The following is a 57,671-nucleotide window of genomic DNA, read 5'->3' on the forward strand; positions in this document are numbered from 1 at the left end:
CGTTGCAGTTGCACTTCCTCTTCGATGAATTAGCCAAGGTCCGCGATACGAAACTCAATCATGTCTCGGAATATAAATTTCTTGACAGGTACGGCTTAGTAGGCGAATACATGCGTTTGGAATTAAAGTTGTATATGCGTAACAAGACGGCCAAAAAGCAATTTATCTCCGCTTTTATCGTGATGCTGCTATTCTCGTGCGCCATGGCGTTCAGCGATATATACGACGGAGCCGCATGGTCTTCGTACATATCCATCTATACGTTCTGCGTACTCGGCATTATGACATTGGGACAAGTCATGTGTTTCGAAGGAAATTACATCGACGGCCTGATGAGCCGGAAGGAATCCATTTATACCCTGCTTCGAGCGAAATATTATATCAACTGCCTGTTCGTACTCATTCCTTTCTTCGTGATGCTCGCTCCCGTCGTCCGACACAAGATGAATCTCTTGGCTCCCATTTCATATTCTTTTTTTACCGTAGGATTTATCTTCGCCCTGCTTTTACAGTTAGCGGTATACAATACCAGAACGATGCCGCTGAACGCCACCATCATGCAGAGCAATAAAACGAATACCAGCATTCAGATGATCATTACCTTACTGGCGTTCACGTTGCCTTTCGTCTTCGATATGATTTTTACCCAGATCGCTGGAAGGAACACTACTTCGATTATCGAATGCGCCATAGGGATCCTGTTCGTCATCACTCACCGCTTCTGGCTGAAAAATATTTATAAACGCCTGATGAAACGCAAGTACCAAAACATGGAAGGGTTTCGCGCTACACGTTAATTAAATATATATAATTATGAATATCACCATTGATCACTTGGTAAAACGATTCGGTAAGAAGGTTGCCATCGACATAGACAGTTACACCATCCGCAGCGGCGATATGCTCGGATTGGTCGGTAATAACGGAGCAGGAAAGACCACGCTTTTCCGGCTTATCCTGGATCTGTTGAAAGCCGACGAAGGAAGTATCTCTATCCATAACACCAAAGTCAACGAAAGCGAAGATTGGAAAGAATATACGGGAGCCTACCTCGACGACGGCTTCCTCATCGATTACCTTACTCCCGAAGAGTACTTCGCCTTCGTGGGGAAAATATGCGGAATCCGAAAAGAAGAAATCTCCGAACGCCTGAAACGCTACGAACGCTTGATGCACGACGAAATCATGGGAAAGAAAAAACTCATCCGCGATTTCTCCGCAGGAAACAAACAAAAGATTGGTATCATCGGAGCCATGTTGAATAACCCGAAAGTGCTGATTCTCGACGAACCGTTCAACTTTCTCGACCCGACCTCGCAATCGATCATAAAGCGAGAACTCAAAACCTTCCACGAAGAGACGAATGCCACCATACTGATCTCCAGCCACAACCTGACCCATACCGTCGATATCTGCCCCCGCATCGCTCTGCTGGAGGACGGAAAGTTGATCCGCGATATCGATAACAGAGACGGTTCAGCGGAAAAAGAATTGGAAGATTACTTCGAAGTGGCCGATTAACGGAAGGTGTGCGGTAGCTCTAAGGGTTCGATAGACAATTGAAAATAAAAGTCGAAAAAATCTCTTGCATTATTGAAAGGATAATTGTAATTTTGCAGCCGATTCACTCCGTAAAGGTTCGAAAAAGCAACCTGTGCATACAGGTTCACCTGACGGAAAAACCGTATAACAACAAATAAAATGTACGTAATTGTAGAAATTAACGGTCAGCAGTTCAAAGTCGAAGAAGGGAAGAAATTGTTTGTACACCACATGCAAGAGGGAGAAAGCGGAACGACCGTTGAATTTGACCGAGTCTTGTTGGTCGACAACGACGGAACGGTCACCGTGGGTACTCCTACAGTAGAAGGAGCAAAGGTGGTGTGTGAAATCGTCTCTCCACTGGTTAAAGGCGATAAAGTATTGGTATTCAAGAAGAAAAGACGTAAAGGATACCGAAAGCTGAACGGGCATCGTCAACAATTCACGGAGTTGACAATCAAACAAATTATTGCTTAATCATTAAAATTTTAGAGAAATGGCACATAAAAAAGGCGTAGGCAGTTCGAAGAATGGCCGCGAATCGGCAAGTAAACGATTAGGCGTTAAGATTTGGGGCGGTCAAACTTGCAAAGCAGGGAACATCATCGTTCGTCAGAGAGGAACGGCATATTTCCCTGGTCATAATATGGGTATGGGCAGCGACCATACTCTTTACGCACTGGTAGACGGGGTAGTTTGCTTCAAAAGAGGCCGCGAAGACAAGAGATTCGTCTCTGTCATTCCTGCGACGACTCCGGAAGCTCCTGCAGAAGGATAAAATGCTTCATTTAATTTGTGAAAGAGGACTTAGAATTCACCCTCTGGGCTCATTCTTTGATAAGCACTTCTAATTTCTTGGCTATATCCTCGGATGTAGGAAACAGTTCTTTCGTATGCCTCTGGTAAAAACCAAAAGCAGATGGATATGGAAAGCGACTATTTTCCGTTTTTCCACCTTTTCTTGAACCTTGGGGATAGATTTTTGATAAAATCTATCATTTAGGCCTAAGTAATTAGTTATGAACAGCCTTATGAGTTATGAACTTCAGCAGGTAATGGTTTAGCGACCTATCTTCTGCAATGACACACAACGCTTTGCATAACTCGAATAACCTATTGCAAGGGTAACATTATCTACGGAGAAAGACGAAACTTTCTCCGTTTTTCTTTTTTAATGGAGTATGCAATCAAAACACGGAATACCACGACCAAATCGTAAGCCTTGTCAATGCCAACAAACGGCTAATCCGCCAGCGAATGAGACAAACAGCATAAAGTATAAACCATTAAACTATCACAGCAATGAAAGTAAAAATAGAAAGCATCGTATGCAATTTTTCGAGCAAAGCTCTCAACAACTCGTGGGCGGATGAGATATCCCATATCCTTATAAGGGTAATCAATGCCATTACTCTATCCGCCAATGAGGAGAAACTAAGAGCAGCCATCAAAAAGATAGCCGAAGAAACGGAACGAGACCTCTGCCCCCCTATCTTTATATTCATCCAATTCAATAATTTTTAGTACCTTTGCTTTATGAAACAGAAACCCTCCTCTCCGAGTTTTGCAGAGGTCTCTGGCTGATGGACAAGGTGAACGTAAGTTCTATCGAAGAGCTGCTTGAACTCGTGATACAGACTGTAGAATTTAAATAGATATACTGATGAAAAGAATCGCATCCGTCCTGTTTATCCTTACGCTTTCGATAGGAAGTGTATGTGCCGTCACTTCTGCCGACTCCATACGCCGGGAGATGAATCGTCTCGGGGGGAAAGAACTCTTGCGGGCACACAGCAACCTTTGCCGGTTAGCGGCCGCCCAAGACGATATGCAGTATGAGTTGCGCTGCATCCGCGAATATCTTGTGGAGGCCCTGAAACAAAAGGACGCGGAAGCCGAAGGGATGGCACGTGTCAGGCAGCTGTATTGCTACTACAACTACGACGAACCGGACAGCATCCTCTTCTACCTGCCGGAGTCGCTCAAGTCTCTGAAGAAAAACAAGACGTGGGACTATTACTACAATGCGTGGAGCGTTTTGGTGGAGAGGTATATTTACGAGGAAAAACTGCAGACCGCCTTGCTCGAGGCACGGAAGATGTATGCCGATGCGCACACTGCCAATAGCAACTACGGACTGGGCGTTTCCTCATACGATATGGGCAGCATCTACCAGACGATGGGACGCTTTCGCGAGGCCGAAAAATCCTTAACGGAAAGTATTGCCGCTCTGTCTAAGGAAGAAGACATCTCGCAGCTGCTCTCCGCCTACAATGCTTTAGGCGAAACCCTCGACGGATTGGGCGAGTATGACAGACTGCGGGCAACAGCCGGGAAATGGAAATCCGTCATCGACAAATATCGGGAGGAGGCACTGCGCAAGGGCGATACCCCGCCGCTGAACGGGCGTTACCTCTACTGCACACTGGCTGCCGCCGTTGCCGAGATAGAGACGGCAAATTATTCAAAGGCCGACGAACTGCTGAAACAAGCAGAGATATATGCCGAGGGACGCAAGGCTGTGGCACAGTTCAAGCTCCTGCAAGTGCAGGCGCGCTACTATGCGGCGACAAGGCAATATGAAGAAGCGATAGCCTGCAACCGCAAGAACATGGAAATCATCGCCGCCTCGGGCGACTCCGTGAGTCTGCTCACCGTACAGACCCAGCAGGCAGATTTTCTCCTGAAAGCCGGGCGGTATAAAGAGGCTGCCGAACTCTACAATGAGATACTTCCCCACAAGGACAGGCTGCGCACCACGGAACTTACCAATCAGCTCGACGAACTGCATACCATCTTCGAGGTGGATAAGCTCACGCTACGCAACGAAGTCATCACCACCCGTTTCTACCTCTCTTTCATTATCGGTATGTTGCTGTTGCTTGCCCTCGTCCTATACATTATATATACGCGCAGGCTGCGCCGCAAGAACAGAGTTTTGTACGACTCCATTCTGCAATACCGACGTGTGCAGGACGAAGTGGAGAGTTCGGTAAGAGCTATCCCCGAAGAACAACTCGACCGCGAAGGCAGGCTCTACCGTCAATTGTGCGAATTGATGAAGACCGAGGAGGTTTACAAGGATGCAGCCTTGAATCGCGACGTTTTGGCCGAACGACTCGGCACGAACTCCGTTTACCTTGCCGATGCCGTGCGCAAATATGCCGACGGCGCCACCGTCAATGAGTTTATCAATAGCTACCGTTTGCGCCGTGCAGCTTCCTTGCTGACCGGCAATCTCAATCTGAACATCAATGAGGTGGAATACCAGTCGGGGTTCAACTCCCGTGCCACCTTCAACCGATGCTTCCGGGCCTGTTACGGTATGTCGCCCTCCGAATACAAAGCCATCGCCAAAGAAAAGAAGATGGAAAAGTAACAATTGTCGGACCGATAGACGCCGAAAGCCCCGAATCATTCTTCATCGAATGGTTCGGGGCTTTTGAGTTAAACGGTGATTATCGTCAGGTTCAATCTACATACATTGTTCTCAAGGAATCGTTAATGGCAAAGTATAATTATCGCCTCGTATTATTGTTGCGATCTTCCTTTTTCACAAGAGAAGAAAGAAGATATAGAGACTTTTTTCATCTGTATTTATATGTATTACAGTTGTTTCCAGATATGAAACACCTTTTTTCAGATATGAGACATCTCCCGAAATCATCTTCTTTAGCTTTGCGCCGTTATCAACGAAAAAAGAAGAATAATGAAGAGGATGTATTGGGTATATATAACGGAGGATAGCGAGGCCGGAATAACCATCGGGTTTTCTGCCGAAATGGATAAAACGTTCCTTAAGCTTTCCGCACGTGGAACCCCCCTTTTCTATCTCCGTTCCTTTTCCATTCCTTTCGATGCTTTGGCACACAAACATCTGCTCGAGGACCTCTCGTTAAAAACAATCAGGAGGTTCATACGGAACCATCGGGAGGAGACGAAGCAATGCTGCGACAGACTTTTATTTAATTATTGAGAAGAGAAGCAAACAAAACATTCTAAACAAAACAAGATATGAATTATAGAAGAATTGTATTGACGGTGCTGCTTGGAGGAGCCATTCTCCAGGCCTATGCACAGGAGGTTCCTGAAGAACGGGCCGCGGTTCGGGGATGGTACGCCGGACTTCGCGGCGGACTGTCGGCAGGAACGTCCACCTTTGTTTCGGCAGCTGCCGATAAGTTTCGGCCGGGGTGGAGCGCTGGTTTTTTCGGCGGTTACCGGTTTAGCTCCGTATTTTCACTCGAAGGGGTATTGAAGTGGGGAGAAGTTACGCTCGGCGTCCGCAAGAGCGATGTCGACGCCGACTATTGGCTGGGCAGAGACCTCGTGCGCTACCATGCTCCCGTCATCGACTTTGAGGGGTGGAACTACAACGACCTCAAAAGCCGTGTCGGCATCGGCAGTTTCGGCTTGCAGGGCAATATCGACTTGTTGGGATTCTTCCGCTCCGGCAATTGCCGCTGGCGCATGGAGGTCTCACCCCTCGTCTCGGTAGTGCGCACGAAAGCCGATTTCGTGACGATTCCCGACGATAAGACCGTCATGGGCCTCGAGTCCCGATGGCATATCGGTTGGGGCGGCGAGGCGCAAATCGGTTACCGGGTGTCCGAGCATTGGGGTATCGGCATCTACAGCGGTTTCATGCAGCTTGCCGGCAAACGCCTCGACCGCATCCCCGAACAGGGTTACAAGACCAATCTGCTCCGCGAAGGCGGCCTGAAGCTCACTTATGCTTTCGGTAAGAAAGTGGTTGCCAAAGCGCGCCGTTCGGAAACAGCAAAGGAGGATTAAACAATGAAACAGACATCATTTTATTACACCTTCGTGTGCCTCGTGGCACTCTCCATCACGTCACTTTTGTTGTCACTTTTGTTTTTTATGATGTTCTTACTTGCGTCGTGCAGCTCCAACGACAGGGGCGATGACGATGATTACGGCATTTCCGCCGCCCTTTCGTGGGCAGACCCGGCCGATGCCGGCAGCGAAATCAAGGATGTCAGGGTGTGGATATTCCAAGCCGACGGCAAGCTCGTGTCCGAGCGTCAGTACGGCAACAAGTTTCTGATTGCCCTCGACATCCATTCGCTTCCCGCGGGGGAATACGACGCGGTGGCTGCGGTCAACCTCATCGAACCTTTCGGGGCCGACGGCGGCGAGACATTTTCCACCTTGTTGCTGAAACTTCAAGAAGCTTCCGCCTCGGCCCAACACGCCCACTATGCCGTGGAGCGCATCGGCCTGCCGAAGCACAAGAATATCCGTATCGACCTCAGACTGCGCCGCATCCTTTCGGAGCTTACGGTAGAAGTGGAAGGCGCCCCACAGGGTGCGAAACTCGAAACGGTGGTGCTCAATGCCGCCGAAGCCCTTCTCCCCTCGCAAAAGGAGGCCGACGGCACTTGGGGCAGAGCTTCTGAAAACAAGCAGCCGGCCGAAGGCAAGACCGCCGCCGAACAGAACGGACTTATCAAGACCGAAACGCTTCGTCCGATGCCCACGGTGAGCAACGCCGCACATGCCTACCTGCGCTTTACGTTCCGCCTTGCCGACGGAAGCCTGCGCCGGTGCGATGCAGAGGCTCCGTCCATGAAGCCGGCCGGCAAGTACACGTTGAAAATGAAATACTCCGAACTCAAGCCTTTCATGCACATCGACGCCACACGCATCAGCGACTGGGAAGAGGGATGGACGATAAGCGGAGAGATACCGGAACCCTCGTGACTGAACGAGGCGAGTGATGAACCCTTTTTTTAGTTATTCAACATATTAAATTAACGAACATGAAGAAAATGATTCTTTTCGCTGCCGCACTGGCAGCCGTTGCGCTGACAAGCTGCAACAACGACAACGAACAGGCGCAGTCGCAGACCAAGCCTGAGTACATCACCGTGAGCACCTCCATCGACAACCTGACCCGCGTCTCCACCACGGGAAACGCCTCCCGGTTCGACGAAGGCGACAAAATCAGTGTCTATGCCTGGACGGGCACGGCCGACGAGGTGGCCGCCACCAACCTCGTAGTGAACAACTCCGTCAACGAGCTGAAAGGCGGCAAGTGGCTGCCCACGCCCCTCATGAAGTGGGTGGACATGGCCACGCCGCACTTCTTCCTCTCCCTCTATCCTGCCCGCAACGTGGCCGACTTCAAGGCCGACCCCGTGACGGTAGACACCGGGAAGCAGATGGAGAGCGACCTGCTCGTGGCCGTCAATACCGGCCAGGGCAAAGCCGGACTGAAAGCCACCGATAACCCCGTGCAGCTGCGCTTCGACCACATGATGTCCAAGCTCGTTCTGGAACTGACCTACCGCAACGAGTTCGACGGAACACCCGCCGTGGCTTCGGTAAGCACGGAGGCAAAGAACGAAGGCACCATCGACTACCTCAAGGGTGTGATTACGCTCGGCGGGACTGCCGAAACCTTCGGCCTGCAGGCGCAGAAGGCCAACGAGGTATACGCCTCCGTCATCATGCCGCAGGAGGTGCAGAAGTTCACGATAGCCATCGACGGCAAGAACTACGTCTACACCCATCCCGCACCGCTCGCCCTCGTAAAGGGAAAGAAGCAGACCGTGAAGCTCATTGTGGGGCGCAACCGCATCGAGCTGGACCAAGTGGTGATTAACGACTGGGGAGCTGCCGAGGACATCACGGGCGGAGAAGCGGTAGATTGAATAGGTGATAAACACCGATTATAAACCAATTTCAAAAAAAAGAAAAGAACATGAAGAAACTCTTTTTCATCTCGATGCTTGCAGCGGCGGCCCTCCTCGGGGGGCTGACCGCCTGCAACAACGAACTTGGCGAGCCGCAGGCAGACCGAGTTCCCGAAAATGCCGTGCGGATTACGGCCGGTATAGCCAACCCGTTTGCCGCCACCCGCTCCATGCCGTTAGGCACGGAGGACGAGCAAACCAAGTTCAAGGCGGGAGACGAAATCTTGGTGAAAACCGACTACAGCGACCAGCGTGCCACCTATCGTTTCGATGGCTCTGCCTGGACGCCCAAAGACGGCAAGTACCTCCTTTGGAAATACGACTGGCCGGAGTCTTTCAGAGCCTTTTATACCGTCGAATCTGGCTTGCAAGCTGTTGCTGGGGAACCATATGTTTTTCCAACAGACCAGAGCAGTATAGACAAAATCGCTAAAGCAGATATAATGTTCGCGAATCTTAACCCAGCAAAGACGAAAGAGGTGTTGCACTTTGCGATGCAACGCCAGACGGCACGCCTTATTGTCAAGATAGCCGGCTTCAACTCCGAATTTCCTGCCGATGCCAAGGTGGAGAACGTCGAGTTTCATAACAAGAGCAACGCAAGCGCCCCTCAAGTAACATACACACCCTATGCCGATGGCGAGGGCAAGGCGGGCAGCACCTACACGGTGCTTGTTCCCAGTGATGCTGCGAACCATACGGTTTCCCTTACCGTAGGTGACAAGGCGATGACTGCCAAGCTGCAGGACTATTCGTATAATGTCGGCAAGAGCTACACCTACCGCCTCACCGTGGGCAAGGAGAAACTCGAGGTGGGCGAAGTGACCGTGGCCGACTGGAGCGGCAGCGCAGTCATCACGGGCGGAGAAGCCAAGGCGGATTAAGGCACCCTCGCGCCGGCACTTACAGTACGGCTACAGTCGAACTTACAGTACGGCAACGGTCGAACTTACAGTACGGAAACAGTCGAACTTACAGTACGGCAACAGTCGAACTTACAGTACGGCAACAGTCGAACTTACAGTACGGCAACAGTCGAACTTACAGTACGACTTCGGTCGAACTTACAGTACGGCAACGGTCGAACTTACAGTACGGCAACGGTCGAACTTACAGTACGGCAACGGTCGAACTTACAGTAAAGAAAAACAACTATATTAATCACCAAAAAACAGTAAAAATTATGTTGATTCATCAAATTAAAAAAGAGACTGCCTATATAGGCAAGAACAAGGGTAAGACCGTTTACTACGCGGCCCCCGTTGTACAGGACAAGATTACCACCCGCCAGGTGGAAGACCGCATCATCAACGCCACGGCGCTGTCGCGCGCCGACGTGCGCAGTGCCATCACCGCCCTTGCCGAAATCGTGCGCGAAGAGATGTTTGCAGGACGGGCGGTAGACCTCGCCGACCTCGGCTCGTTCAAAGTCGTTTCGATAGGCAAACGCGTGATGACGGAGAAAGAAGTCACCGCCGACACGCTGAAAGCGCCCCGCATACAGTTCTTCCCCAAAATGGAGATGCGCAATCAGACCAAGAGCATACAGCGCATCGTGCTGCGCAGCGGCGAGAGCGTACCCGAACAACCCGGCACCACGCCCACGCCCGGCGAAACACCTTCGCCCACGCCCGAAAACCCCTTGGGTTGAAACCCCGAAGGAGGGAAAACATTTTTCGTTCATCAACAGTAATCATTCAATAACAATAAAATAACAAAGAAAATGAAGACAATAAAGAATCTGGCAATGCTTGCCGTTGCCGCACTGACCGCTGCTTCGTGCAGCCACGACGAAAACCTCGTTGCTCCCGCCGACCACTTCCCGGCCGACGGCATCATCCGCGTAGCTACCGACGTAACCCGCCCGCAAACCCGTGCGGGAATGGAAACAGCCAACCTTCAGGCATTCCGGCTGCGGGTAGAGAACACCGCCAACGCCAACTATTGCTACAACGCCCTGATGAAGAAAGAAAGCGGCGAATGGGTGAGTTACGATAACGCCGGCGCCGATAAACTGATGATGCTCTGGCAGAACAAGACCCAGAAGGTGAACGTAGCCGCCGTATGCATCCCCTCCGACATCACGCTGACCGACGAGAATTGGCTGGCCACCGGCGCCACGCCCGTGAACATCAAGGTAGAAGCCGACCAGAGCAATGCCGACCGGCTGAACAAAAGCGACCTCCTCGCGATGAAGAACCACGAGGTAGACCCTGCCAACGACCTGACCCCGCAAGGCAAGATGAAAGTGGAACTCAAGCACCGCCTTGCCAAGCTCAACCTCACCGTGCAGCTCGGCACGCAGTTCAACCTGAACGGCGCCGGCACCGCCGCCAACCCCATCACCGCAGTGAGCGTGGAAGGCACGAAGACCGAGGCCACATGGAAACTCATTGAAGATGCCATGACCGAACAGGGCAGTGCGACCCCCGTCAAACCCCTGACGGGTATCTACACCCCCGGTCAGGGCGAAACGAAGAGTGCCGTGGCGAAGTACGAATGCATCCTCGTGCCGCAGACCATCGCCGCCAACGGCTTCCAGGTGAAGATTGCCATAGCAGGCAAAACGTATACATGGAAGTCCCTGGCCGAAGTCAACCTCGCGTCCGACACGCAGTACGAACTCACCCTCACCGTGGGCAAGGACGTAGTAATCGTCGGCGGCTTCTCAGCCACCCCATGGACCGAGGGCGGCACGGAGAATATCGAAACGGAATAAACTTTTTGATGCAATGAGACTTAAAGTAACAATAACACTTGCAGCGGCGGCCCTCCTCGGGGGGCTGACCGCCTGCAACAACGAATTTGACCGGCCACAGGCAGACCAAGTTCCCGAAAATGCCGTGCGGATTACGGCCGGTATAGCCAACCCGTTTGCCGCCACCCGCTCCATGCCGTTAGGCACGGAGGACGAGCAAACCAAGTTCAAGGCGGGAGACGAAATCTTGGTGTACGCTCCCAACAGCGACCAGCATGCCACCTATCGTTTCGATGGCTCTGTCTGGACACCCAAAGACGGCAAGTACCTCCTTTGGCAGGAGGACACGGAGGATTTCAGAGCCTTTTATCCCGCCGAATATGGCTTGGTACTTATTGGTGGGGCAGCATATGTTTTTCCAACAGACCAGAGCAGTACAGACAACATCGCTAAAGCAGACCTAATGGTAGGGGATCTTAATCACCAAGCAAAGACGAAAGAACCGTTGCACTTTACGATGCAACGCTGGATGGCACGCTTCATTGTCAAGATAGCCGGCTTCAACTCCGAATTTCCTGCCGGAACCAAGGTGGATAACGTCAGGTTCCATAGCAGAAGGGCAGGCGCCTCTCAAGCAACATACACACCCTATGCCGATGGCGAGGGCAAGGCGGGCAGCACCTACACGGTGCTTGTTCCCGATAATGCTTCGGACCATACGGTTTCCCTTACCGTAGGCGACAAGGCGATGACCGCCAAGCTGCGGGATTATACGCCTGATAAGGGCAAGAGCTACACCTTTAACCTCACCGTGGGCAAGGAGAAACTCGAGCCGGGCGAAGTGACCGTGGCCGACTGGACAGGCAGCACAGTCATCACGGGCGGAGAAGCCAACTTATCCAAATGGGACGGGGTGACTACATCGCCCGTAACTCCCGAAGCCGACGGCAAGACCTATAACATCAAGGAACCGGAAGAATGGGTATGGCTTTGCGAACAGGTAGGCAACAAAACGATTTCTACGAACGGACTGATCGTCAATCTGACCGCAGACCTGAACTTCGGCGGGCACGAAATGTATCCCTTGGGATATACGAAAGGCGATGAAAACGGTACGGCCGTTGGTTTCTGGGGCACGCTCAACGGAAACAATCACACGGTCGAAGAATTGAAGATGACACAAAGCGCCTATCGGCACATTGGTTTCATCGCTCAATTAAATCCGAGGTCCGAGGTTAAAGACCTCACCGTAGAGTGCAACATCAAAGGAAATTGTGAAAAGGTCGGTTCGGAAGCTGTGAGTATCGGAGGAATAGCCGGAATCAGCATCGGAGGAACCGTACAAAACTGTACGGTAAAAGGGAAAGTATCCTCTGATAAGGCATTTGTCTATATGGGAGGTGTTATCGGCTGTTTTTACGGAGGAACCATGATGAAATGTTCGAACTATGCCGAGGTGGTCTCCCTTTCCGACGATAACAGGATTATAGGGGGCGTGGCCGGATGTGTGGCCGATCTTTTACTGACAGGGTACGATATGCCCTCTTTCATGATAGCCTGCGTCAACTACGGCACGCTCGCCATACGTGGAACCGGACGGGCCGGAGGAATAACGGGAGAGGCCGCGTTTAATTCGGACAAACCGGACGACGTCCGAAGCACTTTTGCGGCCTGCTATAATGTCGGGGCTACAAAGGTTGTGGAAGATGCAACTTATACAGGTCAGGCAACGGGATTGTGCGTAGTACCGTTTGAAAAGAATACGGAACTTTACGGCTGTTTCAGTGCCGGTACTCTTCCGCAAGACGGAAATCCCGGCGTAGCCTTAAGAAAACCGTATGGCAATGGAGTCTTTGCCCTTTCGGATGCTTCGGACAATCTGCCGGCCTCTGTAGGAATAGCCGATACGGGGGTAAACTGCGGAAAGAAAACGCAGGCCGACCTGAACTCTCCGGAGACGGTAAAGGCAATGAACGACGCCATCGAGGCCTTCAATGCAAAAGAGCCGGCTCATGCCTGTACCTACCGTTTCAAAGCGGGGCCGACTTATCCGGTTTTGGAGTAGTGACGGGCCAAATGATAATAACCTGAATTCAATATAAAAGAGGAGGAGAAAATGAGACGCGTCAGTTGCCGCGGGTGACTAACGTTAGTCGATGGTGGTGACTGCCGTTAGTCGTTATTCATGACTGCCGTCAGTCACCACTTACGATTAACATTGTTTTCTTGAACCTTGGGGATAGATTTTCGAGCATAAATTATCCCTCCTATCTGCAAATAATAGTTGTCCGGGAGAAGTTTTGAGAAAGCAAACTTCCCCTCTTGATTTGATACACAAGCGGAGATTAGGGTAGAATCAACACTTCTCCACAAAGCAATGCTACAATCTGAAACCTCAGCTCCTTGAATGTCGCAAACCTGTCCAGATATTTCAAATAGGCAACTATCAGGTACTGTATTTTCATTCTGTGCTGAAGCCGGATATATACTACCGATTGCAATACACACAAACAATACGTAGCCCAATAACGCTCTACGATATGGGCAACACAAGAAGATGATATATTTAGTATTCAACATAACTATGTGAACTGAAATTACTGCTTGAAAACAACCCTCTGTTACAACAAGTTCTGTTCACTTAAGACACCTATTGTTATTTGATTTTTGGACAGAAGAGGGAGAAATCTAAGACTACTCGAGTTTTCAGTTGTTCAATTTTCTTCATAGCACAAACATAGAAAATATTTCCTCTACTCTTTTATTCGCCTTTTGGGGTTCCGGCTAGCTCCGAGAAAACCACACAACAAGAGGTGTCTCTTCGCAAAAGCGAAAATAGTAATTAAAATTGAAATAGCCAATTTTTGCGATGTTTTTTCTTTATGCATTCCAAATGTAAAAATGATGTGACCCCGAAATAAATTTGGCGTTTCGACAAGCATGCGCTATCTTTGTGGCCGCATGAACAGAATGATCTAAAACGAAACGATATGCTCACTATCAAACAGATTACCGACGATACGGAAAATGTGATCCGCGGACTCGAAAAAAAACATTTTAAAGATGCCCGCAACGCCATTGAACAAATCATAACACTCAACAATAAACGCAAGGCAGCTCAAAACCAATTAGACCATAACCTTGCGGCAGTAAACTCCTTGTCCAAATCCATCGGACAATTCATGAAAGAAGGAAATAAAGCCCAAGCGGAAGCAGCAAAGAACAACGTCGCAGAAATAAAAGAAGCAAACAAGACCTTGCAGGAAGAAATGGATAGCGCACAGCGCGAGATGACCGAACTGCTCTATACCGTCCCCAACGTACCATATCCCGAAGTACCCGAAGGCTCGGATGCCGCAGACAACGTTGTAGTAAAAGAAGGCGGATGGCGTACCGAACTCCCCCAGCACCCTCTCCCGCACTGGGAATTGGCCAAGAAGTACGACGTGATCGATTTCGACCTCGGCGTAAAGATCACAGGTGCCGGTTTCCCTGTCTACAAGGGGAAAGGAGCTCGCTTGCAACGCGCCTTGATCAATTTCTTCTTAGACGAAGCCCGCGCAGACGGATACACCGAAATCATGCCACCCACAGTGGTAAACCAAGCCTCGGGATACGGAACCGGACAGTTGCCCGATAAAGAAGGTCAGATGTATCACTGCCAAACCGACGACTTCTACCTCATACCCACCGCCGAAGTCCCCGTTACGAATATCTACCGCGACATCATCCTCGACGAAGCACAGTTGCCTATCAAGAACTGTGCATACACGCAATGTTTCCGACGCGAAGCGGGTTCGTACGGCAAAGATGTCCGCGGACTGAACCGACTCCATGAATTTTCTAAAGTCGAAATTGTTCGCATCGACAAACCCGAACACAGCAAAGAATCGCACCGCGAAATGCTCGATCACGTCGAAAAGCTCCTTCAGCAATTAGCATTGCCCTACCGTATCCTCTGCCTTTGCGGCGGCGATATGAGCTTCACCTCTTCCCTCTGTTACGACTTCGAAGTCTATTCGGAGGCACAACAGCGTTGGCTGGAAGTCAGCTCCGTATCCAACTTCGATACCTATCAGGCCAACCGCCTGCACTGCCGCTATCGCCGTACGGATAATAAAAAAATAGCCTTATGCCATACCTTGAATGGCTCCGCGTTGGCTTTGCCGAGAATCTTCGCCGCCTTATTGGAAAATAACCAGACGCCGGAAGGAATCGTCATCCCCCCAGCATTGATTCCCTATTGCGGCTTCGACCTGATCGACTGAATCCTTCAACAAAAGGCAGACCCTTTCTTAAAATGAGAATGGGGCAATTTGTCCTTGCTATCGGTTCGTATGTCCATCAAAGTATCCCCACCGGGGATTCGCCCTTTACAGGACAGGCATCGGAACGAAGCGATCACCTTGTTGCAACGGAACCGACACCGATCAATGGCATATTTTACAGGAACTGACGTCATATTTTGCTGGAACTGATGGTACATGGGGCAAAGCCTCCCGACCTCCGGTCCAAATATTAACCCGCTTTTCTTTTCCTTTTACCGGATATTGTCGTATTTTTGTCCATAATAACCATCGACGAAATATCTAAAAGTCACTAACTTAAAGCGATCCGGAATGAATAGAATAGTATCAAAAGAACAATTTTCAGCAAAAGTATTCAAGTTTGTCATCGAAGCCCCATTGATTGCCAAGTCTCGAAAGGCGGGCAATTTCGTCATTGTCCGCGTGGGCAAAAAGGGGGAACGCATGCCCTTGACCATTGCGGATGCGGATACGGAGAAGGGAACCATCACCCTGATCGTCCAAAAGGTCGGCCTCTCCTCCACCCGACTCTGCGAATTGAACGTCGGCGACTTCCTCACCGACGTGGTAGGCCCTTTAGGCAAACCCACGCACATCGCCTGCTTCGGTACCGTTATCTGCGCCGGAGGCGGCGTCGGCATAGCTCCCATGCTCCCCATCATCCGGGCGTTGAAGGCCGCCGGAAACCGCGTACTCTCCGTTTTGGCTGGCCGCTCCAAAGAGCTCGTCATCTTGGAAGAAGAAGTGTGCGAAAGCAGCGACAAAACGCTGATCATGACCGATGACGGAAGTTACGGCGAAAAAGGTATAATCACCGTAGGCATCGAACGACTGATCAATCAGGAACACATCGACAAAGTCTTCGCCATCGGACCTCCCATCATGATGAAATATTGCTGCCTGCTTACCCAAAAATACGATATCCCCACCGAAGTATCGCTCAATACCATCATGGTAGACGGCACGGGTATGTGCGGCGCCTGCCGGTTGACGATCGGCGGAGAGACGAAATTCGTCTGCATCGACGGACCGGAATTCGACGGCGCCCTAGTCGATTGGGACGAGATGTTCAAACGCATGGGGACATTCAAAGACGTCGAAAGAGAAGAGATGGAACAGTATGCGGCCCATCTCGCCCCCAAAGACGAAGGAGCAGAAGCGAGGACAGAGAAAACCGATATCATCATGGACGACGATCCGACCGACGACCCAATAGAAATTCTGACAGACCGCGATGCACCTTGGCGAAAAGAGCTGCGCACCTCGATGAAACCCAAGGAACGCACAGCCATCAAGCGCGTGACCATGCCCGAACTCGATCCCGTTTATCGCGCCCAAACCCGATTGGAGGAGGTGAACCGAGGATTGACCAAACAAATGGCGCTTACGGAGGCCAAGCGTTGCCTCGATTGTGCAAAGCCTACCTGCGTGGAAGGTTGTCCGGTCAGTATAAACATTCCCTCGTTCATCAAGAATATCGAACGTGGACAGTTCCTCGCCGCCGCAAAGGTATTGAAGGATACCTCAGCCCTGCCTGCCGTCTGCGGCCGTGTCTGTCCGCAGGAAAAGCAATGCGAGAGCAAATGCATTCACGTGAAAATGAACGGGAAAGCAGTAGCCATCGGCTATCTGGAACGTTTCGCTGCCGATTACGAACGCGAGAGCGGAAACATCTCCATACCGGAGATCGCACCTTCCAACGGCATAAAGATTGCGGTGGTCGGCTCCGGTCCGGCCGGCCTCAGTTTTGCCAGCGATATGGTAAAGAAAGGGTACGACGTCTACGTATTCGAAGCATTGCACGAGATCGGCGGAGTGTTGAAGTACGGTATTCCCGAGTTCCGTCTGCCCAATCGGATCGTCGACGTGGAAATCGAAAACCTGCGTAAGATGGGCGTCCATTTTCAAACCGACTGTATCGTAGGTAAAACCATCCGGGTGGATGAGTTGGATGAAAAAGGATTTAAGGGCATCTTCATCGGATCGGGCGCCGGCTTACCCAACTTTATGAATATCCCGGGAGAGAACGCCATCAATATCCTCTCGAGCAACGAATATCTGACGCGCATCAACCTCATGGACGCTGCCAACCCCATTGCCGATACCCCCATCAATTTTGGGAAAAAAGTGATGGTAGTAGGAGGCGGAAATACGGCCATGGACTCTTGCCGTACCGCCAAGCGACTCGGCGCGGAAGTTACCCTGGTCTATCGCCGTTCGGAAGCTGAGATACCCGCCCGACTGGAAGAAGTGAAACATGCGAAAGAAGAAGGAATCAACTTCCTCACGCTTCACAATCCGATCGAATACATCGTCGACGAGAAAGGAGCGGTCAAAGCAGCCGTCCTGCAAGTCATGCGACTCGGAGAAGCCGACGCAAGCGGCAGACGTAGTCCCGTCCCCGTTCCGGGAAAAACCGTTACGCTCGAGGTAGATCAGGTAATCGTAGCGGTAGGTGTGTCGCCCAACCCGCTCGTCCCGAAAAGCATCGCCGGCCTGGCATTGGGGAGAAAGAATACGATTGCAGTCAACGAAGAGATGGAGAGCAGTCGACCAAACCTCTATGCCGGCGGCGACATCGTTCGAGGTGGCGCGACTGTCATCCTCGCCATGGGCGATGGCCGAAGAGCTGCAGCTGCTATGGATCAAAAGTTGAGTACACCAACATAAATAAGATAAAATAACAGTCAATTCATGCTACTTAACAAATTCGACGTTACTTTTGCATCAAATTAAAAGATAATGCTGTTCAAGTATCGTTTCTTTCTGGTCATGAATTTTTTATCCGTCGCCGTTGCGGGCGCACAAGTGAAAAGCGCAACCGCTACGAAAATCCGAACCAAGAAGGCAATCGTTCTCAACGATGATTCGCTCAAACTCAAACGCATATTCGAAAATAAAGGAGAAATCAAATTGAATGGGGAAGCGATAAATGCCATCGACTTCGATTACTTGGACGACGAACCCTCCATGCTCGATGCACCGAAGCTCACAGAAAACCAGAATCACCTTCAGTTTCGGGAAGACATCGTAAAGAATCCCGCCTTTATCGAAGAACAGCAACGAGGCAGAGGAATTACGATGGAACTCAACCCGAACAGTCATTCGGACGTGTATCGTCAGACGGAACACGACATCAAGAATCGGCGCATCTCCTCTCCTTCATACGGCGACTACACGATACTCACAGCGGTCGGGTTCGCACTGACATTCGATGCCAATAAACTTCTAACGGAGAACTTGACCAAACACGGCAGAACTTTGAGACACAATCGCAAATATGCCCTCGCATGGAAAAAATACAGCAACCACATCCCTGCAAAACGCGATTCCGTTCAAAAGGACTCTACCCTCCTACTCCGACAAATGTACGAAATGGCGAATCGACTCTATCCGGGAGTTGCCGACTCTCTGAGATTTCAAAAGAAATGATGCGCCCAGCCGAGCCGGGCGCATCTTGACGAAACGGCATAACCTGATGATCCCTTACTCGCTGAATTTGGGATAGCCCGGATTCTGTACCAGATTCGGATTAGTCTGCCATGCGCCCTGCGATACGGGATACAATCGGTAATGTACATCTGTACTTCTCGTACAATTCGACTCGGGCCACATTCCCTGTTCGTAACATCCGAAACGGATATCGTCTTGCCGGGAATACAGTTCCCATGCCAACTCGTATCGGCGTTCCGCCTGAATTTCTTTCAAACCTACCGTTGCATAATCATGCATCTTGTCGCCGTAAGCGCGTTGGCGAACAGCGTTGACGCATCGAGTCGCTTCAGCTGCATCCCCATTGCCTCGTATGAGAGCTTCCGCCTTCATCAAATAGACGTCGGCCAAGCGAAAAATATGGAAATCGTTTTCCATGGCATCGGTCAGATCCGCTGCAAACTCCCATTTCTGACAGCGTGCTCCGTCATGCTGGTTGACGGCCCCCCACGTCGTTCCGTCATATTCCGTATTCGGAATCATCGTCACATCGACCGTGTGGTTCAATTCGAAACCGTGATCGGTGATAACAGGCTTGCCTGTCGATCGATCGATCATCAGCCCGATCAGGTAAGTGCCCGTATAACGGGGATCTTCCGTATCGAACAGTTTGACGTAACCGGGCTGAGCACAAACGCCGTTCCACGTTCCCGAGGCTTTGATACCTAAGGCCAAGTGGTCTTTGTAGTGCAAGGTACGGTTCATCAATTGATTCCGATCGTCCGTATCGCTGTTCGAGAATATGGCCGCCAAGATGGCTTCGTTGGACTTCTCGTTCGTCAGGCAGAAATTATCTTTCCAGTTCGACTCGAGAGCATATCCCATCCCCATGACTTTATTGCACGCGTCGACCACTTCCCCATACGCATTGCCGGAATAGTTGACGCCCCACGCTTCCGCATTCAGCAACAGTTTGGCTAACAGCGTATACGCTGCGCCCTGCGTAAACTTGCCGTAATTGTCTTTACGTTCAGGGCACAGGTCTTTGATGGCATTCACCTCCTGAATCAACCAGTCGAATACTTCCTGCCGAGTTTTGGTCGTGGGAAGATTCCGGTCACCGTAATCGGTCACCAAGGGTACATTCCCGAAATCGTCCACCAGCTTGTAATACCAGAAAGCGCGTACGCCACGCACCTCTACCATCCGGGTCGTCCTTTCCTCTTCGGTGAGTACTTCCGTTTTCGAGAGAGCCAACAAGGTGGCGTTGCACCTTCCGATCGATTCGGAAGCATTCGTCCATGCGTTCTTCACACATGAAGTCTGTGCGGTGTAGGTATGCATGTAGATCTCGCGATACTGACCGCCGTCGTACCAGTCGCCGCCTTTTCTGGTCGGCGTCACGGCCGACGACCCTCCCATCTCGTCCAACGCTAAGTAATTACCTCCGCTGAAGTACACCTTCAAGGTATTGTATACGGAACCGATGAGTGCATTCACCTCTACTTTCGTCTTTCCGAAAGTATCGGCAGGTAATTTGTCGTATACCTTCTCGTCCAGATTCGTACAGGCGGGAATGGAACAAATTACGGCAGCACCCACTAAACACGATATTATTGTTTTCTTTTTCATATCAATCTTCCTCCTTCAATTAAAATGTTAAGTTAACGCCGAAAGTAAACGAACGGGCTTTCGGCATATAGTTACGAGGTTCAATGCCCGGCGATAAGCCCGCATTGTCATCGCTGGCCTCCCCGCGGAAAATCTCCACTTCCGGATCCAGACCTTTATAGCCGGTAATGACGAAGAGATTCTGAGCGGCTACGTAAATACGTGCTTTATTCAACCAGTTGATATGCTTGGTATTGAACGTATAACCGATCGACATATTGTCCAGCCGGGCGAAAGAGGCATTCTCGATATAATACGAGCACACCCGCGAGTTTTCGCGCAACTTCAGCAAATCGTCGTTCTTCATTGCATTCGCGCCCTTGATGTAAGTGTTGTTACCGTAAGCCGCCAGCGGATTATCCAACACTTTATTGCCTAAGGTTCCACGAATAAAGAAGCTGGCGTCCCAATTCTTCCATGAGAAGGTATTATTCCAGCCAAAGGTCAGTTTCGGTTGCGAACTCCCGCAATAGGTGCGGTCATCGTCGGTAATCTGCTTGTCGCCGTTGATATCTTCGATGATATATTTGCCGTTCTCATCCAAGCCGGTACACTTCAGCATGAAGAATTGCCCTACCGGATGCCCCACCTCGATCACATGCGAAGTAACGCCCGACGCGCCGCGAATCCATGGATCGCCCACATATACGCGACCGGTTTTATACAGTTCGTCAGAGAGCTTCGTAATCTCGTTCTTGTTATGCGACAAATTCAGCGACGTCGTCCAGTTGAACGTCTTATTGCGGATCACGTCCCAGTTCAGCTGCAGCTCAATACCCTTATTGGTCATATCGCCTACGTTGGCAGCGATGGTGCTGTACACATACGTGGGCGTGGATACGGCATAGTTGTAAAGCATATCGGAAGTTTTCTTGTTATAGTATTCGACAGTACCTCCCAAGCGCCCGTTGAACAGTTGGAAGTCGATACCCACGTTGAACATGGAGGTCTGTTCCCATTTCAGGTCGGGATTCGCGTTCTGCGAAATTCGGAAGGTCGTGGGATAGGAGCCGTTGCTGTAATACTTCCCTCTGGCTTCGTACAGCTCGAGCGATTTGTAGGGCTGAAGCCCGTCCTGATTACCGGTGATACCGTAGCCGACGCGCAACTTCAAATCGTTGATCCACTTCACGTCCTCCATAAACGCTTCCTGCTTGATACCCCATGCAGCGGATGCCGACGGGAACCATCCCCACTTATGATTGGCGCCGAACTTGGACGATCCGTCGCGACGGATCGTAGTCGTCATCATATATCGTTCTTTATAACTGTAGTGGACACGAGCGAAAAACGAGATCAATTTGAATTCGTTTCTGCCTGACCTGATTTCACCGGCTTTGATCTTGTTGCCAGTTTGGATATTGTCGGCACCCATCGTCGACACGGCGAAGTCCCTCGCGATGGATTCCTGCATGGCGTATCCGTTCGATTCCCACGAATAGCCCAACAAACCTTCCACCTTGTGTGCTTCGTCGACGCCTAAGGCGCGATTGTAATCCAAGGTCCACTCCATCAAGTCGCGATCCCACCGGAAAGCATTTTTCCTCGCATACCCGTTATCGCCCTGTCCGCGCGAGTTCTCCGGATCGTGCCATTCGCTACCGTCGGCCTGAAAGCGGCTCTTGTACAGATTCACCTTTACGTTCAGGCCTTGCAAGAGTGTGAATTGCACGTCGCCCTGACCATAGAAGTAGTTGGAGCTGCGTTTCCGATAGTTTTGATCCTGATTCTGCACCGGGTTTCCCTGGTCATAATTGTGGTTGGCTCCGGTGAAATACGAGCCGTCCTCATTATAAACGGGATAAACGGGTGGCATGTTGTACGCCAAGATATAATCGTCGACAAAGGGCATACGCATATCCGTGATCGTGCCCGAACCGGTCATTCCCACCCGCAGGCGATCGTTGATGGCCCGTTGCTGAAACTGGAAACGAAAGCTGTGACGCTTCAGCCAGTTGTCGCGCGCAATGCCTTTGCGGTCCAAATAGGTGTACGAAGCGCGGTAGTTGCTCTTCGACGTGCCTCCGCTCAAAGAAACGGAATGGTTCTGCGAGAAACCCGTACGGAGCATCTCTCCGAACCAATCGGTGTCGGCGGTATATTGGTCGAAATCTTTAAGGTCGTTGCCCAATTCCTTATTGGCCGCTCGCCACTCGGCGGCGTTGAGCATATCGGGTTTGTTGGCCACCACGTCCATCGTCACATAGCCGTTGTAGTTGATGGTAGTGTTCGAACTCGCCCCTTTCTTGGTAGTGATGAGAATGACCCCCCCTGCCGCGCGTGAACCGTAAATGGCCTGTGAAGAAGCGTCCTTCAACACGGAGATCGATTCGATATCCGTGGGGGCAACTGTCGAGAGGTCACCGCCCGGAACGCCGTCGATGACGATCATCGGTCCCTGATCGTTCTGTAAGGTGGACGCACCGCGTAAACGGATCTGGGAACTTCTGGTGACATCGCCTGAACCCGAAACAATACTCAAACCGGCCACCTTACCCTGCAGAAGGTCGGACGCATCGCGGTTGACACCTTTGTTGAAGTTCACTTCCGAGACGTTGGCCACAGAACCGGTGATCTCCCTACGCGTTTGGCTGCCGTACCCGATGGCGACCACTTCGCCCAGGTCGGTTACCGACGAAGCCAGTTTGATATGGATCGATTTCCGGTTCTTGATACTCTCCTCGACGGTATTATAACCGATGAAAGAAACCACGAGCGTACCGTTTCCCCTTACATTGCTGATGACGAACTTCCCGTCGATATCGGTGATCGTACCGTTCGTCGTCCCCTTGATCAATACATTTGCGCCGATGATGGGCTCGTCGGTTTCGTCGACGACAGTTCCCGTCAACTGATAAGTAGCCTGTTGAACGATTTCCGCCTCCTCGAGATGCGGTGTGACAGCAGCCGTAGCCGCCTGAAATCCGGGAAAAACAGACAGATAGCAGACTATCCCCGCCATCCCGATCTTTTTAAAATGATTCTTCATATTCATACTATATTTATGGTTATAATTGCTCTTTTAGAATAAAAGGTTTTTATACTCCTTTTAAAAATAATTATACGAAATAAGGAAATGTTTGTTTCAAATCAAAACATTGAAAGAAGTTTAACATTGTTAATTTTCATCGGTTGTCGCGAGCGGCCACGAATGTATGAACAATCGTGCCGATTCTATCTCGGACGTATCCGAATTTGTTGATCGACGTCAAATTTCTATCATTTAATGAGATCAGTCAGTGTAATGTAATAGCACTCTCGATCCTTCGTTCTATTGGTCACAAAATTCCATATCCGCTTTCCGTAATTTCATGAAAGAATTCAATTCGTCCCGAACGTTTTCGATTAATAAAAATGGCGTGGTGGACGACCATAATCGATAGGAGGTATCACCTTTTACTTTCCGATGCAGAAATGGGAAAAAATATGCTTTAAGACCTCGTCGGTAGTGACTTCGCCGACGATATCGGAGAGTTCGTAAATACATTGTCGGAGATCTTCGCTGATTAAGTCGTTGGAGAGTTTGGATTCAAGGCCTTCACGCACCCTATGCATCGATTTGAGGGCACGCACGAGAGCTTCATAATGGCGGACGTTGGTAATTATTACATCGTTTTGTGAAATCTCAGGTAAAGCGGCGAGCCGAATCAGTGTGTTCTCTAACGGCAAAAGGGTTTCGTATCGTTTGGCCGAAATAAACAGTTTTTCTGCAGAGATATCCGCAAAATCGGTCAGCAAAACTGCTTGTCGATCCCGGGTTATCAAATCCGTTTTATTGAATAAGACAATGAGTTTGGCAGCCTTACAATAAGGGAGGGTCGTTTGTTTTATTTCTTCGAGTTTCTGGTTGTCATTTGTCGCATCGACCATCCACAGTATGATATCGGCTTGTTTCATCTGTTGGTATGTACGCGCTATGCCGAGATTTTCTACGACATCGTTCGTGCGGCGGATCCCTGCCGTATCGATAAATCGGAAAGTGATACCCTGTAAGCTGACCGTATCTTCGATAACATCGCGGGTGGTTCCATGAACATCGCTGACAATGGCTTTATCTTCTTTGAGCAACGCATTCAGGAGCGTAGATTTTCCGACATTGGTTTCTCCGATAATGGCGACGGGCACGCCGTTTTTTAAAGCGTTGCCGACGTTAAATGAACGGGTCAGTCCGGAAATAGTTTCTTCGATGTGGCATGCCATTGCTTTCAGCTCTTCTCGATCAGCGAACTCCAATTCTTCGTGATCGCTGAAATCGAGTTCCAATTCCATCAACGAGGTGACACGGAGCAATTGATCGCGTAAACTTTTCAATTCGTCGCTGAATCCGCCTCGCATTTGATTTAATGCAAGCCTGTGGGTGGCTGTAGATGTAGAGGCGATTAAATCGGCGACAGCTTCGGCCTGGCTTAAATCCATCTTACCGTTGAGAAATGCCCGCTGGGTATATTCTCCAGGACGGGCCAACCGGCATCCTTTGCGAATCAATAATTGCATGACTTGCCGAAGTATATAACTCGAACCGTGACACATGATCTCCGTGCTGTCTTCGCCCGTGTAGGAACGGGGAGCCTTGAAAAGAGCGACCAGGACTTCGTCGATTTCGACTCCTTCCTCGTCGAATATTCTACCGAAGGTCAGCGTATAAGTTTTACGCTCGGATAAAGGTTTTCCTTCGACAGGAGTCAGGACGGACGACGTAATCTCCACGGCTTTCGGACCGGAAACGCGAATCATACCCACGGCACCGCCCTGAGCGGTTGCCATGGCACAAATGGTATCTTGATCGATAATATGCATTTGTTTTAACACACTTTTTGCCGTTGTTCAAATACGGTCGAGCACTTTTCCTATCAGCTCCTCAATGCTGTTCTTATAGGTCGTATTCGCTTCTTTGACCAGTCGATTCGCAATGACCATACAGCAAGTCATGGCTTTGTGCCCCATCAGTTTCGAGAGGCCGGCAAGGGCAGAACTTTCCATTTCAAAGTTAGTAATGCGATATCCCTCGTATGCAAAGCTTTCGATTTTTCGGTTTTGGTTCGGATCAGCCAGAGGAATGCGCAGTTCGCGTCCTTGCGGACCGAAGAATCCGTTTGCCGCAATGGTGACGCCTCGGACCATGTCGTCCTGAGCGATACGGGTCAACAATTCGCTGTTCGCATCAATGACATAAGGATGAGCCTGACAGATGTTTCCTTTCCATCCCATATAGTCAATGAACGCCTGTTCGAACTTTAAGTCGCAGACTTCGTTCCGGCCGGCATAAAAATTGAGCAATCCGTCCAAGCCGATCGATTTCACGCTGGCGATGAAGGTTCCCACCGGCGTACTTCGCTGCAGCCCCCCGCAAGTACCGATGCGAACCAGTTCTAACGACCTTGGCCGATCGTTGGAGGTACGCGTTTCGAAATCGATATTGGCTAACGCATCGAGTTCGTTCAGGACGATGTCGATATTGTCGCACCCGATTCCGGTAGACAGCACCGTCAAGCGTTTCCCCTTGTAAACGCCCGTAACGGTGTGGAACTCGCGGTTGCTTACCTTACATTCTATTTCCTCGAAGTTCGAGGCGACGAGCGAAACGCGTCCCGGATCGCCCACCAAGATGATTTTATCGGCCAATTGTTTCGGTTTCACATGAAGGTGAAATACCGATCCGTCCGCATTAATAATCAGTTCGGACGCTGCATAATATTTCTTTTCGTTCATCGTTCCATCCTTTTATTTCAACGGCGCCGTAGTACTTCCGCTTTCGGGTTTCGCGATGTTCTGACGCATATTCGTATCGGCATCGATATTCTTGATGCGATAATAATCCATGATTCCCAAGTTCCCATCCCGGAACGCTTCGGCAATCGCCTTGGGAATTTCCGCTTCTGCCTGAATTACATTGGCGCGCGCCTCCTGCGCTTTCGCTTTCATCTCCTGTTCCTGTGCCACGGCCATCGCTCTACGCTCCTCCGCCTTGGCCTGAGCGATGTTCTTATCGGCATTCGCCTGATCCATCTGTAGGGTAGCGCCGATGTTCTTGCCTATGTCGATGTCTGCAATATCGATGGAAAGTATTTCGAAAGCCGTCCCTGCATCCAACCCTTTGGAAAGCACTAATTTCGAGATCGCATCCGGATGTTCGAGGACCAATTTATGGTTGTCGGACGAACCGATAGAGGAGACGATCCCTTCGCCCACGCGAGCGAGAACGGTATCTTCGCCGGCTCCGCCCACTAACTGGCGGATATTGGCACGGACGGTGACACGAGCTTTGGCGATCATCTGAATGCCGTCTTTGGCAACGGCCGTTACCGGAGGCGTATCGATGACTTTGGGATTGACCGACATCTGTACGGCCTGAAACACGTCGCGTCCGGCCAGATCGATACCCGTCGCCATCTGGAAGGAGAGATCGATGTTGGCTTTCGAAGCCGAAACTAATGCGTGCACGACTTTCTCGACATGTCCGCCTGCCATATAGTGAGCTTCCAGCTCATCGCGGGTAATCGTTTTCAATCCGGCCTTATGCGCTTCGATCATGGCAGGGACGATCGTATAAGGAGGAACATTACGGATACGCATCAGAAAAAGCTGAACCAGCGAGATGTGTACGCCCGATACTTTGGCCGAAAGCCAGAGAAAGAAAGGCACGTAATGAAAGAACACGATGAGGAGAATTAATCCGCCTCCGATCAGGATAAAGGGTAAATAGGAATCCAACATGGCAAATATGATTTAATAGTGAATAATTCAGTTTGTTTTACGAACGAAGACGATGCCGTCCGTAATGCGATCGATACAAACGGGCGTCTGCTCGTCAATGAAACCATCCGACGAACGTACCTCGATGATATGGCCGTTTATTTCGGCATTTCCGATCAAGGCCAGGCGGGTGATGGCCCTGCCTCGGTCGCCGGGGCGAATGTTCAATCCCTTGAGGGGATTAGTATTGTAATCGATCGATTTCTTCAGAGCTACTTTTTCCAGCGTTTTCGACTTCATGAACCAGACGGTGATTCCCACTCCGCCGACAAGCGTGACAAGCAACGTGACGATCCCGCCGACAGGGCCGAAGTGGACAAAAGCATAATAATTCCCGTAAATGAGGCAACAGGCAGCCGCTATCCCCGTCATGCCGAACCCCGGAATCAGGAATACCTCGATGATATACAGGACGAACCCGGCTACGATAAGCAATGAAAGAATAAATAGTTCCATAGCTGAAAAATTAATGTTTAAACTGACTGATTTCCGTATTTCTGACCTCGACGATAAGCTGGTCGATTTCTTCGTACAGTTGTTTTAACCGCTGTTCCATCTCTTGGATGTTTTCAGAAAGCTGTTTTTTCTCCGTATCGTCGCCGGCTTCGTATCGGTGGCGTTTTTCAGCCAAGTCTCTGGCGAGGGAATCGTAGTCCTTTTGCTTTTGCAGTGCCTGTCGGTATAGGTTGCGGGCATCTGCAGAACGGAAATCGGACAAGGCGGTGTACGTGACGGAATCGTTTACGATCAATTCGAAGTCTCCTCCCCGTTGCGGCTGCGTTTGAGGTCGGATCAATGCGGTAAGACGCTGCCGAGCCGCCTCTACCTTATCGGCATCCTGCCATGTCATCCGGATGGAACGGAGCGTAGCGGCGTTCCTCAGTACGGCTGGATCGGTTGATTCGTAATCGAGGACGGCCCTTTCGGTGTTAGGCACGAACACGTATACGCACACCGAATCTTCAGGTTGGTAACGGTCGGAGGCAAACCATCCGAGCTCGTTCTGTTCGTCGACGACGAGCATGTAATCATTGGCGGGGGAATTGAACGGCATCCCCCGGTTGTCGGGCTTCAGGTAAGCGTTATTTTCCGAGTCGTAACGCGTCACGTAAATATCATATCCACCCAACGATCCCTCGCCGTCGAAAGCGAAGCAGAGGGTAATGCCGTCGCCCTTGAGGAAGGGATAGTTGACGTTGTTGGAACCATTCAGCGAGGAGATGGGCATCGGTTCACTCCATGTATCGATCAGCTTGTTGCGGAGGTATAAGCGATACTTGCCATCTTCGTCCTGTCGACTGAAGATCATCTTATTTTCCATTTCGGTTTCATAGACGATTTCCTGTCCGTGTTGACTGAGGCTCCCGGATTCTTTGCCGATTTTATAGACATTCAGGAAATCGTTCTTGTGTACGACGAAACTGTCGATCACTGTCAGGTTTTCTACATTTTTGTACATCAATGCCGTTTTACGGATCGCCTCCAATTCCGCTTCGGCTTCGTCGGCACTTCGCTTTTTGTCTTTCAACAGCGAGATGTGCCGTTCATACGCTTCGATAGCGTCGTCGAACCGGTATAAACTGGCGTACGCCTTGCCTAAATAACGGAACGCATGGATATAATTCCTTTTCGCACTTTTTTCCAGATAAGAAAGGGCCTCGGCGATTGCTCCCGTTTCGTAGCAACACGCTCCTGCGTAGTAATTGTATGCAGGGTTCGAAGGGTTCTTCTCCGCCAAGGAACGGTATGCAGCGAGGGCAACGACATAGTTTTCCGCCTCGAAATCTTTTTGCGCTTGAAAGACACTCTGAGCCATCGCTGCCGGGCAGCACACGAGAAGCGCCAGCAGAAAGACGCGGTATTCTATACGAATGATTCGTTTCATTTCAATCGATCTGTGGAGGTTTCGTTATTAAATAGTCCAAAAATACGTATTTAATCGGATATTCCGCTTTTTATCCGGCTTTATTTTGTTAATTCTTTCTTAAATCTTTCTTTCGACGCATTTTGCGTCTGTTGCAGAGGAAAAGCGAGGTACAGACGACGGGGATGCAGACAGTTGTTTCTGCATGGATCACTTTTAAATTTGAACCGCCCTGTCGGAGTGTCAAATCTATGGCATGTTTCAAAGCCATCGATTGCATGATATACACCACTTTCGGCATCGGTATTAGCTCGCCGCGTACGGTGTTGTCATGTTGAGGCGGAAGCGTCATCTTTTCTCTTTTAGATAGTATTTAAGGATTGCAGGATTATCATCCGCCTTTACTTTATGTCGTACTGTTCGCAGAAAACTTCATCGAACTCTTCCGGCCCTTGACCGGGACAACTCATGCTTGCAACCATTCTGCCTTTCTTAGCGAATTTGAAAAACGTTCGGTTAATATCGGAATAAATAAAAGGTGACACTCATTGTATATAAAGAGAGTCATGCAATACGCAGAGGACAAGTAAATACGAGGCCGTTCTTTTTTATTTCTCCATTCTATATCAACTATATGAAAAGAATAATTTATCTTTGCAATGTTTTCTAATGGAAATTAATAGCAATATGTAATAAACACGGATAGATGAAACATTTAATTATTGGCGGAGTTGCAGGAGGAGCGACAGCAGCGGCCAGAATCCGACGCGCTGACGAAAGCGCAGAGATCATTTTGATAGAAAAAGGAAAATATATTTCATACGCTAACTGCGGATTACCTTACTATATAGGTGGCGTTATAGCAGAACGAAACAAATTATTCGTCCAGACGGCCGAACGGTTTGGACGCCGATTCAACATCGACGTTCGAACGGAAAACGAAGCGATAATCATCGACCCGAAGTCGAAAAAAGTAACTGTTCGTCGAAAAGATCGCACCGAATATGCAGAAACCTACGACAAACTGTTGCTTTCGCCGGGATCGATACCCGTTCGCCCTCCCTTGAAAGGCATTGACGCCGAAGGCATCTTCACCTTACGAAACGTGGAAGATACAGACGCCATCAAAGCTTATCTCGACCGTCACCATATCAAAAGAGCCGTCGTGGTGGGAGGAGGATTCATCGGGTTGGAGATGGCCGAGAACCTGTATAAGACCGGAGCACAGGTGTCGATCGTCGAAATGGCGAATCAGGTGATGGCTCCTGTGGACTTTTCCATCGCCTCTCACGTGCATCGCCACCTCATGGACAAAGGAGTGGACCTCTACCTCGAAAGAGGAGTGGAACATTTTGAAAAGACGGCAAACGGTTTGAAAGTGTTTTTCGGAAATGGCGAAAGCATAGAGGCCGACATCGTAGTGCTGTCTATCGGAGTCCGTCCCGCTACGAAATTAGCGACGGACTCGGGAATCGAGTTGGGAGAACGGGGAATCAAAGTGAACAACTACCTGGAAACCTCCGCGAAAGACGTATATGCAGTGGGCGATGCCATCGAATTCACACATCCGCTGACAGAACAACCGTGGCTGAACTACTTGGCTAATCCGGCTAACCGGCAGGGACGCATAGCGGCGGATAACATGGTCTTTGGTAATAAATACGAATACGAAGGCGCCATCGGTACATCGATCGCCAAAGTCTTCGACATAACGGTCGCATCCACCGGGCTTCCCGCCAAACGCCTGAAACAATCGGGTATCGACTACCGAAGCTCCATAACTACTTCCCTTGCGCATGCCGGCTATTATCCAGGAGCGTTTCAACTGACCACCAAGTTGACGTTCGCCCCCCAGACCGGCAAGCTCTTCGGAGCACAATGTGTGGGGCACGACGGCGTCGACAAACGAATCGATCAACTATCGCTTATCATCAAGCACGGAGGTACCATTTACGACTTGATCGAACTGGAACACGCCTACGCCCCGCCTTTTTCCTCCGCCAAAGATCCGATAGCTATCGCGGGATATACCGCCAGCAACATTCTCAACGGTAGCATGCCCGTCGTCACATGGAGGGAATTGAAAGAAATAGACCGTACTCATACCCTACTGATAGACGTCCGCAGTCGGGAGGAATATGAATTGGGCGCCATCGAAGGAACGATCAACATTCCTTTAGACGAGGTACGCCCCAGAATCTCGGAAATACCGAAAGACAAAGACATCGTCTTCATCTGCGCCGTGGGACTGAGAGGATATCTGGCACAACGCATCCTGATGGGGCTCGGTTACCGACGCGTACGCAACCTATCGGGAGGATACAAAACATACGAATTAGCTACGCAGACAATCACCCTCCGGGAAGAAAGGCTGGTTACGGTCGACAGCTCGAATCGACCGAAACCGCCTCGTATCAGGCAGATCGATGCTTGCGGGCTGCAATGCCCAGGCCCTATCATGAAACTGAAGCAAGCAATGGACAAGCTGACGGCAGGAGAATGCATCGAAGTGGTGGCAACGGACGCAGGATTCCCCGAAGACGCTCGAGCATGGTGTCGCTCCACCGGCAATAAACTGGTATCGCACTACGACGAAAACGGTTATCATACCGTCGTATTCGAGAAAGGGACGGATGAAAAGCCTACGTCTGCTGACCGCCGCGGAAGCAGGAATAAAACCCTGATCATGTTCAGCGACGACCTCGACCGCGCCATCGCTACATTCGTATTGGCAAATGGAGCTGCCGCCACCGGCCATAAAGTTTCCATCTTCTTCACCTTCTGGGGGTTGAACGTCATCAAGAAAGAACGCAAGCCTGCCGTGCGAAAAGACTTTTTCGGGCGCATGTTTGGCCGAATGTTACCGTCGAGTTCGAAAAAATTAAAGTTATCGCAGATGAGCATGTTTGGCATAGGAGACCGACTGATACGCTACATCATGCGCAAAAAACACATCGACTCGTTGGAAGAGTTGCGTCGACAAGCCTTGGACAACGGGGTGGAATTCATCGCCTGCCAGATGACTATGGAGATGATGGGCATAGCGAAAGAAGAATTGATCGACGGCGTATCCGTCGGCGGTGTGGCCACTTACATGGAACGCGCCGAAAATGCAAACGTAAACCTCTTTATATAAATATGGATAGAGACAAGATCTGTAAGTTGCGTGACGTTTACCGCGCCATCACAACTTTCGAAGCGGAGATAGAAAGGATATTCGACCTGAATATCAACGAAGTCATGCTGCTCTGCACGCTGAACGAGCGTGATCGGCTGACTTCAAGCGAAATTGCCGAAGCGTTGGGGTTGAGCAATTCCAACGCCTCGAAGGTCATCACCTCGATCGAGAAGCAAAGGCTGATAAAAAGAATTGTCGATAAGGCCGACAAACGCCAAATGCATTTCTCCCTCACCCAAAAGGGGAAAACACGGCTCGACGAAATTAAGTGTCGCGACATCGCCCTGCCGCAACTGTTACGTTCAATCACAAACTGACGGGAATGCAAGTCCCTCTCACTATCAAAATAATTTAGACGCCGGCAAACATTCTGCCGACGTCTAAATCCGTTTTTGAGAGAGCCATCGAAACGGCCTCGTCTTTTACTCAAACAGCCGTCCCGTTAGAGATAGTATTTCTCTACCACCTGGAACGCCTCGTCGAACTTATAGACCAACGGTTTTCCCGTGGGAATCTCCACCTTGATGATTTCCTCGTCCGACAAATGTTCGAAATATTTGACGAGCGAACGGAGAGAGTTTCCGTGCGCAGCGATAAATACCCGTTTGTCCGAAAGGATGAGCGGTTTGATGTGCTCCTCGAAGTAAGGAACGGTCCGGCGAATGGTATCGGAAAGACTTTCGCATAAAGGGACCTCCGAAACCGGGACATCGCGGTAGGGTGCCTGCAAACGAGCATTGTACGGACTGTTCGCCTCCAGCTCGGGCGGGCGCACATCGAAGCTGCGCCGCCACACATGCACCTGCTCTTCTCCGTACTTAGCAGCAGTGTCGGCTTTGTTCAATCCCTGTAAAGCGCCGTAATGCCGCTCGTTCAATTGCCATGCCTTGATGACGGGCAGCCATTCCCGATCCATTTCTTCGAGTATGATCTGTTGCGTATGAATGGCGCGCTTCAGGTACGAAGTAAAACAAATATCGAAATCGAAATTTTCACACAATAAAGCCTTTCCTGCCTGATGGGCTTCAGCCTTTCCTTTTTCGGAGAGGTCTACGTCTACCCACCCCGTAAACAAATTTTTCCGGTTCCACTCACTTTCTCCGTGACGGACGATTACCAATGTTTTCATATTCAATAATTACTATTTTATTATTCACCTTTCTTCATTGACTTTTGTTTGTTCCACAGATCGATTACCAAGAGCACCGCTATTACCGCGTTCAGCGGCATGATAAAGAATTGAGCCATGCCGGCACCCATGAAGAGCTCCGCCATATGCAAAATGTGGAAAAGCGCCATCAAACAGGCTATCGCCAAACCAACGATCACGTCGCAGCGTTTCTTGCCGTAGATCGAAAACAACAACCCGATGAAAGGTACGGTATAAGTAAAAGTACTCATCAGGATGGCCATCCACGCCGGAACTTCTCCCGTAGCGTTCTCCATGACCACGCTACCTCCGCAAAACAGAGGTAATAAATCCATCGATGTATGAATGGTTAATCCCACCATCAACATGATCCACAATAACGGAATTCTAAAATTTGAATTGTTCATAAGCAATATATTTAACTTAACGACTTGCTTTTCCCTGCATATACCCTCTCCCGTCGAAAACTTCCCGGAAGCCGCGGGAGGAACATTCGCATTCGGCCGCAAAGAAAATAATTTTTTTCCATCCGCGCAATACCCAAAAGTGATAATTTTTTCTCCGAAGGAGGCGAGCAATTTCTTCCCGATCAACGGTTCAACAGATGGCGGATAGCGCTCATCGGATTGTAGAAAAACATCCTCGGCCCGGCCCAGCGCATCACTTCCCGGATGCGTTCCCGCTCAAGGGCGGCATAGCAATGGACAGGACAATCCCGACAGGCCGTCTTCCTTTCTCCAAACCTACAATGCTCCAATCGATGAGAGGCATAGTCGATCAGCCGTACATATTCCTCCGGCATCTCTCCGATTTTCAATTTATGCCGACAATACAGCTCAACCATTCGGCGGATGGTCGATTTCTCGCGTTCGATTCTCTTGCCCATCGATGGTTACAGCCGCCGCTTCGTCATCAGATTTTCAGTTTCCGCCAGATACGGTGAGGAATGATCTTCCAAAAGAAAGTGAACATCCTCCAGCGAAAATCGATGACGCGGACATGCTTGCGCTTATAAATAGCCTTGACGATCTGCTTCGACACCGCTTGCACCTGCATGAGCATCGGATACTTGCGAGCGTCGTTCAACAATGGCGTAGCGACGAAACCGGGACGAATGTCGGTAAAGCGGATATTCAGTTTCCGACTGTGGACCAACTGTTCCAACGCTTCGATATAACAATTCTGGAAAGCTTTCGTAGCCGAATACGAAGGCACTGCCCCCAAGCCTTTCGTCCCGGCCACCGAACTGATGACAGCGATCTGACCTCCGCCTTGCTCGACCAGATAATGAAAAGCTGCATTTACCATCCGGGTAAAGCCGAGGGCATTGGTGTTGACCGTATCCAATTCGATGTCTTTATCCAATTCCGGATTTCGTTTGCCGATGCCGGAAGCATAGAAAAACAAATCCATTCCACCGACTTTGTCTATCAGGCATCGCAGTTTCTCGGGAGCATCCTCCTCCGTCACATCGATCCTCTCGAAGCGAATGCGCTCGGGATTCAATGTTTGCAGCTCCATTAATCTGTCGGTGCGACGAGCTGCCAGCCCCAGCATCCAACCATCGGCAAGCAGCAGTTTACCCACTTCCATTCCGATTCCGGAAGAAGCTCCGATAATGATTGCACGTTTCATAAGCATTATTCGAAAATATCATCTAAACCTTCGTTGGACGTAGTATTAGAGGCAGCATCGAGGATATCGCCGCACGGGTCAAAGCCTTCCGGTATCTGGAATGTTTCCTCCTGCGAATAGCCCAACGCCTTATCCGCATACACCTTTTGCATATAAAGTCCCCATACGGGCAAGGCCATCGAAGCCCCCTGCCCGTATAACATCGAATCGAAATGAATATCTCGATCCTCGCCGCCGACCCACACGCCGCTCACCAGCGAAGGGGTAAATCCCATGAACCAGCCGTCGGAGTTATCGTTCGTCGTGCCCGTTTTTCCTCCCATATCAGCGGTAATATTATAAATCCGGCGGATGCGATTGCCCGTCCCTTCGTTAATGACGCTCCTCAGCATGGTGAGCATCTTATAAGTCGCATCTTCGCTGATCACTTCGCTCATCTGCGGAGCAAAGGTAGCGACGGTGTTTCCCTCGTTATCTTCGATCCGGGTGACGAACAGCGGAGCCGTACGAATACCGTGGTTCGAAAAAGCGGTATAAGCGCTCACCATTTCACCCACGGAGATCTCGCAAGAGCCCAAAGACAGGGCGACCACCGGATCGATCTCCTGATTCATCACGCCGAAAGAATGAATCAGGCGAACCAGCTGATAAGGACTCAATTTGCCCATCAGATAAGCCGTCACCCAATTATCCGAATTGGCTAATCCCCACTTTACCGTCACCATTTCGCCGTATCGCTTGCGGTTCGCGTTGCGGGGCGTCCATGGCCGGCCGTCTTCCGTCATCAGCGTCTGCTCCACATGTCGCACCATATCGCAAGGCGAGAAGCCGTTCTCCATCGCCAAGGTGTATAAATACGGTTTGATGGTAGACCCTACCTGACGCCGACCCACCATAGCCATATCGTACTGGAAGTAAGTGTAGTTCGGACCGCCTACGTATGCTTTCACATAGCCCGTATGGGGATCCATAGACATGAAGCCCGTACGCAGGAAATGCTTGTAGTAACGGATCGAATCCATCGCCGTCAAAAGGGTATCGATTTCGCCCTTATAGGAGAAAACGGACATTTCGTGCGGCGTATCAAAAGCCTTTGCAATCTCGGCTTCGCTCTTTCCTTCCTTCTTCAAATAGCGATATAAATCCGTCTGATGCATCGAACGGCCTAAAATAGCTTTTACTTCTTCGCTCGAAATCTGATTGGTGAACGGAGCGTTCTTACGGCGTTTCTTCTCTTTGAAAAACAAGGGTTGCAAATACCCCGCCACATGTTCGTTCACCGCTTCCTCAGCATATTGCTGCATGCGCGAATCGATCGTGGTATAAATCTTCAGGCCGTCGGTATAAAGGTTATAATTAGTCCCGTCTTTTTTCTTGTTCTTGGCGCACCATCCGAACAGCGGATTATTGATCCATGCAACCGAATCTTCGTAATATTGCTGACCTTCCCACGCCAAATAATGACTTCGCACCGGTTTCTTCTTCGTCATCAGGATACGGAGGTATTCGCGGAAGTAAGTGGCCAACCCTTCCTTATGATCCACCCGACGATAATGCAAAGTCAAAGGCAATTTCTTCAGCGAATCGGCTTCCGCTTTCGTCAAATCTCCTGCCTTGCGCATCTGCTCGATTACGACGTTCCGCCGACCTTTCGCCCGTTCGTTGAATCGGCGGGGATTGAAGAAAGAAGGGTTCTTGCACATGCCCACCAACGTGGCAGCTTCTTCTACGTTCAACTCTTTCGGTTCTTTCGAGAAATAAGTATTCGCCGCCGTTTTAATCCCCACGGCGTTATTGAGGAAGTCGAACTTGTTCAGATACATCGTCAGAATTTCCTCCTTCGTATAATAACGTTCCAGCTGAACGGCGATAACCCATTCGATCGGTTTTTGAAGCAGACGCTCCATCACGTTGTCGGCTATCGGCGAATAGAACTGCTTCGCTAACTGTTGGGTAAGCGTACTGCCTCCTCCGGCATTCCGTTGCATCAAGACGCCTCTCTTGATCAAGGCGCGAAAAAAAGCTTTCGCATCGATCCCCGAATGCGCTTTGAAACGAACGTCCTCCGTATCGATCAAAGCCTTGATCAGAAAGGGCGATAAATCCGCATAACCCACATACACCCGATTCTCCTTACTGAGCGACCAAGTGCCCAACAGTTGCCCGTCGTCCGAAATGATTTGCGTAGCAAACTTGAGATGGGGATTTTCCAAATCCTCCACCGGCGGCACATACCCGATCCATCCTTTGGCGATGGCGGCAAATATAAGCGCAACGCTCAAGAAACACAATCCGAACAGGGACCATCCGATAGCTATCAATCTCTTTCTCATTTTTTCCGTTCACCGATAATCATGGCACAAATGTAATAAATTTAGTTCGAGAAAAATCCCTTTTGCAGAAAGTTGTTCGAAATATCTGCATAACTTTCGTCATTTTATTTTTTCTCTCTATCTTTACACGCCGAAAGCTGTCTTAAAACAAATGCGCTCATGGAAAACAGAAGCTTAGTTTCTATCGCTCAATATTCGAAAGAGAAGATTCTCTACATGTTGGATATGGCCAAAGAGTTCGAAACGAAACCCAATCGTAAATTATTGGAAGGCCGTGTCGTAGCGACCTTGTTCTTCGAACCTTCTACCCGCACCCGGCTCAGCTTCGAAACGGCCGCCAACCGCTTAGGTGCCCGCGTCATCGGCTTTACCGATCCCAAGGTGACGAGCTCTTCCAAAGGCGAAACGCTGAAAGATACCATCATGATGGTCAGCAATTACGTAGACATCATCGTTATGCGCCACTACTTGGAAGGCGCTGCCAGGTACGCCAGCGAAATAGCTCCGATCCCCATCGTCAACGCCGGCGACGGAGCCAATCAGCACCCCTCGCAAACGATGCTCGACCTCTATTCGATCTACAAAACGCAAGGCTCTCTGAACGGCCTCAACATCTATTTGGTGGGAGATCTGAAATACGGCCGGACAGTGCACTCGCTGATCCAGGCCATGCGTTTCTTCAACCCGACTTTCCACTTCATCGCCCCCAGGGAATTAGCCATGCCGGAAGAGTATAAACAGTTCTGCCTCCAGCACGAAATGCCATACACGGAACATACCGAGTTCAACAAGGAAACGATCGCCGACGCTGACATCCTCTACATGACCCGTGTTCAGCGCGAACGGTTTACCGATTTGATGGAATACGAACGCGTTAAAAACAGCTATATCCTGAAGAACGACATGCTGAAACATACGCGCCCCAACTTGCGCATCCTCCATCCGCTGCCTCGCGTGCACGAAATCGCCTACGATGTGGACGAAAATTCGAAAGCCTACTATTTCCAACAGGCGAAGAACGGCCTCTATGCGCGCGAAGCCATCCTCTGCGATGTCTTGGGCATCGCACTGGACGATGTGAAAGCGGACGGACGTAAATAAACGTGAAAATCATGAACGAAAAGAAACCCAAATTGTTGGTCGCCGCTTTAGAAAACGGAACGGTTATCGATCACATCCCCTGCGACAAGGTGTTTACCGTCGCAACGCTCTTAGGATTGCAGGATTCCGATTCGAAGATCACCATCGGCAACAACCTGAACAGTGAAAAACTCGGCAAGAAAGGCCTGATCAAAGTGGCCGACCGCTTCTTCACCGACGAAGAAATCAGCCGCCTCTCCGTCGTCGCCCCCTCCGTAAAGCTGAATATCATCCGCCATTACGAAGTGGTGGAGAAGAAACAAGTGGAGATGCCCGAAGAACTTCGCGAAATCGTCAAATGCGCCAACCCGAAATGCATCACCAACAACGAGCCCATGCCTACGATCTTCCACCGGGTCGACAAAGCGCGTCGCACCTACAAATGCCATTACTGCGAAAAAGAACAAAATTTAGATAATATGACTTTATTATGAAACAAGATTGGAAACCGGGAACCATGATTTATCCACTGCCTGCCGTACTGGTCAGCTGTGGAAGCGCTCCGGAGGAATATAACATCCTGACTGTATCGTGGGTCGGGACGATCTGCTCCGATCCGGCCATGTGCTACATTTCCGTACGTCCGGAAAGGCACTCCTATCCTATCATTAAGAAAAATATGGAGTTCGTCATCAACCTCACCGATAAAGCGCTCGCCTTCGCTACCGATTGGATCGGCGTCCGCTCGGGGCGCCGCTTCAACAAGTTCGAAGAAATGCGCCTCACGCCGGGAAAAGCCCGATACGTCAGCGCACCCCTCATCGAAGAATCGCCGTTGAACATCGAGTGCAAAGTCAGAGAGATCATCTCGTTGGGTTCGCACGATATGTTCATCTCAGAAGTCCTGAACGTGAAGGCCGACGAAAAGTACCTGCAAAAGGAAACGGGCAAATTCGAACTGGCCGAAGCCGGCCTGATCGCCTACGTGCACGGAGGCTATTTCGAACTCGGAAAACAGATCGGCAAATTCGGATGGTCCGTCGAAAAAAAGAAATGAAAAATGCTCCCGCCCCGAGTATTTTGATTAGCTTTGTAAAAATCCTTGTAACATTTAAACGTAAAAAAAGATGAAAAGAGACGAATTGATTTTTGACATCATCGAGAAAGAACACCAGCGACAACTGAAAGGCATGGAACTCATCGCTTCCGAAAACTTCGTCAGCGATCAGGTGATGCAAGCCATGGGATCGTGCATGACAAACAAATACGCCGAAGGCTACCCCGGACACCGATATTACGGAGGCTGCGAAATAGTCGATCAAAGCGAACAAATCGCCATCGACCGCCTGAAAAAAATATTCGACGCCGAATGGGTCAACGTACAACCGCACTCCGGCGCGCAAGCCAACGCCGCCGTGTTCCTGGCCGTATTGAATCCCGGCGACAAGTTCATGGGGCTGAACCTCGATCAGGGCGGTCACCTCTCGCACGGATCGGCTGTGAACACCTCAGGCATCATCTACGCGCCCTGCGCTTACAACCTCGACAGAGAAACCGGTCGCGTGGATTACGACGAGATGGAAGCGATCGCCCTGCGCGAAAAACCAAAGATGATCATCGGCGGCGGATCCGCCTACTCCCGAGAATGGGATTACCCACGCATGCGCGACATCGCCGACAAGGTCGGTGCCATCTTCCTGGTCGACATGGCGCACCCGGCAGGCCTGATCGCCGCGGGCCTGCTGAACAATCCGCTGAAATACGCGCACATCGTCACCTCGACCACCCACAAGACGCTGCGCGGACCGCGCGGAGGCGTCATCCTCATCGGCAAGGATTTCGAAAACCCGTGGGGCAAGAAAACCAAGAAAGGCCAAATCAGAACGATGTCGCAATTGCTCGACTCGGCCGTCTTTCCCGGCATACAGGGCGGACCGCTCGAACACGTCATCGCCGCCAAAGCCGTAGCCTTCGGCGAAATACTCCAGCCGGAGTTCAAAGAATACGCCGCACAGGTGAAGAAAAACGCTGCCGTCTTGGCGCAAGCATTGATGAAGCTCGGGTACAAAATCGTATCCGACGGCACCGACAATCACTCCATGCTGGTCGACCTCCGCACCAAATTCCCCGAACTGGACGGAAAGACGGCGGAAAATGCCTTGGTAGCGGCCGACATTACCGTCAACAAAAACATGGTGCCCTACGATACCCGCTCCGCATTCAAGACCTCCGGCATCCGGCTGGGAACACCCGCCATCACCACGCGCGGCGCCAAAGAAGAGCTGATGGTCGAAATCGCAGCGCTGATCGACGAAGTGCTTTCGCATGTTAACGATGAGAAAACAATCGTAAAAGTGCGCACGCACGTCAACGAGGTGATGAAGAATTATCCTATCTTCGCTTATTAATTCGATTCAATCGAGTAATCATTTAAACAAAAGGAAGGATGAAAAAGACAAAAATGACAGCGCTGCTGCTGAGCGCGGCGCTCCTCTTCGGCGGTTGTAAAAACATGAACAACACCACGAAAGGCGGCCTGATCGGCGGAAGCGGAGGCGCAGCCATCGGTGCGGTGGTAGGTGCGCTGATCGGACACGGAAAAGGCGCGGCCATCGGCGCGGTGGTGGGTGCTGCCGTAGGGACGGGCGCCGGCGTGGTGATCGGAAAGAAAATGGATAAAACCGCTGCCGAAGCCGCTCGCATCGAAGGGGCGCAGGTGGAACAGGTAACCGACAACAACGGCTTGCAGGCGGTAAAAGTAACCTTCGACTCCGGTATCCTCTTCGACTTCAACAAGAGCGATTTGAGCGCGCAGGCCAAGCAGTCGTTGACGAAATTCTCCGCCATCCTGAAAGAGAATCCGACACTGGACATCGCCATCTACGGCCACACCGACAAGGTCGGCTCGTTGGAGGCTAATCAGAAGGTATCCACCAACCGGGCGAACGCCGTGGCTTCGTATTTGAAATCGATGGGCGCGAACGCTTCCCAGTTCAAATACGTCGAAGGCAAGAACTACAGCGAGTACGACGAGTCCAAGTCGGCCAAAGAGAACAGGCGCGTGGAAATATTCATGTACGCCAGCGAGGAAATGATCCGACAAGCAGAAGCGGAAGCGCAAAAATCGTAAGCCGACAAGCGACGCGAATTGGAGAAGAGAGGAGCCCCTACCCGTAGAGACGCCTCTCTTCGTCTTTGTAGCCCGTACCGAAATCGCCGCGCCGATTCTCGGCGAACGAATCGAACCCATAAAAGGCCTCGCTAACCGATCGGCCGAATCGTGTAGGGACGACAGAAAAAAAATACCAGATCGTCTTGAATCTATTCATCTTTTTCCTTAACTTTGGACTCCGAACGGATGCCTTTAAGCATCACACATAGAACAAAATAAAAAAATTTAAACTGACTGGCTATGCAAACGACTGCTCCACCCGACAGAAAATGCGCCTCTAAATCCATCATGGAGGCGTGTCCGAAGAATGAACCCAATTATTTCCAAACGAATTAAATAATTATAGCGATGAAAAAAAATCTAATGACGATTACTATCCTCCTTTTGCTAATGGCAAGCATAAGGTGCAGCGATAATGACTACATTCCTCCTCCCAATCCTAAAGAAGCCATTCTTGGGAAGTGGATACTTATTAAACGTGGAGATTCTCCGTGGATACCTCAAGGCTATAACGAATTCCTACCGAATGGGGTTTACAGATTCTATGATTTTAAGACCAAATCCATAGTATATTCTCAATATATAATTACTGACAACGATATATTGCACGTAGTTCTTGACAACATCGAAAATACTGTTGGCAAAGAATTTCTATCCGGTAATTCTTTTCTCTTTTTTTATAAAGATAAAATGAATATACATCCAAGCGATATGATGATAATTTCTATTGATCGTACTTATAAACGAATTAAATAATTATAGCGATGAAAAAGAGACTTTTACTTACAATGGCAAACCTGCTTAATACGCTGAAAAAAGCGTATCAACAGACAGAGAGTTGTCGAACCGATACCTCTCTGTCTGTATTCTCGCATCGGTATCAAAAACCGCCGTCGGTTTGATCCCCCTTCGTACTGCCTTCCTCCGGCACCTCCTTATCGTCCCGTTTCTTCTGTCCCAGGCTCAGGTTGTAGGCGGTCTTCGCCTCGCCGATGAGCTGGTTCATGCGGAGGATGAGCGATTCGATCGCGGTTCGTACCTCGGGTGTACCGAGCACGTAGCTGGCGAAGACGTAACAGCAGACCAGCTCGTAGGCAGCGTCGGTTCGGGGGCGGATTTCGCGCGCGGAGGGTAGCTTGCCTTCCACGCGGAGGGTCATGCGTTCCGTCTGCAAGTCTTGGTACTCCTTGTTCACCGTTTTCAGTCGGGCTACCGTGGGCGCCAGGCCCAATTTCTGCATGTCGGGCTTCGCCTCCGTTTTGTCCAGATCCTCCAAGAGTCCGATGACGTGCAGCGTTTCGGCGTCGCGCGCCTCGCTCTGCAAGCCTTTGTAGGGGTCGACGGCGTAGCCGATGCGTTCGGCGGCCTCTCTGGCCTCGTTATCGACGCTGTTGAGCCGTTCGTTGCTCACCGTGTTGAAGAGGTAGCTCAACAGTTGGTCGCGCTCCTCGTCTTTTTCCTGCATTCGTTTGGAGAGGATGCTCGCGGTGGCTTCCCGGTTGATGGAGACTTCGATGTCGATGTACTCGCGCCATTCTTTCAGCAGCGCGTCGCTGAGATGCAGGGTGGCAAGCTCTTCGCCCGCGATGAGGGCGTGCATGCGGTTGTGGAACTGTGCGTGCAGCGCATTGGGATACTTGCTGCAATTCTTTCCCTCGATTTTCAATAGTTTTTCCATGACAATTGTTTCTAAATAGTTTATAATGACCGGCGTGCGGTACACCGGTAGTCAAAGTCCATTTTTGATTCTGCCGCACGAAGCGACGGGAATGAAAATCCGTTTTCGCCGCCGCCGCTTCGGTTGCAGGGAGTTAAAATCTATTTTTAGTCGTTGCAACGTATGCGGCACGTATACAAATCCGTTTTTACCGTTTACGACGCATGCGAAAGGTATAGATATCCGTTTTGGCTGCTTACAACGTATGCGACAGGTATACAAATTCATTTCAACTGCTTGCAACGTATGCGGCACGTATACAAATCCGTTTTTACCGTTTGCGACGCATGCGAAAGGTATAGATATCCGTTTTGGCTGCTTACAACGTATGCGACATGTATACAAATTCATTTCAACTGCTTGCAACGCATGCGGCATGCATACAAATCCGTTTCTACTCTCTGCAACCGAAGCGGCAAGACTGGAAATCTTTTTTCACCTCGTGCAACCGACCCGCCGGAGGTAAAACTCCTCGCTCCTTTCCGCCGGCCGGTCGGACAGGAATCGAGCGATCGGCGCACCCGTTCGCCGAGCTTTTCCGGCGGCACGATACAAAGCTAATCATTTTTCCGTTTCTCCCTTCAAGGTCGGGAGACAAATATTGTATCGCACGGCTATGACCCGAGTCAGGAAGACCGAACCTCCGGCTACGATCTGGCATGCCGTATGCCCGACTCCCAACGCCTGGAGCATCCAATACACCAACCCGCCGAGCACGCAGGCCACCGCATAGATCTCTTTTCGGAAGATCAGGGGAATCTCGTTGATGCACACGTCGCGAATCACGCCCCCCGCTGCACCCGTGATGCTTCCCATGATGATGGCCACGTAAAAAGGAAATCCTTCCGAGAGGCTGCGCGTCACGCCTACGACGGTGAAGAGTGACAGGCCGATACTGTCGAAAAAGAAAATGGTGTTGTTCATCGTGATGACATACTTGCCGAAAGCGATGACCCAGAACAGCGCCAACGCCGTACAGATCAAATAGACGGGCGATTGCATCCAGGCCGGGGTAAGTCCCAGGAGGATGTCACGCAGTGTGCCGCCGCCGATAGCCGTGGCGAAACCCACTACGTAGGCCCCGAACCAGTCGAACCGCTTAGCCGACGCCAGGCGAATGCCGCTGATAGCGAAAGCGAACGTCCCCGCAAAATCCAATAGTTGTACGAACGATACCATGCTGCCTCATTTTTCGAAAACAAATGTACGCAATTAATTCCAAGAAAAACGTATATTTGCCCTATCGAAAACGTTAAATCGAATGAAAATAACCATCATCGCCGGCGCACGGCCGAACTTCATGAAGATCGCTCCCCTGATGCGCGCCATCCGGCATTCGAAAAATACAGGCAAGCGCATTTCCGCACGCCTCGTCTATACGGGCTCGGCCGACGACCCGAGTATAGAACCTTCGCTGTTCGACGATCTGGACATGCCGCAACCCGACGCATACCTGCGCGTGGACGAGACGGATTTTTTCAAACGGACGGCCGGCATCCTCACCGCTTTCGCCGTCGAGCTGAAACGACATCCCGCCCACGCGGTAATAGTGGTCGACGACTTCACGCCGACGATGGCCTGCTCGATCGTAGCCAAGAAAATGGGCGTCAAAGTCGTCCACCTGGTAGCGGGTACCCGCTCTTTCGACACCGATGCGAAAGAAATAAACCGAATCGTCACCGACAGCCTGTCCGACATCCTCTTTACCGCAGGGATGGCGGCCAACCGCAACCTGTCGAACACGGGGACCGAACAGCGACGCGTGTACCTAGTAGGCAATATCCTGATCGATACGCTCCGATACAATCTGCCGCGCATGCAACGGCCCGTATCGTTCTCCATCCTCCACGTGAAGGATGGCGAATATGTACTCTTGACACTAAACCGGCGAGACCTCGTGCACGACGAGAGAAAACTCAGAAGCCTGATGGAAAGTATGCTGGCGAACACGTCTCTGCCCATCGTCGCCCCGCTGCACACCTACGTAAGAGATCGCCTCGAAGCGCTGCTGATCCGTTCCGACCGGCTACACCTCCTCCCTCCCCAGCCCTGCCTTTCGTTCGGATACATGGTGCGTCATGCGAAAGCCATCCTCACCGATTCGGGCAATATCGCCGAAGAGGCCACCTTCCTGCATATCCCCTGCATCACGCTCAATACGTATACCGAACATCCCGAAACGATTTCGAAAGGCACCAACTGCCTGGTGGGCGAAGATCCCGAGCAACTGAAAGAGGCGCTCGACAAACTGCACCGCGGCGCATGGCCCGAAGGACAATTGCCCGAACGTTGGGACGGCCATACGGCGGAACGGATCGTTACGACCTTGCTGCACGAGTGCGGGGAGTAACTCCTCCTTACCACGTGTAATTCAGACCGAGGCTGAACAATTCCTGGAGTTGGAAGTAACTGTGCTTCCCTTGGGAGAGCACTACACCGTCGTCGAAACGAGGATTGACGAAAAGCTTCGCCGAGAGATACTTCGTAAGTTTGAAGTCGATGGTATTTTCCCAATTCGCAATGATCTTCGCATAGGTGGTAAAGTATTCCAGGCGAGAAATCCAATTCACCGTCGGCGTAACCTGCCAGTTCAACTCTCCGATGAATTTCGAACCGAAGAGATTCGCCGTCTTATGTCCGCTTTCCACGTTAAAAGCCTCCGGTTTGACGATCTTGCGATTGCTGATGTACATAAATGTATAAGCCAGGGGAGAAGTCAACAGCGAAAGCGTGTAATTCGCACCCGATCGTTTGTAATCCATACCGAGCGTCACATCGAATTCCGCCGGCGAGAGGAAATTCGAGATCATGAGGTTGGTATTGGTGGTATAGTTGGCGAAGAATTGCGTTTTAAACTCGGCGGCAAGGGTGTAATACCAATATTTCCATGCCTGCACGCCTAATTTGCTGCTCATGCGCAACAAATCCGTATTGGTTTTGTAGCTGTGGACAGTATCGGAAGGCGCGGTGATGAATCCTAATTTCGCTTCGAATTTATTGTCCCACTGCACCTTCTGTCGGTCGTTGTAATTCGCCTCGAGCGTCAAGCCCGACAGCAGAGAGACGGTACTTTCACCGCCTTTATACCAGTTGCCTGAGATATAGTTTTGCGAGAACTGCGCATAACCGTTGCCTTTCTTTGTCCAAAAATTCGGGCGGATGACGACCAGTTCCTTTTCCGTCTTTACATTTCTGACGCTTTCCTTCGGTTCTACGTAATCCATCACTTGTTCGTTGCGGGGTATACTGACCTTCTTCTCCTCGTCCAAGGGTTTGGCGTCAGCCAAATAGAGCTCGTTCCCCTTTACCCGGTCGGGATATTGCAGGTAATAGTTCAAAAGGATCCGGTTTACCCATCGGTCGACCTGTTTCTTCTTCTTCCCGTTCGGCCATTCGGAGAGACCGATCGAATCGGGTCGCGCATGATACAGGCTGTCGGCCGCCCTGTTCCTGGGAAAGAGCTCGCCGGGACACCAGTCGATGGCATACGCCTGCTGCGTCACGCCGAAATAAAAGGTGGGCGGAACGAAGAGTTTGTAAAAATCGGGATTCGGCTTGAGTTTGGGCATCGGCACGTTCGGATCGTCCCACAGGCGGAAATAAGCGTGATAGGATGCGGACAGGTTTCTTAACGAATCGGAATAAGCTTTCAATATATCTGCGGAAGATGAGGCGTTCTGAGCCGACAACGACGAGCAGACCATCATCCCTAACATGGATACGATCACATTCTTTCTCATAAAACCGTTTAGTCTGTAATTTTTATTTCAGACAAAAGTACGTCAATTTTTCCACAATCGCTTCGAACTGTCGCAATTTTATCGCGATCTTCGTAATTTTTAGCGATAAACTCCCGTTATACGAAAAAGATTTCGTATGTTTGTCACTCAAAATAAAGAAAACAATAAATATCATGCAAGGAGAAACAAAATACATCTTCGTAACGGGAGGTGTGGCCTCTTCGTTGGGGAAAGGTATTATCTCATCGTCCATCGGAAAGCTGCTGCAAGCCAGAGGATACAACATTACCATTCAGAAATTCGACCCGTATATCAACATCGATCCGGGGACGCTCAATCCCTACGAACACGGCGAATGTTACGTGACCGTCGACGGCCACGAAGCCGACCTCGATTTAGGGCATTACGAACGTTTCACGGGTATCCGGACGACGAAGGCGAACAACGTCACGACGGGACGCATTTACAAAAGCGTGATCGACAAGGAACGCCGCGGAGACTATCTGGGGAAAACCATCCAGATCATCCCTCACATCACCGACGAGATCAAGCGCAGCATCAAACTGTTGGGCACCAAGAATCATTTCGACTTCGTCATTACCGAGATCGGCGGAACAGTGGGTGACATCGAATCCCTCCCCTATCTGGAAAGCATCCGTCAGTTGAAATGGGAAATGGGGAAGAACGCCCTGTGCGTCCATCTGACGTACGTCCCCTATCTGGCGGCGGCCAAAGAGTTGAAGACAAAACCGACCCAACATTCCGTCAAGCAACTGCAATCGGCAGGTATTCAACCCGATATTCTCGTGCTTCGGACAGAATACGATTTGAATACGAATCTGCGTAAAAAAGTCGCTTTGTTCTGCAACGTGGAAGAGAAAGCCGTCGTACAATCCCTCGACCAACCGACGATTTACGAAGTCCCCCTGCGCATGCAAGAACAGGCGCTGGATACCACGATCTTAGAGAAAATGGGGTTGCCGGTGGGCGAAACGCCGAGTTTGGGACCGTGGAGGGAATTCCTCGAACGACGGCATCGGGCTACCGAAGCGGTAAAGATCGGATTAGTAGGTAAATACGACCTGCAAGATGCGTATAAATCCATCCTGGAATCTATTTCGCAAGCCGCTACTTACAACGATCGGAAAGCCGACGTCAAGTTCATCAACAGCGAAAAGCTGACCGACGAAAATGTCGCCGTACAACTGGGCGATAGAGACGGCATCATCATCTGTCCGGGATTCGGCCAGCGGGGAATCGAAGGCAAACTGACGGCAGCCAACTACGGGCGCACACACGACATCCCCACCTTCGGCATCTGTTTGGGCATGCAATGCATGGCCATCGAATTCGCCCGCAACGTATTGGGATTTGCCGATGCAAACAGCCGGGAGATGGACGAAAAGACCCCTCATAACGTCATCGATATCATGGAGGAACAGAAATCCATTACGAACATGGGAGGAACCATGCGCTTAGGCGCTTACGAATGCGTCCTCAAGAAAGGATCGAGAGTCTACGAAGCTTATCGGAAAGAACATATTCAGGAACGCCATCGCCATCGGTACGAATTCAATAACGAATACAAGGATGCCTACGAAAAAGCCGGCATGAAATGCGTCGGCATCAATCCGGAATCGGACCTGGTCGAAATCGTAGAAATCCCCGCGCTGCGCTGGTACATCGGCGTGCAGTTTCATCCGGAATACAGCAGCACCGTATTGAAGCCTCATCCGCTGTTCCTTTCGTTCATCAAGGCTGCAATTACAAAATAATATTTTAACGAAAAAGTAAATGGACAAAAATACACTCGTAGGATTCGTGCTGATCGGGGCAGTGCTGATCGGTTTCTCGATCTACAACAAACCGAGTAAAGAAGATTTGGAAAGGGCACGACGCTATCAGGACTCCATACAGGCCATTCAAAAGGAAACCACCGCCCAACCGCAGTCGACGCCGACAGACTCTTCCGCCCGGTACGAGGTTCGAACAGATTCTACCTCCGCTTTTTATCATGCCGCCCGTGGCGCAGAGCAAATCATTACGCTCGAAAACGAACTGGTTTCGGTGAAGTTGACCAATAAGGGAGCGAGACTCTGCGAGGCCACGCTGAAAAAATACAAAGACCAGAAAGGCGAAGCGCTACAACTCTTCGACAAGGACGATATGCAGATGAACTTCGCTTTCGAAGGGAAAAACGAAAACATCCTGACCGACGATCTGTATTTCGAACCGATGAACCTGACGGACAGCACCGTCACCATGCGCTTGCCGACCGATGGAGGCGGTTATTTCGACTTCGATTACCAATTACTGAAAGACGCCTACGTGGTGAACCTCCGCATTCAGGCCAGGGGATTGCAGAATTTCTTCCCCGCCGCACAAAAGTCGATCCATACCAGCTGGAAACAGAAGATCCGCCACTTGGAAAAAGGCTACAGCTTCGAGCAACGCTATACCGCCCTTACCTACAAACGGGCGGATCATGATTCGGACAAGCTGAGCGAAACGCGGGAGAGTAGCAAAACATTGACCGAACCGCTCGACTGGATCGCCTTCAAGGGACAGTTCTTCTCTACCATTTGGATCGCCAACCAGAGTTTCAACGAGGTAAACCTACACTCGAAAGTCGAAACGGAAGGAAGCGAGTACATGAAAGATTACGCGGCCGATATGACCACGTTCTTCGACCCCTCGGGGAAAGAACCGACCAACATGCAGCTGTATATCGGCCCCAACCAGTTCAACATCCTGAAAGCGACCAATCGACTCTGCACATCGGAAAAGAAGTTAGAACTGGAAGACCTCGTCTATTTGGGGTGGCCAATCATTCGCTGGATCAATCGCTGGTTCACCATTCCGCTGTTCGACTGGCTGTCCGGATGGGGTCTTTCGATGGGACTGGTATTGCTGTTGATGACGATTATCGTCAAAGTACTCGTCTATCCGGCCACCTACAAGTCGTACATCTCTTCGGCAAAAATGCGGGTGCTGAAACCGTATATGGACAAAATCAACGCGAAGTATCCTCACAAAGACGACGCCTTGAAAAAACAACAGGAGATGATGGCGCTCTACAACCAATACGGCGTAAGCCCGATGGGCGGATGCTTGCCGACGATCATTCAGATGCCGGTCTTCATGGCTTTGTTTTTCTTTGTTCCGAATGCGATAGAGTTACGGCAGCAAAGCTTCCTGTGGGCGAACGACCTTTCCGCTTACGACGACGTCATTCGCTGGGGAACGAACCTCCCGATCATCGGCGATCACTTGAGCATCTTCTGCATCCTGTTCTCCGCATCGAGCCTGCTCAATACGGTTATCTCCATGAAGATGCAGGATCCGATGAACCAGCAACAACAGATGCCTTTCATGAAATACATGATGTATCTCATGCCGATCATGTTCTTCTTCATTTTCAACACGTACTCGTCCGGTTTGAACTATTACTATTTCATCTCTGGTTTGATCAGCATCCTGACGATGGTCGTACTGCGCAAGACGACGAATGAAAAGAAACTCCTCGAAAGGTTGGAAGCCAACAAAACCAAAATCCAACAGAATAAATCGGCGAAAGGCACGCGCGGCGGATTGATGGCCAAGTTGGAAGCGCTCCAGAAGGAACAGGCGCGCATCGAACAAGAAAGACAGAGGAAACTGAAAAAATAATATCATTGTAAGACGTATGAACAAAACATGTTTAGTCCTGATGACAGCAGCACTGTGTATGTCTTCCTGCAAACGGGAAGCGAAGCAAACGGAACAGATTCCGTTTATCGGCAAACAAGAAGTGAAGGTAACGAACGGGCGCATGACCCCCGAAACGCTTTGGGCGATGGGACGAATCGGCAGCGCCTCGGCCTCCGACGACGGTAAGAAAGTGGCCTATACCGTAGCCTATTACAGCGTTCCCGAAAACAAAAGCCATCGTGTGATCTATACGATGAACGCCGACGGCAGCGAAAACGCCATGCTCACTAAAACACCTTTCAACGAAGGCGATCCGCAATGGATTCGCCACGGAACGCAAATCGCCTTTCTCAGCAACGAGAGCGGAAGCAATCAAATCTGGACGATGAACGCCGACGGCTCCGGCCGACGCAAGGTTTCGTCGTACGACGGCGACATCGAAGGCTTCACTGTCTCGCCGGACGGCAAAAAAGTATTGTTCATCGCCCAGATAAGCAATGGGAAAAGCGCTGCCGACAAGTATCCGGATTTACCCAAGGCGACGGGTATGGTGATAGACGATCTCATGTTCAAACATTGGGACGAATACGTCCTGACCATCCCCCACCCTTTCGTAGCGGACTTCGACGGCGATCACCTCGGCGAAGCGTACGACATCTTGGAAGGCGAACCCTACGAAAGTCCAATGAAACCCTTCGGAGGCATGGAGCAACTCGCCTGGAGCCCGGATTCCAAATACATCGCTTACACCTGTCGAAAGAAAGTGGGCAAAGCCTATGCGCTGTCTACCGACTCGGATATTTACCTTTACGAACTGGAAAGCCGACAGACTGTCAACCTCTGCAAACAGGAAGGCGATGCCGACCGAAACAGAGGTTACGACACCAATCCGAAGTTTAGCCCCGACGGGAAATACATCGCCTGGCAGAGTATGGAGCGCGACGGCTACGAAAGCGACCGCAACAGACTTTGCGTGTACGATCGGGCTTCGAAGACGAAAACGTACGTCACGGAAACGTTCGCAAGTAACGTGGACGACTTCTGTTGGAACAGCGACTCGCAAAGTTTCTACTTCGCAGGGGTATGGCACGGTACGACCATGATTTACAGCACCAATTTAAAAGGGGATGTAAAAAAACTGACCGAGGGTTGTTTCGATTACGTTTCCGTAACCTTGTTGGGCGACAAAATCTTGACGAAACGCCACTCCATGAGTGCAGCCGACGAACTGTACGCCCTCGCTCCTGCCGACGGAACCGTGGTTCCCTTGACTCACGAGAACGATGCGATCTTCAATCAGCTGGCCTTGGGGAAAGTAGAGGAACGCTGGATTCGGACAACCGACGGCAAAACGATGCTGGCATGGGTGATCTATCCGTCCCGCTTCGACCCGAACAGGCAATATCCGGCGCTTCTCTTCTGCGAAGGCGGCCCGCAAAGTCCGGTAAGCCAGTTCTGGAGCTATCGATGGAATTTCCAGATGATGGCTGCCAACGATTACCTCATCATCGCGCCCAACCGGCGCGGCCTTCCGGGATTCGGCATGGAGTGGCTGGAAGAAATCAGCGGAGATTATGCCGGGCAATGCATGAAAGATTACCTGTCGGCGATTGACGATATAGCCCAAGAACCTTACGTGGATGCCGATCGCTTGGGCTGCATCGGGGCGAGCTTCGGAGGGTATTCCGTGTACTGGCTGGCGGGCAATCATCGCAAGCGTTTCAAAGCCTTCATCGCCCACGACGGCATCTTCAACGTCGAACAACAATATTTGGAAACCGAAGAACTCTGGTTTACGAAATGGGATTTGGGCGGCCCGTATTGGGAACGCCACAATGCCGTAGCTCAAAAGAGCGTAGCCACCTCTCCGCATCGATACATCGAGAATTGGGATACGCCTATCCTTTGCATTCACGGTGACAAAGACTATCGCATTCTATCGTCGCAGGGGCAAGCGGCGTTTCAAGCAGCAGTGCTGCGCGGTGTTCCTGCCGAACTGCTGCTCTACCCCGACGAAAATCACTGGGTGCTGAAACCGCAGAACGGAATCCTATGGCAACGTACGTTTTTCGCGTGGCTGGACAAATGGTTGAAAAACAACCCACCGCAAAATTAGAAAATAAAAGAAGAAGAGACTGCCGAAATGAAGATTTTGCGCAGTCTCTTTGAAATATGTAGGATTACTCGCTCGAAAGATCAAAAATCAAACAGATTAGGGACGTTTTATGTTCATTCGATTCAATCGCCCATCCCGATAAGCTTCCGTCGTGATTCCGAGTCTTTCCATACCTTTCCCGGCAATATCGAGAAAAGATGGTTGACCACACTTCGACAAGACCTAAAAGCGAATTTAGAGCCCCCCAAAAGTACGAATATAAGTACTATTACAGATAGAAAAATAAAGATGATACAAGCTAAAATCAATAGAAGACTCAGAAAAAATTAAACTTCTCCACACCAAAGAAGGAGTTTTACAAATATTATGCGTAATATTGCACTTGCTGGTTGACTCTTTATTTTTCTGCTCGGATGTAAATTCTTTGCAAAAATCATCTGCCATACAATAAATCTCTGTAACTTTAGACTCTGTAAACATAGCGGTAATTGTTTAAATGTTATTATTGGACACTATAAATTTAATACTTTTATCGCCATGTCACTAATAATCAGAAATATATTCGAGTAAGTTATATCGAACTCACGTTACTTATATCTGCAAATTAGTTCCGGATTGCTACTAAAGTGTATATGCTAGAATATAACAAAGGCGACCATACTTTCGTGCAGTCGCCTTCCCCACTTAAATATTTGCCTATAAGTAAAAATTAGGCTTTACTTATTTAAAAGTAAAAGTAGCTACTATCCCATTATGGTCTGTTGGCCATACAGAAACAGGTGGAATGATAGAATCATTCGTAATGGATTCTATCCTTTCTCCTTTAATTATCGTACCTTTTGGACCGCAAATAAAAGTATTCTCTATATTCAATTCTTTTGATGGATAGAAGTAGATGTAATCTATTCTATCACGTTCGTCAGCTTCAGGAGCCCATACTAATTTTTTTACATTTACAGTCATGTTATTAGCAGGGAAAGTGAATCCTGGATATTCTATTGGATCAGGATAACTTTCGCGATAAGAATCTTTGAATCCTGCTTTTTCCAAAAGAGTTGAACAATTCCAAGGGATGATAGCCCCATTATGGTCAAATAAGTTTGCTGTCTCTTTTGTCCAGTCTAAATGAGACGGTTCATTAAAGTCGCCTCCAATGAAAATTATGGATTCTTTCTTTATTTCATCTTGAGCATCTTTAATTGTTGCTTTTATGGCTTCATCACGTTCCGAAACTTCATTACAAATAATAATAGAATCACTATTGGTTACAATATGGTCCATTTTTGAAAATTTATTAGGATCATAGCCTCTAGGAAGTAAACAAGCATAATTCAAGTAATCCAAATGAGCCGAGTAAAGAACAAATCGTCGCCCTTTAATGTTGATAACAGCTTTAAGAACAGATCCGTGGTCATCACCATATGGGTATACATAATTTTGTTGCTCAATAGGATATTTTGATAAAATTCCGGTGCTAACACTTGAATCAGCATAGTATACTAATTGTTTTTCCTTAAGTGCATTGACTAATCTTTCCATAAAATTTGTTCCATGATAATTTCTGACTTCACTGAGAGTCAATAAATCTGGTTGTATGGTATAGATTTCATCTACCAAACCTTCAAATCCATTCGGCACTTGTGTAGTCTCACCCCAAATATTCAGTTGCATTACTTTTAATGATGTTTCTGATTGGCATCCAAATAGAATAAAGGTTAAAAGAAAGATACTCTGATATATTTTTTTCATAATTTTACTTTAATAACCACATTACATTATTTGGAGTATCCTCACCGCTATATTGGCTTTGAATAGCCGACTGGATATTATCTTTATTTTGAGAATACTCGTCTTCTGGGTACATCCATCTTAACGGGAGCTGAGTTGTTACTTCATTCATATTCGTTTCGGTGTTAATTGGAAGTACTGGATATCCTGTACGACGATAGTCGAAATATGAATTATAACGAAGCTGGACATATGAACCTATTAATTTTTGAGTCATTATTTGTTCAAGTCCTTTATTAGCGTCGAATGCTGCAGGACCGGCTAAATAATCATCGATGTAGTCATCATTAATAGTTACTCCATGTCTATATTCTTCTGGTGTATTATTTGTTGTAAACATCATAGCTGCTCTAATTCCTTTATCATAATGTTCTTTGGCTGTTAATGGTGTTTTCCACCCTCTCAATGCAGCTTCGGCTAAAATAAATTGCAACTCGGAATAAGCTATAAATTTGATTGGCTCACCTTGTGCCAAACGGAAATAGCGTTTATTAATAGATGAATGTAACCCTTCTGTATATTCCTGTTGAATTTTTCCGAAAGTCATAGTACAATCTACTCCACTGTAAGCATCGTAGCTATCTTCTTTAGCGGTTAGAGCAGTTGCAGGCTCGCAATAATAAAATATTCTACGATCATTCAATTCTTTCATCTTATTGATAAAGAAAGAAGTCATGACAGGATACATCCAGTAATTCTGGTTGAGATAATAGAAAGGATACCATTGGGCCGATTTCGAAGCACTATATGTTCTCATGAAGCTGTCTGCTTCACTTGTCATCAAAGGTTTATTTGCAAACTCTTCAAACATCGATTGGACATTAATATCACCTACTGCTTGTTTTTTACTTATCATGTTCAAGACTCTCAGTGTAAAGGTGTTTACCATTTTCTGCCATTTAGCAGGATCTCCGTTATAAATAGGGTCACCATTGAAGGTAGAAGCATTACTAAACAGTTCCGAAGATTCTCTTAATTTTTTTAATACTGCATTGAAAACTTCTTCTTGTGTATCATATTTTGGAGATAAAATACCACTATCTTCACCTTGAAGGGCTTCACTGCATGGAATATCACCAACTTCCATAGTCAAGCCATAGAAAATATATGCTTGCATAAAGTCGCTTAAAGCAGTATAAGCATGCTTTATTCCTTCAGACATGGATTCATTGGCATTAGCTATTTCAACCATTTTTTTCATATTAATCAAGTATGAATAATAGCTATATGGTATAAAATTATCGTAATAGGCATCCAAGCGTTCAAATTTGTTATACATGTACCACTCCATATGTTCTGTCATCATGGTAGTCTTTACTATGTACTCGTCACCAAAAAGCCATTTACTACTTTCACTTTTTGTAATAGCAAGAATAGCATCAGTAGCTAAGAAGGCAGGAGTAACAGTTGATGGAGTATCCGGATTAGTATTGATATCATCCATGCTTCTGCAAGAGCCAATAGTTAATATCACAAACAGTAATAATATAATTTTTTTCATTTATTTTCCTCCTTAAAATGATAAGTTAATATTAAAACCAATATTTCGTGGAGTTGGAGAGTTTAAGTTTTCTTTACCACGATCAGGATCAGAGTATTTAAAAGCTTTAGTCCACATTAATAAATTTTGGGCAATGATACCTACCTTTAAACTCTTCATTCTTATCTTATTTATTAAATTGGTTGGAACATTGTAGTTGAGGGCAATTTCACGCAATTTGATGAATGATGCATCAAGAATATTCTGCTTGGCATTATGATCCCATGAGTTTTCATTGTAAATAGTAATATAGTTTTGATATGATACAGGGACGTCATTTGCAGCAAAAACACGATCGTCACTAATAACTTTTCCGTAAGGATCATAAGTTGCAGAACCGCTTGTGACTTTAACACCTTGTCCAACATAATTTTGCAATCCGTTAACAACTTCATCATAACGCCACTGGTTATCGCTATCAGGATGCGTTCCTGAGTTCCACATTGATTGTTCAGTCCAGGAAAACATCTTTCCTCCTAAGCGTCCGTCAATAGAAATATCTAAAGAGAATTCTTTATAAGCGAAAGTATTACTGAATCCTATAATCATATTAGGATCTTTATTTCCATCAATAGTATAGAATTTGTTTTTAACAGGTAAACCTGCTTGATGAATGATATTGCCTTTGCTATCTCTTGCCCAATCTATAATGAAATACTGGTCAGTTCGTTTACCTACGCTGATTCTTGGATCTTGTGAGCTATATACGGGATCCATTTTTGCGAAATACCAATGGTAAAATGATAAATTGATTGTTGAATTCCAAGAGAAATTCTTACTTACAATAGGCTTACCGGTAATTGTAAATTCCATTCCTTTCTGTCTAAGCTCCTCTCCTGTATTTGTAATAACAGTACTAAAACCAGAAGTGGAAGAAACTGTCGCATTAATCAATCTGTTTGATCTTAAACGAGTGAAGTATGTATAATCAAATCCTAATCTGTTACCAAAAAACCTTAGATTCGTACCAATTTCTATGGATGTTTCTTTTTCAGGCTTACAATTAGGATCTCGCATGCTGCTTGGATAATTTGCACTTGATAATCCATCCCATACGTCAATACTTACATTATATATCTGATTAATGTCGTATACACTCAAATCTTTTTTTGCAACAGTCCAAGATGCTCTGATTTTCCAAAAGTCCAGAACATCTGAAATAGGATTATAGAAGGAAGTAGGAACAATGCTTAATGAAGCAGATGGATAAAAATACGATCTAGAATTCGAAGGTAAGGTTGAAGACCAGTCATTACGTCCAGTCAAATCTAAATAAATACCTTCTTTCCAAGCCAAACTTAATTTTCCATAAGCACTATACAAAGCTTTTTCCTCAATTGTTTTTTTGACACTAGGACGTTCAATTGAAGAGTTTAGTGAGTAGAAACCTGGGACAGACAAACCACCTCGTGTAGCGGCATATATGGTTTTGTCTTTATACCAATAGGTAGAGCCACCGACTAAGGCATCAATTGTAAGATTATTAACTTTATATTTACCAGAAAGAATAAGATCATTGTTAAAGCTCTCACCGGTATAGTCTCCA

The 57,671-nt window shown here is 49.1% G+C and carries 48 protein-coding genes and 1 pseudogene (2 of these 49 running past the window's edge); 29 read left to right on the forward strand and 20 right to left on the reverse strand.

The features are described from left to right. The 16 genes from BN102_RS08755 to BN102_RS10585 all read left to right on the forward strand — a co-directional run. Positions 1 to 797: the 3' portion of a DUF5687 family protein gene (locus BN102_RS08755; protein WP_021311336.1), read on the forward strand. It extends 688 nt beyond the left edge of the window; the window shows 797 of its 1,485 coding nt (coding positions 689–1,485); its start codon lies off the left edge, out of view; the stop codon is at positions 795 to 797. 16 nt (positions 798 to 813) lie between these two features. Continuing rightward, positions 814 to 1,521 (forward strand): ABC transporter ATP-binding protein, encoded by a 708-nt coding sequence (locus BN102_RS08760; protein ID WP_019208757.1) that lies wholly within the window; start codon positions 814 to 816, stop codon positions 1,519 to 1,521. Positions 1,522 to 1,701: 180 nt separating this feature from the next. After that, entirely contained in the window at positions 1,702 to 2,019 is a 318-nt protein-coding gene (rplU, locus tag BN102_RS08765) for a 50S ribosomal protein L21 (RefSeq protein WP_019208759.1), read from the forward strand. 19 nt (positions 2,020 to 2,038) lie between these two features. After that, a complete protein-coding gene (gene rpmA, locus BN102_RS08770) occupies positions 2,039 to 2,320 on the forward strand; it encodes a 50S ribosomal protein L27 (RefSeq protein WP_019208760.1) in 282 nt (93 codons plus the stop codon). A gap of 524 nt (positions 2,321 to 2,844) precedes the next feature. Further along, positions 2,845 to 3,066: a DUF8466 domain-containing protein gene (locus BN102_RS08775; RefSeq protein WP_019208761.1), complete on the forward strand. Its 222-nt coding sequence runs from the start codon at positions 2,845 to 2,847 to the stop codon at positions 3,064 to 3,066. Positions 3,067 to 3,205: 139 nt separating this feature from the next. Beyond that, a complete protein-coding gene (locus BN102_RS08780; protein WP_019208762.1) occupies positions 3,206 to 4,921 on the forward strand; it encodes a helix-turn-helix domain-containing protein in 1,716 nt (571 codons plus the stop codon). 635 nt (positions 4,922 to 5,556) lie between these two features. Next, a complete protein-coding gene (locus BN102_RS08790) occupies positions 5,557 to 6,336 on the forward strand; it encodes an outer membrane beta-barrel protein (protein ID WP_083867231.1) in 780 nt (259 codons plus the stop codon). A gap of 3 nt (positions 6,337 to 6,339) precedes the next feature. After that, entirely contained in the window at positions 6,340 to 7,266 is a 927-nt protein-coding gene (locus BN102_RS08795; RefSeq protein WP_036787826.1) for a FimB/Mfa2 family fimbrial subunit, read from the forward strand. A gap of 59 nt (positions 7,267 to 7,325) precedes the next feature. Continuing rightward, positions 7,326 to 8,219, forward strand: a complete 894-nt coding sequence (locus tag BN102_RS08800) for a fimbrillin family protein (RefSeq protein WP_019208766.1) — start codon at positions 7,326 to 7,328, stop codon at positions 8,217 to 8,219. Between the two features lie 50 nt (positions 8,220 to 8,269). After that, positions 8,270 to 9,145: a fimbrillin family protein gene (locus BN102_RS08805; protein WP_019208767.1), complete on the forward strand. Its 876-nt coding sequence runs from the start codon at positions 8,270 to 8,272 to the stop codon at positions 9,143 to 9,145. A 299-nt stretch (positions 9,146 to 9,444) separates the two neighbouring features. After that, positions 9,445 to 9,912, forward strand: a complete 468-nt coding sequence (locus tag BN102_RS08810; RefSeq protein ID WP_019208768.1) for an HU family DNA-binding protein — start codon at positions 9,445 to 9,447, stop codon at positions 9,910 to 9,912. A gap of 72 nt (positions 9,913 to 9,984) precedes the next feature. Continuing rightward, entirely contained in the window at positions 9,985 to 10,980 is a 996-nt protein-coding gene (locus BN102_RS08815; protein ID WP_019208769.1) for a fimbrillin family protein, read from the forward strand. Positions 10,981 to 10,993: 13 nt separating this feature from the next. Continuing rightward, on the forward strand, positions 10,994 to 13,024 hold the full coding sequence (locus BN102_RS08820) for a fimbrillin family protein (RefSeq protein ID WP_019208770.1): 2,031 nt from the start codon (positions 10,994 to 10,996) through the stop codon (positions 13,022 to 13,024). Between the two features lie 925 nt (positions 13,025 to 13,949). Continuing rightward, positions 13,950 to 15,227, forward strand: coding sequence for a serine--tRNA ligase (serS, locus tag BN102_RS08830; RefSeq protein WP_021311361.1), 1,278 nt, complete (start codon positions 13,950 to 13,952; stop codon positions 15,225 to 15,227). Positions 15,228 to 15,578: 351 nt separating this feature from the next. Then, on the forward strand, positions 15,579 to 17,936 hold the full coding sequence (locus tag BN102_RS08835) for a bifunctional dihydroorotate dehydrogenase B NAD binding subunit/NADPH-dependent glutamate synthase (RefSeq protein WP_036787833.1): 2,358 nt from the start codon (positions 15,579 to 15,581) through the stop codon (positions 17,934 to 17,936). A 72-nt stretch (positions 17,937 to 18,008) separates the two neighbouring features. Then, complete coding sequence (locus tag BN102_RS10585) at positions 18,009 to 18,698, forward strand: DUF4858 domain-containing protein (RefSeq protein ID WP_019208774.1); 690 nt, start codon at positions 18,009 to 18,011, stop codon at positions 18,696 to 18,698. 54 nt (positions 18,699 to 18,752) lie between these two features. On the opposite strand, the gene BN102_RS08845 is transcribed toward BN102_RS10585, so the two are convergent. The 8 genes from BN102_RS08845 to BN102_RS08880 form a co-directional block, all read right to left on the reverse strand. Further along, complete coding sequence (locus tag BN102_RS08845) at positions 18,753 to 20,330, reverse strand: RagB/SusD family nutrient uptake outer membrane protein (protein WP_019208775.1); 1,578 nt, start codon at positions 20,328 to 20,330, stop codon at positions 18,753 to 18,755. A 19-nt stretch (positions 20,331 to 20,349) separates the two neighbouring features. Then, positions 20,350 to 23,358 carry a SusC/RagA family TonB-linked outer membrane protein gene (locus BN102_RS08850; RefSeq protein WP_245545377.1) on the reverse strand — a complete coding sequence of 1,003 codons (3,009 nt, stop codon included), beginning with the start codon at positions 23,356 to 23,358 and terminating at the stop codon, positions 20,350 to 20,352. A 407-nt stretch (positions 23,359 to 23,765) separates the two neighbouring features. Further along, a complete protein-coding gene (gene mnmE, locus BN102_RS08855; protein ID WP_019208777.1) occupies positions 23,766 to 25,166 on the reverse strand; it encodes a tRNA uridine-5-carboxymethylaminomethyl(34) synthesis GTPase MnmE in 1,401 nt (466 codons plus the stop codon). Positions 25,167 to 25,193: 27 nt separating this feature from the next. Then, the gene (locus BN102_RS08860; RefSeq protein WP_019208778.1) at positions 25,194 to 26,078 is read right to left on the reverse strand and encodes a nucleoside phosphorylase; all 885 of its coding nucleotides are present in this window, start codon (positions 26,076 to 26,078) and stop codon (positions 25,194 to 25,196) included. Between the two features lie 12 nt (positions 26,079 to 26,090). After that, on the reverse strand, positions 26,091 to 27,083 hold the full coding sequence (gene floA, locus BN102_RS08865) for a flotillin-like protein FloA (protein WP_019208779.1): 993 nt from the start codon (positions 27,081 to 27,083) through the stop codon (positions 26,091 to 26,093). Between the two features lie 27 nt (positions 27,084 to 27,110). Continuing rightward, positions 27,111 to 27,578 carry an NfeD family protein gene (locus BN102_RS08870; RefSeq protein WP_019208780.1) on the reverse strand — a complete coding sequence of 156 codons (468 nt, stop codon included), beginning with the start codon at positions 27,576 to 27,578 and terminating at the stop codon, positions 27,111 to 27,113. Positions 27,579 to 27,588: 10 nt separating this feature from the next. Then, on the reverse strand, positions 27,589 to 29,007 hold the full coding sequence (locus BN102_RS08875; protein WP_019208781.1) for a hypothetical protein: 1,419 nt from the start codon (positions 29,005 to 29,007) through the stop codon (positions 27,589 to 27,591). Positions 29,008 to 29,095: 88 nt separating this feature from the next. Beyond that, positions 29,096 to 29,338: a hypothetical protein gene (locus tag BN102_RS08880; protein ID WP_021311331.1), complete on the reverse strand. Its 243-nt coding sequence runs from the start codon at positions 29,336 to 29,338 to the stop codon at positions 29,096 to 29,098. Between the two features lie 354 nt (positions 29,339 to 29,692). Here BN102_RS08880 and BN102_RS08885 point away from each other — a divergent pair, with 354 nt between their 5' ends. Then, on the forward strand, positions 29,693 to 32,122 hold the full coding sequence (locus BN102_RS08885) for an FAD-dependent oxidoreductase (protein ID WP_019208783.1): 2,430 nt from the start codon (positions 29,693 to 29,695) through the stop codon (positions 32,120 to 32,122). A 2-nt stretch (positions 32,123 to 32,124) separates the two neighbouring features. Next, entirely contained in the window at positions 32,125 to 32,481 is a 357-nt protein-coding gene (locus BN102_RS08890; RefSeq protein ID WP_019208784.1) for a MarR family winged helix-turn-helix transcriptional regulator, read from the forward strand. A 125-nt stretch (positions 32,482 to 32,606) separates the two neighbouring features. On the opposite strand, the gene gpmA is transcribed toward BN102_RS08890, so the two are convergent. The 5 genes from gpmA to BN102_RS08915 all read right to left on the reverse strand — a co-directional run bounded on the left by gpmA (position 32,607) and on the right by BN102_RS08915 (position 37,282). Next, positions 32,607 to 33,293 carry a 2,3-diphosphoglycerate-dependent phosphoglycerate mutase gene (gpmA, locus tag BN102_RS08895; RefSeq protein ID WP_019208785.1) on the reverse strand — a complete coding sequence of 229 codons (687 nt, stop codon included), beginning with the start codon at positions 33,291 to 33,293 and terminating at the stop codon, positions 32,607 to 32,609. Between the two features lie 20 nt (positions 33,294 to 33,313). Continuing rightward, on the reverse strand, positions 33,314 to 33,721 hold the full coding sequence (locus BN102_RS08900) for a hypothetical protein (RefSeq protein ID WP_035455874.1): 408 nt from the start codon (positions 33,719 to 33,721) through the stop codon (positions 33,314 to 33,316). Positions 33,722 to 33,903: 182 nt separating this feature from the next. Continuing rightward, complete coding sequence (locus BN102_RS08905; protein ID WP_019208787.1) at positions 33,904 to 34,200, reverse strand: nitrous oxide-stimulated promoter family protein; 297 nt, start codon at positions 34,198 to 34,200, stop codon at positions 33,904 to 33,906. A gap of 26 nt (positions 34,201 to 34,226) precedes the next feature. Beyond that, the gene (locus tag BN102_RS08910) at positions 34,227 to 34,949 is read right to left on the reverse strand and encodes an SDR family NAD(P)-dependent oxidoreductase (RefSeq protein ID WP_021311415.1); all 723 of its coding nucleotides are present in this window, start codon (positions 34,947 to 34,949) and stop codon (positions 34,227 to 34,229) included. Positions 34,950 to 34,954: 5 nt separating this feature from the next. After that, a complete protein-coding gene (locus BN102_RS08915; protein WP_019208789.1) occupies positions 34,955 to 37,282 on the reverse strand; it encodes a transglycosylase domain-containing protein in 2,328 nt (775 codons plus the stop codon). Positions 37,283 to 37,441: 159 nt separating this feature from the next. On the opposite strand from BN102_RS08915, the gene pyrB reads away from it, so the two are divergent. The 5 genes from pyrB (at position 37,442) to BN102_RS08940 (ending at position 41,492) form a co-directional block, all read left to right on the forward strand. Next, positions 37,442 to 38,383 (forward strand): aspartate carbamoyltransferase, encoded by a 942-nt coding sequence (pyrB, locus tag BN102_RS08920; protein ID WP_019208790.1) that lies wholly within the window; start codon positions 37,442 to 37,444, stop codon positions 38,381 to 38,383. An 11-nt stretch (positions 38,384 to 38,394) separates the two neighbouring features. After that, entirely contained in the window at positions 38,395 to 38,856 is a 462-nt protein-coding gene (gene pyrI, locus BN102_RS08925; protein ID WP_019208791.1) for an aspartate carbamoyltransferase regulatory subunit, read from the forward strand. Then, a complete protein-coding gene (locus tag BN102_RS08930) occupies positions 38,853 to 39,419 on the forward strand; it encodes a flavin reductase family protein (RefSeq protein WP_019208792.1) in 567 nt (188 codons plus the stop codon). The genes pyrI and BN102_RS08930 overlap by 4 nt, the downstream gene beginning before the upstream one ends. A gap of 70 nt (positions 39,420 to 39,489) precedes the next feature. After that, positions 39,490 to 40,770 (forward strand): serine hydroxymethyltransferase, encoded by a 1,281-nt coding sequence (gene glyA / locus BN102_RS08935; RefSeq protein WP_019208793.1) that lies wholly within the window; start codon positions 39,490 to 39,492, stop codon positions 40,768 to 40,770. Between the two features lie 38 nt (positions 40,771 to 40,808). Further along, positions 40,809 to 41,492 (forward strand): OmpA family protein, encoded by a 684-nt coding sequence (locus tag BN102_RS08940; protein WP_019208794.1) that lies wholly within the window; start codon positions 40,809 to 40,811, stop codon positions 41,490 to 41,492. Positions 41,493 to 41,529: 37 nt separating this feature from the next. On the opposite strand, the gene BN102_RS10945 is transcribed toward BN102_RS08940, so the two are convergent. Further along, positions 41,530 to 41,691 (reverse strand): hypothetical protein, encoded by a 162-nt coding sequence (locus BN102_RS10945; protein WP_019208795.1) that lies wholly within the window; start codon positions 41,689 to 41,691, stop codon positions 41,530 to 41,532. Between the two features lie 191 nt (positions 41,692 to 41,882). Between BN102_RS10945 and BN102_RS08945 the strand changes: the two genes are divergently transcribed. After that, positions 41,883 to 42,290, forward strand: coding sequence for a hypothetical protein (locus BN102_RS08945; protein WP_019208797.1), 408 nt, complete (start codon positions 41,883 to 41,885; stop codon positions 42,288 to 42,290). A gap of 124 nt (positions 42,291 to 42,414) precedes the next feature. Here the strand turns inward: BN102_RS08945 and BN102_RS08950 are convergent, their stop codons facing one another. Together BN102_RS08950 and BN102_RS08955 are read right to left on the reverse strand one after the other, a co-directional pair. Next, entirely contained in the window at positions 42,415 to 43,212 is a 798-nt protein-coding gene (locus tag BN102_RS08950; RefSeq protein ID WP_019208798.1) for a DUF6261 family protein, read from the reverse strand. A 600-nt stretch (positions 43,213 to 43,812) separates the two neighbouring features. After that, positions 43,813 to 44,430 (reverse strand): trimeric intracellular cation channel family protein, encoded by a 618-nt coding sequence (locus BN102_RS08955; RefSeq protein WP_019208800.1) that lies wholly within the window; start codon positions 44,428 to 44,430, stop codon positions 43,813 to 43,815. An 82-nt stretch (positions 44,431 to 44,512) separates the two neighbouring features. On the opposite strand from BN102_RS08955, the gene BN102_RS08960 reads away from it, so the two are divergent. Further along, positions 44,513 to 45,601, forward strand: coding sequence for a UDP-N-acetyl glucosamine 2-epimerase (locus BN102_RS08960; RefSeq protein ID WP_019208801.1), 1,089 nt, complete (start codon positions 44,513 to 44,515; stop codon positions 45,599 to 45,601). Between the two features lie 7 nt (positions 45,602 to 45,608). Here the strand turns inward: BN102_RS08960 and BN102_RS08965 are convergent, their stop codons facing one another. Further along, entirely contained in the window at positions 45,609 to 46,991 is a 1,383-nt protein-coding gene (locus BN102_RS08965; protein ID WP_019208802.1) for a DUF3078 domain-containing protein, read from the reverse strand. Between the two features lie 173 nt (positions 46,992 to 47,164). On the opposite strand from BN102_RS08965, the gene BN102_RS08970 reads away from it, so the two are divergent. The 4 genes and pseudogenes from BN102_RS08970 to BN102_RS11305 form a co-directional block, all read left to right on the forward strand. Then, positions 47,165 to 48,766: a CTP synthase gene (locus tag BN102_RS08970; RefSeq protein WP_019208804.1), complete on the forward strand. Its 1,602-nt coding sequence runs from the start codon at positions 47,165 to 47,167 to the stop codon at positions 48,764 to 48,766. 19 nt (positions 48,767 to 48,785) lie between these two features. After that, positions 48,786 to 50,660, forward strand: coding sequence for a membrane protein insertase YidC (yidC, locus tag BN102_RS08975; protein ID WP_019208805.1), 1,875 nt, complete (start codon positions 48,786 to 48,788; stop codon positions 50,658 to 50,660). A 16-nt stretch (positions 50,661 to 50,676) separates the two neighbouring features. Next, positions 50,677 to 52,797 (forward strand): dipeptidyl-peptidase Dpp5, encoded by a 2,121-nt coding sequence (gene dpp5 / locus BN102_RS08980; RefSeq protein ID WP_036787839.1) that lies wholly within the window; start codon positions 50,677 to 50,679, stop codon positions 52,795 to 52,797. Positions 52,798 to 53,040: 243 nt separating this feature from the next. Continuing rightward, positions 53,041 to 53,171: pseudogene (locus tag BN102_RS11305) on the forward strand (IS30 family transposase); the annotation flags it as partial. Between the two features lie 346 nt (positions 53,172 to 53,517). On the opposite strand, the gene BN102_RS08985 reads toward BN102_RS11305, so the two are convergent. The 3 genes in view from BN102_RS08985 to BN102_RS08995 are tightly spaced (at most 12 nt apart) and all read right to left on the reverse strand, a layout consistent with a single transcriptional unit that may run on beyond the window. Continuing rightward, the gene (locus BN102_RS08985; protein WP_036787841.1) at positions 53,518 to 54,546 is read right to left on the reverse strand and encodes an endonuclease/exonuclease/phosphatase family protein; all 1,029 of its coding nucleotides are present in this window, start codon (positions 54,544 to 54,546) and stop codon (positions 53,518 to 53,520) included. 4 nt (positions 54,547 to 54,550) lie between these two features. Continuing rightward, positions 54,551 to 56,086, reverse strand: coding sequence for a SusD/RagB family nutrient-binding outer membrane lipoprotein (locus BN102_RS08990; RefSeq protein WP_036787843.1), 1,536 nt, complete (start codon positions 56,084 to 56,086; stop codon positions 54,551 to 54,553). 12 nt (positions 56,087 to 56,098) lie between these two features. Further along, on the reverse strand, positions 56,099 to 57,671 hold the 3' portion of the coding sequence (locus BN102_RS08995; RefSeq protein WP_036787923.1) for a SusC/RagA family TonB-linked outer membrane protein. Its footprint extends 1,748 nt past the window's final position; the window shows 1,573 of its 3,321 coding nt (coding positions 1,749–3,321); its start codon lies beyond the right edge, outside the window — the gene reads right to left on this strand; it ends in the stop codon at positions 56,099 to 56,101.

Origin of the sequence: Phocaeicola abscessus CCUG 55929, from assembly GCF_000312445.1 — a bacterium.
GTDB classification, from domain to species: Bacteria; Bacteroidota; Bacteroidia; order Bacteroidales; family Bacteroidaceae; genus Phocaeicola; species Phocaeicola abscessus.

Bases quoted from the DNA above. Each gene is read 5' to 3' on its own strand.
- BN102_RS08760 (WP_019208757.1), top strand. From the start codon at position 814: ATGAATATCACCATTGATCACTTGGTAAAACGATTCGGTAAGAAGGTT.
- rplU (WP_019208759.1), top strand. From the start codon at position 1,702: ATGTACGTAATTGTAGAAATTAACGGTCAGCAGTTCAAAGTCGAAGAA.
- rpmA (WP_019208760.1), top strand. From the start codon at position 2,039: ATGGCACATAAAAAAGGCGTAGGCAGTTCGAAGAATGGCCGCGAATCG.
- BN102_RS08775 (WP_019208761.1), top strand. From the start codon at position 2,845: ATGAAAGTAAAAATAGAAAGCATCGTATGCAATTTTTCGAGCAAAGCT.
- BN102_RS08780 (WP_019208762.1), top strand. From the start codon at position 3,206: ATGAAAAGAATCGCATCCGTCCTGTTTATCCTTACGCTTTCGATAGGA.
- BN102_RS08790 (WP_083867231.1), top strand. From the start codon at position 5,557: ATGAATTATAGAAGAATTGTATTGACGGTGCTGCTTGGAGGAGCCATT.
- BN102_RS08795 (WP_036787826.1), top strand. From the start codon at position 6,340: ATGAAACAGACATCATTTTATTACACCTTCGTGTGCCTCGTGGCACTC.
- BN102_RS08800 (WP_019208766.1), top strand. From the start codon at position 7,326: ATGAAGAAAATGATTCTTTTCGCTGCCGCACTGGCAGCCGTTGCGCTG.
- BN102_RS08805 (WP_019208767.1), top strand. From the start codon at position 8,270: ATGAAGAAACTCTTTTTCATCTCGATGCTTGCAGCGGCGGCCCTCCTC.
- BN102_RS08810 (WP_019208768.1), top strand. From the start codon at position 9,445: ATGTTGATTCATCAAATTAAAAAAGAGACTGCCTATATAGGCAAGAAC.
- BN102_RS08815 (WP_019208769.1), top strand. From the start codon at position 9,985: ATGAAGACAATAAAGAATCTGGCAATGCTTGCCGTTGCCGCACTGACC.
- BN102_RS08820 (WP_019208770.1), top strand. From the start codon at position 10,994: ATGAGACTTAAAGTAACAATAACACTTGCAGCGGCGGCCCTCCTCGGG.
- serS (WP_021311361.1), top strand. From the start codon at position 13,950: ATGCTCACTATCAAACAGATTACCGACGATACGGAAAATGTGATCCGC.
- BN102_RS08835 (WP_036787833.1), top strand. From the start codon at position 15,579: ATGAATAGAATAGTATCAAAAGAACAATTTTCAGCAAAAGTATTCAAG.
- BN102_RS10585 (WP_019208774.1), top strand. From the start codon at position 18,009: ATGCTGTTCAAGTATCGTTTCTTTCTGGTCATGAATTTTTTATCCGTC.
- BN102_RS08845 (WP_019208775.1), bottom strand. From the start codon at position 20,330: ATGAAAAAGAAAACAATAATATCGTGTTTAGTGGGTGCTGCCGTAATT.
- BN102_RS08850 (WP_245545377.1), bottom strand. From the start codon at position 23,358: ATGAAGAATCATTTTAAAAAGATCGGGATGGCGGGGATAGTCTGCTAT.
- mnmE (WP_019208777.1), bottom strand. From the start codon at position 25,166: ATGCATATTATCGATCAAGATACCATTTGTGCCATGGCAACCGCTCAG.
- BN102_RS08860 (WP_019208778.1), bottom strand. From the start codon at position 26,078: ATGAACGAAAAGAAATATTATGCAGCGTCCGAACTGATTATTAATGCG.
- floA (WP_019208779.1), bottom strand. From the start codon at position 27,083: ATGTTGGATTCCTATTTACCCTTTATCCTGATCGGAGGCGGATTAATT.
- BN102_RS08870 (WP_019208780.1), bottom strand. From the start codon at position 27,578: ATGGAACTATTTATTCTTTCATTGCTTATCGTAGCCGGGTTCGTCCTG.
- BN102_RS08875 (WP_019208781.1), bottom strand. From the start codon at position 29,007: ATGAAACGAATCATTCGTATAGAATACCGCGTCTTTCTGCTGGCGCTT.
- BN102_RS08880 (WP_021311331.1), bottom strand. From the start codon at position 29,338: ATGACGCTTCCGCCTCAACATGACAACACCGTACGCGGCGAGCTAATA.
- BN102_RS08885 (WP_019208783.1), top strand. From the start codon at position 29,693: ATGAAACATTTAATTATTGGCGGAGTTGCAGGAGGAGCGACAGCAGCG.
- BN102_RS08890 (WP_019208784.1), top strand. From the start codon at position 32,125: ATGGATAGAGACAAGATCTGTAAGTTGCGTGACGTTTACCGCGCCATC.
- gpmA (WP_019208785.1), bottom strand. From the start codon at position 33,293: ATGAAAACATTGGTAATCGTCCGTCACGGAGAAAGTGAGTGGAACCGG.
- BN102_RS08900 (WP_035455874.1), bottom strand. From the start codon at position 33,721: ATGAACAATTCAAATTTTAGAATTCCGTTATTGTGGATCATGTTGATG.
- BN102_RS08905 (WP_019208787.1), bottom strand. From the start codon at position 34,200: ATGGGCAAGAGAATCGAACGCGAGAAATCGACCATCCGCCGAATGGTT.
- BN102_RS08910 (WP_021311415.1), bottom strand. From the start codon at position 34,949: ATGAAACGTGCAATCATTATCGGAGCTTCTTCCGGAATCGGAATGGAA.
- BN102_RS08915 (WP_019208789.1), bottom strand. From the start codon at position 37,282: ATGAGAAAGAGATTGATAGCTATCGGATGGTCCCTGTTCGGATTGTGT.
- pyrB (WP_019208790.1), top strand. From the start codon at position 37,442: ATGGAAAACAGAAGCTTAGTTTCTATCGCTCAATATTCGAAAGAGAAG.
- pyrI (WP_019208791.1), top strand. From the start codon at position 38,395: ATGAACGAAAAGAAACCCAAATTGTTGGTCGCCGCTTTAGAAAACGGA.
- BN102_RS08930 (WP_019208792.1), top strand. From the start codon at position 38,853: ATGAAACAAGATTGGAAACCGGGAACCATGATTTATCCACTGCCTGCC.
- glyA (WP_019208793.1), top strand. From the start codon at position 39,490: ATGAAAAGAGACGAATTGATTTTTGACATCATCGAGAAAGAACACCAG.
- BN102_RS08940 (WP_019208794.1), top strand. From the start codon at position 40,809: ATGAAAAAGACAAAAATGACAGCGCTGCTGCTGAGCGCGGCGCTCCTC.
- BN102_RS10945 (WP_019208795.1), bottom strand. From the start codon at position 41,691: ATGAATAGATTCAAGACGATCTGGTATTTTTTTTCTGTCGTCCCTACA.
- BN102_RS08945 (WP_019208797.1), top strand. From the start codon at position 41,883: ATGAAAAAAAATCTAATGACGATTACTATCCTCCTTTTGCTAATGGCA.
- BN102_RS08950 (WP_019208798.1), bottom strand. From the start codon at position 43,212: ATGGAAAAACTATTGAAAATCGAGGGAAAGAATTGCAGCAAGTATCCC.
- BN102_RS08955 (WP_019208800.1), bottom strand. From the start codon at position 44,430: ATGGTATCGTTCGTACAACTATTGGATTTTGCGGGGACGTTCGCTTTC.
- BN102_RS08960 (WP_019208801.1), top strand. From the start codon at position 44,513: ATGAAAATAACCATCATCGCCGGCGCACGGCCGAACTTCATGAAGATC.
- BN102_RS08965 (WP_019208802.1), bottom strand. From the start codon at position 46,991: ATGAGAAAGAATGTGATCGTATCCATGTTAGGGATGATGGTCTGCTCG.
- BN102_RS08970 (WP_019208804.1), top strand. From the start codon at position 47,165: ATGCAAGGAGAAACAAAATACATCTTCGTAACGGGAGGTGTGGCCTCT.
- yidC (WP_019208805.1), top strand. From the start codon at position 48,786: ATGGACAAAAATACACTCGTAGGATTCGTGCTGATCGGGGCAGTGCTG.
- dpp5 (WP_036787839.1), top strand. From the start codon at position 50,677: ATGAACAAAACATGTTTAGTCCTGATGACAGCAGCACTGTGTATGTCT.
- BN102_RS08985 (WP_036787841.1), bottom strand. From the start codon at position 54,546: ATGAAAAAAATATATCAGAGTATCTTTCTTTTAACCTTTATTCTATTT.
- BN102_RS08990 (WP_036787843.1), bottom strand. From the start codon at position 56,086: ATGAAAAAAATTATATTATTACTGTTTGTGATATTAACTATTGGCTCT.